This is a genomic window from Marinobacter sp. UBA3604 (genome assembly GCF_002375325.1).
Classification (GTDB): domain Bacteria; phylum Pseudomonadota; class Gammaproteobacteria; order Pseudomonadales; family Oleiphilaceae; genus Marinobacter; species Marinobacter salarius.
On record NZ_DFMB01000008.1, the window covers coordinates 59548 to 108622 of the forward strand.

The 49075-nt window shown below is 56.4% G+C and carries 46 protein-coding genes and 2 tRNA genes; 20 read left to right on the forward strand and 28 right to left on the reverse strand.

What is annotated here, in order from left to right; genetic code table 11:
* On the forward strand, positions 1 to 431 hold a 431-nt coding region (locus B2590_RS01665; RefSeq protein WP_286847815.1), incomplete at its 5' end, for a YecA family protein.
* On the opposite strand, the gene B2590_RS01670 is transcribed toward B2590_RS01665, so the two are convergent.
* The gene (locus B2590_RS01670) at positions 428 to 1306 is read right to left on the reverse strand and encodes a PHP domain-containing protein (protein ID WP_286810925.1); all 879 of its coding nucleotides are present in this window, start codon (positions 1304 to 1306) and stop codon (positions 428 to 430) included. The two genes, B2590_RS01665 and B2590_RS01670, sit on opposite strands and share 4 nt — an antisense overlap.
* Positions 1307 to 1392: 86 nt before the next feature.
* Between B2590_RS01670 and B2590_RS01675 the strand changes: the two genes are divergently transcribed.
* The 3 genes from B2590_RS01675 to B2590_RS01685 all read left to right on the forward strand — a co-directional run bounded on the left by B2590_RS01675 (position 1393) and on the right by B2590_RS01685 (position 2964).
* Positions 1393 to 1692 carry a YciI family protein gene (locus tag B2590_RS01675; protein ID WP_286810924.1) on the forward strand — a complete coding sequence of 100 codons (300 nt, stop codon included), beginning with the start codon at positions 1393 to 1395 and terminating at the stop codon, positions 1690 to 1692.
* A 117-nt stretch (positions 1693 to 1809) separates the two neighbouring features.
* Positions 1810 to 2481: a TIGR04211 family SH3 domain-containing protein gene (locus tag B2590_RS01680; RefSeq protein ID WP_286810923.1), complete on the forward strand. Its 672-nt coding sequence runs from the start codon at positions 1810 to 1812 to the stop codon at positions 2479 to 2481.
* A 180-nt stretch (positions 2482 to 2661) separates the two neighbouring features.
* Positions 2662 to 2964: a PilZ domain-containing protein gene (locus tag B2590_RS01685; protein ID WP_286847817.1), complete on the forward strand. Its 303-nt coding sequence runs from the start codon at positions 2662 to 2664 to the stop codon at positions 2962 to 2964.
* Between the two features lie 64 nt (positions 2965 to 3028).
* On the opposite strand, the gene rraA is transcribed toward B2590_RS01685, so the two are convergent.
* Positions 3029 to 3511, reverse strand: coding sequence for a ribonuclease E activity regulator RraA (rraA, locus tag B2590_RS01690; RefSeq protein WP_286810921.1), 483 nt, complete (start codon positions 3509 to 3511; stop codon positions 3029 to 3031).
* 25 nt (positions 3512 to 3536) lie between these two features.
* Positions 3537 to 5909 carry a phosphoenolpyruvate synthase gene (gene ppsA / locus B2590_RS01695; RefSeq protein WP_286810920.1) on the reverse strand — a complete coding sequence of 791 codons (2373 nt, stop codon included), beginning with the start codon at positions 5907 to 5909 and terminating at the stop codon, positions 3537 to 3539.
* Positions 5910 to 6083: 174 nt separating this feature from the next.
* On the opposite strand from ppsA, the gene ppsR reads away from it, so the two are divergent.
* Positions 6084 to 6899: a posphoenolpyruvate synthetase regulatory kinase/phosphorylase PpsR gene (ppsR, locus tag B2590_RS01700; protein ID WP_286810919.1), complete on the forward strand. Its 816-nt coding sequence runs from the start codon at positions 6084 to 6086 to the stop codon at positions 6897 to 6899.
* A gap of 75 nt (positions 6900 to 6974) precedes the next feature.
* Here the strand turns inward: ppsR and B2590_RS01705 are convergent, their stop codons facing one another.
* Entirely contained in the window at positions 6975 to 9899 is a 2925-nt protein-coding gene (locus B2590_RS01705) for an insulinase family protein (protein WP_286847819.1), read from the reverse strand.
* Between the two features lie 98 nt (positions 9900 to 9997).
* Between B2590_RS01705 and B2590_RS01710 the strand changes: the two genes are divergently transcribed.
* From B2590_RS01710 to B2590_RS01720, 3 genes are all read left to right on the forward strand, one after another.
* Positions 9998 to 10519, forward strand: a complete 522-nt coding sequence (locus B2590_RS01710) for a hypothetical protein (protein WP_286809917.1) — start codon at positions 9998 to 10000, stop codon at positions 10517 to 10519.
* 160 nt (positions 10520 to 10679) lie between these two features.
* Positions 10680 to 12050, forward strand: a complete 1371-nt coding sequence (locus tag B2590_RS01715; protein WP_269400142.1) for an MORN repeat-containing protein — start codon at positions 10680 to 10682, stop codon at positions 12048 to 12050.
* 49 nt (positions 12051 to 12099) lie between these two features.
* Positions 12100 to 13197: a response regulator gene (locus tag B2590_RS01720; protein ID WP_036204996.1), complete on the forward strand. Its 1098-nt coding sequence runs from the start codon at positions 12100 to 12102 to the stop codon at positions 13195 to 13197.
* A gap of 61 nt (positions 13198 to 13258) precedes the next feature.
* Here B2590_RS01720 and B2590_RS01725 read toward each other — a convergent pair whose 3' ends face one another.
* Positions 13259 to 14005, reverse strand: a complete 747-nt coding sequence (locus B2590_RS01725; RefSeq protein WP_036204995.1) for a hypothetical protein — start codon at positions 14003 to 14005, stop codon at positions 13259 to 13261.
* Between the two features lie 237 nt (positions 14006 to 14242).
* Complete coding sequence (locus B2590_RS01730) at positions 14243 to 14878, reverse strand: nucleotidyltransferase family protein (RefSeq protein WP_349677099.1); 636 nt, start codon at positions 14876 to 14878, stop codon at positions 14243 to 14245.
* Between the two features lie 74 nt (positions 14879 to 14952).
* Here B2590_RS01730 and B2590_RS01735 point away from each other — a divergent pair, with 74 nt between their 5' ends.
* Positions 14953 to 15804 carry a 6-pyruvoyl trahydropterin synthase family protein gene (locus B2590_RS01735; protein WP_085680068.1) on the forward strand — a complete coding sequence of 284 codons (852 nt, stop codon included), beginning with the start codon at positions 14953 to 14955 and terminating at the stop codon, positions 15802 to 15804.
* An 81-nt stretch (positions 15805 to 15885) separates the two neighbouring features.
* On the opposite strand, the gene B2590_RS01740 is transcribed toward B2590_RS01735, so the two are convergent.
* The 3 genes from B2590_RS01740 to gltX form a co-directional block, all read right to left on the reverse strand.
* Positions 15886 to 15961 (reverse strand) — tRNA-Glu (locus tag B2590_RS01740).
* A gap of 7 nt (positions 15962 to 15968) precedes the next feature.
* Positions 15969 to 16044: transfer RNA gene (locus tag B2590_RS01745), tRNA-Ala, on the reverse strand.
* Positions 16045 to 16156: 112 nt separating this feature from the next.
* Positions 16157 to 17641 (reverse strand): glutamate--tRNA ligase, encoded by a 1485-nt coding sequence (gene gltX / locus B2590_RS01750; protein ID WP_269400139.1) that lies wholly within the window; start codon positions 17639 to 17641, stop codon positions 16157 to 16159.
* A gap of 162 nt (positions 17642 to 17803) precedes the next feature.
* On the opposite strand from gltX, the gene B2590_RS01755 reads away from it, so the two are divergent.
* Positions 17804 to 18781, forward strand: a complete 978-nt coding sequence (locus B2590_RS01755; RefSeq protein WP_269400138.1) for a zinc ABC transporter substrate-binding protein — start codon at positions 17804 to 17806, stop codon at positions 18779 to 18781.
* Here the strand turns inward: B2590_RS01755 and B2590_RS01760 are convergent.
* The 3 genes from B2590_RS01760 to B2590_RS01770 all read right to left on the reverse strand — a co-directional run bounded on the left by B2590_RS01760 (position 18761) and on the right by B2590_RS01770 (position 21349).
* The gene (locus B2590_RS01760; protein WP_036204984.1) at positions 18761 to 19675 is read right to left on the reverse strand and encodes an AEC family transporter; all 915 of its coding nucleotides are present in this window, start codon (positions 19673 to 19675) and stop codon (positions 18761 to 18763) included. The two genes, B2590_RS01755 and B2590_RS01760, sit on opposite strands and share 21 nt — an antisense overlap.
* A gap of 82 nt (positions 19676 to 19757) precedes the next feature.
* Positions 19758 to 20528, reverse strand: coding sequence for an SDR family oxidoreductase (locus B2590_RS01765; protein WP_126812219.1), 771 nt, complete (start codon positions 20526 to 20528; stop codon positions 19758 to 19760).
* A 41-nt stretch (positions 20529 to 20569) separates the two neighbouring features.
* Positions 20570 to 21349, reverse strand: coding sequence for a CLCA_X family protein (locus tag B2590_RS01770; RefSeq protein WP_041333739.1), 780 nt, complete (start codon positions 21347 to 21349; stop codon positions 20570 to 20572).
* A gap of 542 nt (positions 21350 to 21891) precedes the next feature.
* On the opposite strand from B2590_RS01770, the gene B2590_RS01775 reads away from it, so the two are divergent.
* The 7 genes from B2590_RS01775 to B2590_RS01805 all read left to right on the forward strand — a co-directional run bounded on the left by B2590_RS01775 (position 21892) and on the right by B2590_RS01805 (position 27448).
* Complete coding sequence (locus tag B2590_RS01775; RefSeq protein WP_269400137.1) at positions 21892 to 22272, forward strand: helix-turn-helix domain-containing protein; 381 nt, start codon at positions 21892 to 21894, stop codon at positions 22270 to 22272.
* Between the two features lie 17 nt (positions 22273 to 22289).
* Positions 22290 to 22661: a hypothetical protein gene (locus B2590_RS01780; protein WP_269400136.1), complete on the forward strand. Its 372-nt coding sequence runs from the start codon at positions 22290 to 22292 to the stop codon at positions 22659 to 22661.
* Positions 22662 to 22941: 280 nt separating this feature from the next.
* Positions 22942 to 23940 carry a tRNA dihydrouridine(20/20a) synthase DusA gene (gene dusA / locus B2590_RS01785; RefSeq protein ID WP_269400135.1) on the forward strand — a complete coding sequence of 333 codons (999 nt, stop codon included), beginning with the start codon at positions 22942 to 22944 and terminating at the stop codon, positions 23938 to 23940.
* Positions 23941 to 24060: 120 nt separating this feature from the next.
* The gene (gene tal / locus B2590_RS01790; RefSeq protein WP_286809919.1) at positions 24061 to 25026 is read left to right on the forward strand and encodes a transaldolase; all 966 of its coding nucleotides are present in this window, start codon (positions 24061 to 24063) and stop codon (positions 25024 to 25026) included.
* A gap of 34 nt (positions 25027 to 25060) precedes the next feature.
* Positions 25061 to 25507: a TerB family tellurite resistance protein gene (locus B2590_RS01795; protein ID WP_041333737.1), complete on the forward strand. Its 447-nt coding sequence runs from the start codon at positions 25061 to 25063 to the stop codon at positions 25505 to 25507.
* A 16-nt stretch (positions 25508 to 25523) separates the two neighbouring features.
* Positions 25524 to 26651, forward strand: coding sequence for a 3-deoxy-7-phosphoheptulonate synthase (locus B2590_RS01800; protein WP_007153903.1), 1128 nt, complete (start codon positions 25524 to 25526; stop codon positions 26649 to 26651).
* Positions 26648 to 27448: a glycerophosphodiester phosphodiesterase gene (locus B2590_RS01805; protein ID WP_075194764.1), complete on the forward strand. Its 801-nt coding sequence runs from the start codon at positions 26648 to 26650 to the stop codon at positions 27446 to 27448. The genes B2590_RS01800 and B2590_RS01805 overlap by 4 nt, the downstream gene beginning before the upstream one ends.
* Here the strand turns inward: B2590_RS01805 and sthA are convergent.
* From sthA to B2590_RS01855, 10 genes are all read right to left on the reverse strand, one after another.
* Positions 27445 to 28836 (reverse strand): Si-specific NAD(P)(+) transhydrogenase, encoded by a 1392-nt coding sequence (gene sthA, locus B2590_RS01810; RefSeq protein ID WP_036204970.1) that lies wholly within the window; start codon positions 28834 to 28836, stop codon positions 27445 to 27447. The genes B2590_RS01805 and sthA overlap by 4 nt on opposite strands.
* A 123-nt stretch (positions 28837 to 28959) precedes the next feature.
* A complete protein-coding gene (nqrM, locus tag B2590_RS01815) occupies positions 28960 to 29208 on the reverse strand; it encodes a (Na+)-NQR maturation NqrM (protein ID WP_036204968.1) in 249 nt (82 codons plus the stop codon).
* 12 nt (positions 29209 to 29220) lie between these two features.
* The gene (locus B2590_RS01820; protein WP_036204966.1) at positions 29221 to 30270 is read right to left on the reverse strand and encodes an FAD:protein FMN transferase; all 1050 of its coding nucleotides are present in this window, start codon (positions 30268 to 30270) and stop codon (positions 29221 to 29223) included.
* 9 nt (positions 30271 to 30279) lie between these two features.
* Positions 30280 to 31506: an NADH:ubiquinone reductase (Na(+)-transporting) subunit F gene (nqrF, locus tag B2590_RS01825; RefSeq protein ID WP_036204964.1), complete on the reverse strand. Its 1227-nt coding sequence runs from the start codon at positions 31504 to 31506 to the stop codon at positions 30280 to 30282.
* 37 nt (positions 31507 to 31543) lie between these two features.
* Positions 31544 to 32152, reverse strand: coding sequence for an NADH:ubiquinone reductase (Na(+)-transporting) subunit E (gene nqrE / locus B2590_RS01830; RefSeq protein ID WP_007153909.1), 609 nt, complete (start codon positions 32150 to 32152; stop codon positions 31544 to 31546).
* Positions 32152 to 32817 (reverse strand): NADH:ubiquinone reductase (Na(+)-transporting) subunit D, encoded by a 666-nt coding sequence (locus B2590_RS01835; protein ID WP_007153910.1) that lies wholly within the window; start codon positions 32815 to 32817, stop codon positions 32152 to 32154. The genes nqrE and B2590_RS01835 overlap by 1 nt, the downstream gene beginning before the upstream one ends.
* A 2-nt stretch (positions 32818 to 32819) precedes the next feature.
* Positions 32820 to 33623, reverse strand: coding sequence for a Na(+)-translocating NADH-quinone reductase subunit C (locus tag B2590_RS01840; RefSeq protein ID WP_036204962.1), 804 nt, complete (start codon positions 33621 to 33623; stop codon positions 32820 to 32822).
* Entirely contained in the window at positions 33616 to 34821 is a 1206-nt protein-coding gene (locus B2590_RS01845) for an NADH:ubiquinone reductase (Na(+)-transporting) subunit B (RefSeq protein ID WP_036204961.1), read from the reverse strand. The genes B2590_RS01840 and B2590_RS01845 overlap by 8 nt, the downstream gene beginning before the upstream one ends.
* Before the next feature lie 4 nt (positions 34822 to 34825).
* Entirely contained in the window at positions 34826 to 36172 is a 1347-nt protein-coding gene (locus B2590_RS01850) for a Na(+)-translocating NADH-quinone reductase subunit A (protein ID WP_036204959.1), read from the reverse strand.
* 345 nt (positions 36173 to 36517) lie between these two features.
* Positions 36518 to 37921: a glyceraldehyde-3-phosphate dehydrogenase gene (locus B2590_RS01855; protein ID WP_369810894.1), complete on the reverse strand. Its 1404-nt coding sequence runs from the start codon at positions 37919 to 37921 to the stop codon at positions 36518 to 36520.
* Positions 37922 to 38180: 259 nt separating this feature from the next.
* Between B2590_RS01855 and mfd the strand changes: the two genes are divergently transcribed.
* Both mfd and B2590_RS01865 read left to right on the forward strand, forming a co-directional pair.
* Positions 38181 to 41690 (forward strand): transcription-repair coupling factor, encoded by a 3510-nt coding sequence (gene mfd / locus B2590_RS01860; protein WP_075194762.1) that lies wholly within the window; start codon positions 38181 to 38183, stop codon positions 41688 to 41690.
* A 46-nt stretch (positions 41691 to 41736) separates the two neighbouring features.
* Complete coding sequence (locus tag B2590_RS01865; RefSeq protein ID WP_082040528.1) at positions 41737 to 42654, forward strand: CsiV family protein; 918 nt, start codon at positions 41737 to 41739, stop codon at positions 42652 to 42654.
* Here B2590_RS01865 and B2590_RS01870 read toward each other — a convergent pair.
* The 5 genes from B2590_RS01870 to B2590_RS01890 all read right to left on the reverse strand — a co-directional run bounded on the left by B2590_RS01870 (position 42635) and on the right by B2590_RS01890 (position 46941).
* The gene (locus B2590_RS01870) at positions 42635 to 43417 is read right to left on the reverse strand and encodes an S-methyl-5'-thioinosine phosphorylase (protein WP_036204951.1); all 783 of its coding nucleotides are present in this window, start codon (positions 43415 to 43417) and stop codon (positions 42635 to 42637) included. The two genes, B2590_RS01865 and B2590_RS01870, sit on opposite strands and share 20 nt — an antisense overlap.
* 2 nt (positions 43418 to 43419) lie before the next feature.
* The gene (locus B2590_RS01875) at positions 43420 to 44673 is read right to left on the reverse strand and encodes a mechanosensitive ion channel family protein (protein ID WP_286809921.1); all 1254 of its coding nucleotides are present in this window, start codon (positions 44671 to 44673) and stop codon (positions 43420 to 43422) included.
* Between the two features lie 47 nt (positions 44674 to 44720).
* The gene (locus tag B2590_RS01880; protein WP_081899227.1) at positions 44721 to 45227 is read right to left on the reverse strand and encodes a L,D-transpeptidase; all 507 of its coding nucleotides are present in this window, start codon (positions 45225 to 45227) and stop codon (positions 44721 to 44723) included.
* A gap of 57 nt (positions 45228 to 45284) precedes the next feature.
* The gene (locus B2590_RS01885; protein WP_007153921.1) at positions 45285 to 45959 is read right to left on the reverse strand and encodes a TetR/AcrR family transcriptional regulator; all 675 of its coding nucleotides are present in this window, start codon (positions 45957 to 45959) and stop codon (positions 45285 to 45287) included.
* 61 nt (positions 45960 to 46020) lie between these two features.
* The gene (locus tag B2590_RS01890) at positions 46021 to 46941 is read right to left on the reverse strand and encodes a hypothetical protein (protein ID WP_286809922.1); all 921 of its coding nucleotides are present in this window, start codon (positions 46939 to 46941) and stop codon (positions 46021 to 46023) included.
* A 239-nt stretch (positions 46942 to 47180) separates the two neighbouring features.
* Between B2590_RS01890 and B2590_RS01895 the strand changes: the two genes are divergently transcribed.
* Entirely contained in the window at positions 47181 to 47795 is a 615-nt protein-coding gene (locus B2590_RS01895; protein WP_041333724.1) for a riboflavin synthase, read from the forward strand.
* Here the strand turns inward: B2590_RS01895 and B2590_RS01900 are convergent.
* Positions 47774 to 48916 carry a class I SAM-dependent methyltransferase gene (locus B2590_RS01900; protein ID WP_041333722.1) on the reverse strand — a complete coding sequence of 381 codons (1143 nt, stop codon included), beginning with the start codon at positions 48914 to 48916 and terminating at the stop codon, positions 47774 to 47776. The genes B2590_RS01895 and B2590_RS01900 overlap by 22 nt on opposite strands.
* Positions 48917 to 49075 lie beyond the last annotated feature (159 nt).

Sequence of the window (49075 nt, forward strand, 5' to 3'; positions counted from 1 at the left end):
TGGTAGGCCCGACATCCTTGAGCACTGAAGACATCTTCAGGCTGGCCACGGGCGCCGAACAGGCGCCCAGCGGCCAGGTTCCGGATGTGTTCCGCCAAGCCGTTGAGCAACTCGGCAGAGATATGGCACACGCACTGGACATGGGCCAGCCCCTTGAGTTGCCGGAACCTGAAGATGGTGATCCGATGAATGCATTGGAGAACTGGTGTGCCGGGTTCGTGGACACCTTCCTTGAGAATGAGGAAGCCTGGCTGGAGGCCGGAGAGGAAGAAACCGCAGACCTGCTGGTGCCGATGCTTACGCTGTCCGGGCTGTTCGAGGATGAAGACTTCCAGAATGTCCGCAACAGCGAGAAGCTGTCCCGGCAAATGGCGGACGCCATCCCCGACTCGCTGACCGACCTATACCTGCTGTTCCACGCACCGGATTAAACCGCTGCGAAAACCCCTGCCGGTTCTTTGAAATGATGCCAGACAGGCTCAAGCCCGTCTGGCATCTTCATGATGACCCCAAGCTCACACCAAGGCGCACCGGGAAAATGGAAATCGCTGCCCTGGGAGGCAAGCAGGTTTTCCCGGCGACACAATTCCGCCAAAAAGCCCAGATCGCCACTGGACTGCCCCGACGTTGATACCTCGATACTCCGACCACCCGCCTGACGGAAGTCAGCAACGAGCGCTCGCAATTTTGTCGCCGTAAGTTTGTACTTCCTGGGATGGGCCAGCACGGCCACACCTCCAGCCTCGGTAATCCAGCGGACAACCTCCGGCAATTCAGGCCAGAAGCCCTTTACGTCGCCCGCCTTGCCGGCACCAAGGTAGCGCTTGAACGCCTGCGCGATATCCTTTACCACCCCCTCTTCGACCAGCACCCTGGCAAAATGAGGGCGGCCAGGCACATCGCCGCCCGCCCTGTCCGTCGCCTTCTCGAGCAGGTTTTCAATTTTCAGCTTCGAAAGCTTGTCGGTAATGGTACGAGCTCGGGACCAACGATTCGTATTCTGCCGCTCCAAGGCCTGCTTCAGACGGTCGTCGTCAATGTCAAAATCAAGCCCGACTATGTGTATGGTGTTGCTTTTCCACAGGCAGGACAACTCGGTGCCAGCAATCAGAGTAACGCCCGTTTCCCTCGCGGCCTCCGATGCTTCTTCAAGCCCGGCAATGGTGTCGTGATCTGTCACGGCGAGGTGGGTAACGCCTCTCGCGTGCGCGCGTGCGACCAATTCCCTTGGCGGCAACGCGCCGTCTGACGCCGTCGTGTGGCAATGCAGATCAATGCAGAAGTCAGCTTCTTGAGTTATAGTCACATCATTTCCGAATTCAGAGTAAATACCATTCATGGCAGTGTACCAGCCAGCTATTACACTGTGTCAGTAAATATCCGGAGATTATCATGTACTACGCCATCATCAGCGAGGATGTCGAAGGTAGCTTGCCACTCAGAGCCGCTGCCCGTCCTGCCCACATTGAACGACTGAAACAGCTCAGAGACCAGGGTCGCCTTCTTGTCGCGGGCCCCCACCCGGCCCTGGACACACCGGAACCCGGTGATGCGGGATTCACCGGCAGTCTGGTTGTAGCCGAGTTCGATTCACTGGCATCGGCCCAGGAGTGGGCTGATGCTGACCCCTATGTGGATGCTGGCGTGTACCAGAAATTCACCGTCAAACCCTTCAAGGTAGTGCTGCCGTGAAGCCGCGCGGTGGTCTGCACCTGGCACCATGAGTTTTTTGTAATGAACTCCACCTTGTATGGCCCGGCATCTATGACAAAATTGCGCCTTAAATCGCTGTTCCAGGGAATAAAACCAGTGACGCCATTACGTCTGATTACCTGCATTATCGTTTTGATGGTGGCTGCAACGTCAGCATACGCCAAAACCGTTTATGTCGATGATACGCTCTACGCACCGATCCGAAGTGGCGAAGGAACACAATACCGCATCCTTCACTCGGGAGTCCGAAGCGGGACCTCACTTGAACTGCTGGAAACCTCGGAATCAGGGTACAGCCGGGTACGCACACCGGACGGAATCGAAGGCTGGATGGTGTCACGCTATCTCACAGACAGCCCTATTGCACGCCAACGCCTGGAAGCCACCAACCGGCAACTGGAGCAGGCCCGCAATGAACTGAGCAATCTCAGGACGCAGCTTGAGGAAGTCACCACTGAGCGGAACGAACTCAGGAGCTCAGAAGAGTCCCTGGAGGCTCGCTCAGGAAGACTCAGTGAAGAGCTTCGCAATATCAAGGAAGTCGCGTCGGACTCCATTAACCTGAACCGGCGGAATAGTGAGCTTCGCGAAGAAAACCAGAAGCTGCGCAACGACCTGGAAGTTCTCACCGCTGAGAAGGAACGCCTGGAAGCCAAGAAGGAATCCGATTTCATGCTATTGGGTGCAGCACTTGTGCTGCTCGGCGTGATTCTGGCCCTTGTTATCCCGCTGCTCAAGCCTTCAAGGAAAACGGACAACTGGGCGTAAAACACCTCCCCACATGGGGAGGTGTTGGACAGGGTTCTCCGCCAAAAACTATATATAGTGTTATTTTTTATACCTAACTACTAAATATAAGAGTTTCTCAAATTTTTATTCCCATGAATTCTTTGACGCTCCTACCCTCAGCATTTATAACTAACAAAACAACGACCGCGAGGTGCCGGGATGTCTGAAACCATGAAGGACTATTCAGAAAAACGCGATTTCCACCGCATGACGATGAACTCGGAAATCGAACTCACAGACAGCAACGGCGTCGCGATTCCTGGCATTTGTCGGGATCTCAGCGGCACTGGCATGCAACTCTATACGGAAATGGCGTTCGCCGAAGGGGATGAAATCCACACCCTTCTACCCTCCACCAGCGAGCAGTTTCCGCCATTCGAAACGGTTTGCCGAGTGTTGCGCTGTGTTCCGGACGGGGATGGATTTCTGCTGGGCATGGAGATTGTAAAGGTAAAACGCTGACCGGAACGGTCAGGCGGAATGTAGCCCGGCAGTGCTTGGAGAGACTACCGGGCAAGCGGCTGCATCAGTCGATCTTCAGTGGCTTTTCGGAAACCACAATGCCGTTGTTATCTGCATAGATGTAATGGCCGGGATAGAAAGTCACACCTCCGAACGTGATCGGTACGTCCAAGTCACCCACTCCACGCTTCTCGGTTTTGCGTGGATGCGTTCCCAGCGCCTGCACCCCCAGAGCCGTCGTTCCGATGACATCCACATCGCGAATGCAGCCATAGATCACCAGGCCTGCCCAGCCATTATCCGCCGCTTTCTCGGCCAGCATGTCACCCAGCAAAGCAGCCCGCTTTGATCCGCCACCATCGACAACCATCACACGACCGTTACCCGGCAGGGCAACCTGTTCCTTAACGATGGAATTGTCCTCAAAGCATTTCACCGTCACGATCTCGCCCCCGAAGGCGTCCACGCCACCAAAGTTGCGGAAACCCGGCTCTACCACCAGGATTTCGGGGTAATCGTCACACAGATCAGGGGTTACGATAGGCACGCGTACGCTCCTTTTGTCGAAATGGTCAGTCGATTTTCTCGTCAGCAAGGAAGAACCAGGTATCCAGTACCGAGTCGGGGTTCAGCGACACCGAATCAATGCCCTGATCCATCAGCCATTTGGCCAGATCCGGATGATCTGACGGCCCCTGGCCGCAGATACCAATGTATTTATTGGCCTTCTTGCAGGCCTGGATGGCACTGGCCAATAACGCCTTGACGGCGTCATTCCGCTCGTCGAACAGGTGGGCGATGATGCCGGAGTCTCTATCCAGGCCCAGGGTTAGCTGAGTCAGGTCATTAGAGCCAATCGAGAAGCCATCAAAGTGCTCCAGGAACTGTTCGGCCAACAGGGCGTTGGCGGGTAGCTCGCACATCATGATCACACGCAATCCGTTATCACCACGCTTGAGACCATTCTCCGCCAACAGATTCACTACCTGCTCAGCTTCCCCCACAGTGCGGACAAACGGCACCATGATCTCAACGTTGGTCAGCCCCATTTCATTTCGGACTTTCTTCAGCGCCCGGCATTCAAGCTCAAAACAGTCGCGGAAGGTTTCAGAGATATACCGGGAAGCGCCACGGAAGCCCAGCATCGGGTTTTCTTCGTCGGGCTCGTAAAGGGTACCGCCGATCAGGTTGGCGTATTCATTGGATTTGAAGTCGGACAACCGCACAATCACCTTTTTGGGCGCAAAGGCAGCGGCAAGGGTGGATATTCCTTCGACCAGCTTGTCGACGTAGAAGTCCACCGGCGAGCTGTACCCGGAGATCCGTTTCTCCACCGTCTGGCGAATATCCCGCGGCAGGCCATCAAAATTCAGCAACGCCTTCGGGTGAACGCCAATCATGCGGTTGATGATGAATTCGAGTCTCGCCAGGCCGACACCTTCATTGGGCAGTGCCTGGAAGTCGAAGGCCCGGTCCGGATTACCCACGTTCATCATGATTTTGAACGGAATAGCAGGCATGGAGTCGACTGTGTTCTCCTTCAGCTCGAAATCCAGGCTGCCCTCGTAGATCATCCCGGTGTCGCCTTCGGCGCAGGACACCGTCACTTCCTGGCCGTCTTTCAGAATTTCCGTGGCATCGCCGCAACCAACCACGGCCGGAATACCAAGCTCCCGCGCGATAATGGCAGCATGGCAGGTACGCCCACCTCGATCAGTGACAATGGCGGACGCCCGCTTCATCACCGGTTCCCAGTCCGGGTCGGTCATATCGGTAACAAGAACATCGCCCGCCTGAACGCGGTCCATCTCCTTGATACTGGTGATGATCTTGACCGGGCCACTGCCAATCTTGTGGCCGATACTGCGACCTTCCACCAGGATAGTACCGGTCTCATTGAGCAGGTAGCGCTCCATCACGTTGGCCGAAGCGCGGCTCTTAACGGTTTCCGGACGGGCCTGCACAATGTAGATACGGCCGTCGTCACCATCTTTCGCCCACTCGATGTCCATCGGGCGCTGGTAATGCTTTTCGATGATCATGGCCTGCTTGGCCAATTCTTCCACTTCCGCGTCAGTGATGCAGAAGCGATTACGTTCGTCCTGCTCGACCTTGACCGTTTCCACAAACTGCTCTGCGGCGGGGTCAGTGTGGTAAACCATCTTGATGGCCTTGCTACCCAGGTTGCGGCGCAGAACGGCAGGCTTACCCGCTGTGAGGGTGGGCTTGTGAACGTAAAATTCATCGGGGTTCACAGCACCCTGCACCACCGTTTCGCCCAGGCCGTAGGAGCCGGTGATAAACACGACATCCCGGAAACCGGATTCCGTATCCAGGGTGAACATAACGCCACTGGCAGCGGTCTCACTGCGCACCATCTTCTGGATGCCAGCAGACAAGGCTACCTGTTTGTGGTCAAAACCGTGATGGACGCGATAGGAAATGGCGCGGTCATTGAACAGAGAGGCGAAGACCTCCTTTACTGACGTCCGTACCTGCTCCAGACCCACAACGTTAAGGAACGTCTCCTGCTGACCAGCGAATGACGCATCCGGAAGATCTTCCGCAGTGGCTGACGAGCGTACCGCCACTGCGAGGTTGTCGTTGCCGTCGCGTAGCTTTGCGTAGGCGTCTGCAAGTGGCTTTTCCAGCGCGTCCGGAAATGGGGTGTCGAGAATCCACTGGCGAATTTCGGAGCCGACTCGCGCCAGCTCGTTCACATCATTGATGTCCAGGGCGTCCAGAGCGTTGTCGATCTTCTCACGAAGACCGTCTTTCGCCAGGAATTCACGGTAGGCATGGGCGGTTGTAGCGAAGCCACCCGGAACGGTAACACCTGCGTTGGCAAGATTACTGATCATTTCACCGAGGGAGGCATTCTTTCCCCCGACCCGGTCAACGTCTGACATTCCCAGGTGATCAAACCAGATAATGTAATCTTCCAAAGCGTGTCTCCCTTGATTCATTGTAGCAAAGAGCCAAACCGGACAGGTGGAGCTGATTTCAACCCTGTAATTACTGCATTCTCCACTGCGGGCTCTCGAACTTGGCGTGTATGATACTGTAACCTGTGGAATTTACCTAGGGTAGCCGCCAAATACGGAGCCGGACCGCACACCATGAAACGAACCGCTTTCTTTATATCCGATGGCACCGGCCTGACCGCCGAAGCCTTGGGGCACAGCCTTCTGGCACAATTCGAAAAAATCGAGTTTGAACGCATTACGGTGCCATATATTGATGACGCTGACAAAGCCCGGGAGATGGTCAAGCGTATCAATAAAGCGGAGGACACCGATGGCATGCGGCCGTTGGTTTTCGACACCATCGTCAATAGCGATATTCGTGATGTCATCGCCGGCGCAAATGGTTTCATGGTGGATATCTTCGGTACTTTCCTGAATCCATTGGAACAGGAGTTGCGGTCGTCATCATCCTATACCGTAGGCAAGTCGCACGCCATCAACAATGAAGGCAGCTACGAACGGCGCATCCATGCCGTCAATTTCGCGCTGGATAACGATGACGGCGCCCGTACGCGTCATTACGACGAGGCAGACCTGATTCTCGTCGGTGCCTCTCGTAGCGGCAAGACACCCACCTGCCTGTATCTGGCCCTGCAATACGGTGTAAAGGCGGCCAACTATCCCATCACCGAAGAAGATCTGGACGACCAGCAGATGCCGGCCGCGCTGCGCCCCCACAAGGAAAAAATTTTTGGGCTGACCATCGAACCGGAGCGGCTGGCCACCATCCGTAACGAACGCAGACCGAACTCCCGCTATTCATCTATGAAGCAGTGCATGCATGAAATTGAGGAAATTGAGCTGATGTACCGCCGGGAACGAATTCCTTACCTCAACACGACAGCGTACTCCGTGGAGGAAATCTCTACGCGCATCATGGTCAGCACCGGGCTTAAACGGAACCGATAGAGCAGATAACAAAAAGGCCGGCGCCCTCTCCCATAAAGAGCGTCGGCCTTCCGTTTTCAGGTGCTTTCAGTCGCTTTATAGCTCCTGGATTTCCAGCCCCAGTTTTTCAGCGGTATCACGATTTTCGAAGCTGGTGACAACCGCCACACTGGCGCTGTCCGGCTTCAGCCACTCACGGGCGACCCGCTTCATATCATCCAGAGTCACCGCCAGCACGCGCTCCCGGAAACGCGCACGTTGCTCCGGCGTGCGGCCGAACAGGCGGTTGTGGAAGGCATGGCGGGCTGCACCGGCCGGCGACCGTGGGCGATCCAGTTGCCCGATCACGCCGAGAATGGACTCTTCCAGTTCTTGCGGGTCGTGCTGCTCCGTCTGAAGCCAGTCCAGGGCGTTGTCGAAATCCTCCAGCGTGTCGCCTAACCGGGGATCGCGGTAGGAAAAGAAACGGAACGTGCCATTCACGCTGTCCTGACCAGCACCACCACCGTAGGCACCGCCCTTTTCACGAATGGCCCGGTGCAGGTAGCCGTTGCGCAGGAAACCGCCCAACACTGTCAGTGCCGCTGCGTCAGGGTGGTCGATAGCAACCGTGCTGTAGGCTTTGGCACAGAAGTTCACCTGGGTTGACGTTAGCCACGCCTGGCGCGTTTGGTAACTCACGGGCTCAATCTTCCAGGCGGCCCTCTCTCCCGCACCGGAGTCTCCCCAAACGGTCTTCAGTTCCGTTAGCATTGGGTCCAGTTGCTCTTCCTCACCGATCAGCAGGAATTGACGGGACTGGTTCCGAATACGTTCGTGCAGTGCTGCAAGCCGTTCACATATCCTGTCGAGCTCAGCAGGATCGCTGAGGGACTTATCGAGCGCTTTAACGCCACGGATAGCCTCCAGGCCACCGAGCCGGAACGACAGCCACGCACCAGGACTGATTCCCTGAGATGCCGCCCCCATGGCCAGTGCATGGCCACTGCCTGTAACCGCCTGCTCGCGGCGGGAACGAATCTGGGCAATCAGCTCGCGCACCCGCTCCTTCTCATCAAACCGGGCGCCATTAAAGACATCGTTCAGCAGGCGAGTCAACGCCTCGCGGTTTCGAGCCAGCGCCTTGCCATTGAAAATGATGTAACCCGCAAGATCCTGAACATCGTCGATTTTTCCCTTGGCGGAGAAAGACGCACTGACGCCACCGGATTCCGCCGAGATACGGTCCTGCATCTGCAGGTAATCCAAGTCACCGCACCCCACTTCCGGAATCAGCGTGGTGTAGTACGGCAGCAACAACAGTTCTTCCTCAGTCAGGTTCGGTACCGGAAGGATCACCTGCTCGTACACCAGGCCATTGGTACCGCGGGCATAAATGGTCGCAAGCATGTCGCCGGCGAACCGCGACTCCGGTTCCGGCAACTGCAGGGGAACGTCGGTCAGATCAACCTTCGGCAAGATGGAATCGTCGTCTTTCCGAGTCTGCCGCTCTTCCAGGGCCTGGGCGCGCTCGACAATCTGGCGTACTTCTTCGTCCGTCAACGAGGCCTTGCGGCAGGCAAGGGCATCGCGAATTGCCGCCTGACGACGACTCTCCAGCTTGTCATCCGGGCGCAGTGTCAGGGTCACGCGGTGCGGATTTTCCAGTAGCTTGCGGCGGATCAGACCGGGCACATATTGAGGATCCCGGATTTTTTCCCGCATATCCGCCAGCACCGGCTCCAGATCCAGGAGCTCAACTGGATCACCGCCATGAACCATTGGCGAAATCGCGGTCATGATCAGCTGCAGACCGTACGGGAAGCTATCACCGGCAATCTCGCGCTGGTGCAACTCCAACTGGTGGAGAATGGCTTCCAGGCGATCCTCGCTGACGCCCTCTGCCACTACCTTGGCCAACGTCTGTTCGATCAACGCTTCAAGGTCGTCCTGCTTGTCCGGGTCACTGCCCTCAATGCCACACACAAAGGTCATTTCACGGTTGGAGTCCTCGAGGCCGCACATGGGGGATGGCGATTGCCCGATGTCGGTCGTCTCCAGCGCCCGCATCAGGGGCGACGCACTGTTTTCCAGTAACACGCTGGCCAACAACTGGCCTTCAAGATTCTCCTGCAGGTCAAAACTGTGGCCCAACAGCCAGCCCATCACGATGTGAGTCTTCTGGCCGGTATCCTCACCTTCACTGACGGCGTAACTCTGATCCACCCGAACCGGTGAGAACATCCGCTTCTCATCCCGCACCGGCAACTCTACGTCCAGCTGATCAAATCGCTTCAGGGCCAGTTCTTCAAAGCGTTCATGATGTTCGTGGGCCGGAATATCCCCATAGGTTGCAAAGATCGCATTGCTGGGATGGTAGTGATGGCGGTAGAAGCGCAGCAAATCGTCGTAGCTCAGGTCCACAATATGGTCCGGCTCACCGCCGCTGTTGTAGTGATAGGTGGTGGTCGGGAACAGGTGGCTGGAAAGGTTCTGCCACAACTGTGAAGTGGGCGCGCTCATGGCGCCCTTCATTTCGTTGTAGACCACACCACGGTAGACCAGGTCGGTGGACGGATCGTCTGGCGTATCGAATTCGAGGCGGTGACCTTCCTGCGCGAAATCCAGCGGATCCAGGGATGAGAAGAACACCGAGTCCAGATAAACCGTCAACAGATTGTCGAAATCCTTGCGGTTCATACTGGCGAAGGGGTATGCCGTCCAGTCACTGCTGGTAAAGGCATTCATAAAGGTATTCAGGGACCGGCGAATCATCATGAAAAACGGATCGCGCACCGGAAAACGCTCGCTGCCACACAGCGCCGTATGCTCCAGGATATGAGCAACACCGGTGGAGTCCATGGGGAAGGTTCGCAGGGCCACAAAGAACACGTTTTCGTCGTTATCCGCCGCCAAGTGCAAGTGTCGGGCACCCGTTTTGCGGTGACGGTATTCCTCGACCGTCACGTTCAGCGTGCTGATCCGGTGACTGCGAAGCTTTTCAAAGGCCGGATGGACGGTGTTTTCGATCACTGCAGCCATTCAAACTGTCCTGTCTTTAACTAAATGGGGATTGTAGGGTAACACGTACTTTCTATTATCATGCACTAACCCGAAGCCACAAGGCAGCACCCGACTCCATGACCAATGACCCCCATGGCATCCAGACACCCGACACCGCGCCCAAGGCGGCCAGATCCGCCCCTCAGCCCGCCAGCAATCGCCGCGCCATCCACGCTCCAGAAGTGGCCGCCTATTGGGCCGAACGTCGACGCTACCTGGAACGCATACACCGCGTTCCGGAAATAAGGCAGCGTTACTGGCGCGCCATCGGCATGTATCTGATTCGCCGGGTGCTCTGGTCCTTCGGTTTCTTTCCGGTTTTTATCGCGTTCTGGGTGCCGTTTGTGCTTTCCAGCTTCAATCCGGTGGTCATGGCATCCGACCTGATCCCCTTACTTGAAGGGTTCGTTGACGCCAACCCGGAAATTCAAGCCAATACCCTGAGCACGCTGGTCATCGCCTGGGCATCAATCGGATTCTTTTTTCTAGTGTTCGATTTCGTGTTGACGCCGTTCAAATCCCCTTACGAATACGAGGCAGACGTCTACATGCGCTCCTGGGAACAGCTCAACCATGACCAGCTTCCGGACAAAGTGTGATTTGTCCTGCATTCTCGTGAACTTCCGTGACTTTGTGTTACATGACATTGCCCCGACTGGGTAAGATAAGGCGGTGTCAGTCCTGAACCCCGTTGAACAACGACAATGAAACGGGCGGGACACTGGCAGTCACACGAATGCAGAATTGAGAGGTTGTCCCATGGTCGATTTCAGGCCCCTCCTGTTTGTCAACGCTCTGGCACTGATGCTTCTGGTGACCGCAGGCTTTGCGTCTGTCCGCGATGACTTGTCCAGGGATATGAAACCGGTAGCCACCGCCCCGGACACCGAAGAGACCATTGCCCGTGCGTCCATGGATACCCCAGTGGACGCGCAGCGTTCGGACGAACTTTACCAGCCGAATAGCAGGGAAGACGTAGCCGAAAACGACCTCGAACTGCCCTTGGAAAACGATGCCCTGGCGGCATCCGGAGAGACGCCAGTCAACGGTTCCGAGACCGCGTCCGACGCCAACCGCATAAACGCAGAGCCTTTTTCCGTTCCCGACCTGCCGGAAGACCCCAAGATGCTGGCGATGGCAGAGCCAGTGTCTGCCATGCCGGAAACGGAGGCTCGGAGCGATGCGCCAGAGCCTCCCACAACCGGGCTGCTGATCCTGCGCTCCAATGTCGTCGGCGACAACGTCACCATCAATGGTAAGAACCACGGGGCCACACGGCTGGATCTGGAATTGGAGCCGGGCAAATACGACATCATCATCCGCAAGGAAGGTTACAAGCCCTGGCAACAGACCGTGGCTATCGCCGCCGGCAATGAGAAAACCCTGGTGGGCAAACTGGAGGCCTATACGAGGGTGGAGTACCGGGACGGTACCTGGGTTGGCGGCATCAAAACCGGCGATGGCACCTACGAAGACGCCGACGGACTCAGGTATGAGGGGCACTTCGTGGACGGCGAATTTGACGGCAAGGGCACCGCCTGGCTCCCGGACGGCAGCCGCTATGAAGGCGACTGGGAAAAAGGCCAGCGTCATGGCGAAGGCACCTGGCGTGACGCGGATGACACCCGCTACACCGGCCAGTTCCGCAATGACCAGTTTGACGGCCAGGGCACGCTCACCATGGCCAATGGCGACATTCTCACCGGACAATGGTCAGGCGGCAGGCTCAACGGGCATGGCTCGCTCACCACCTCGGACGGCATGCTCTATGTCGGCGGCTTCAAGGATGACGAATTCCATGGTGAAGGCACTCTTACCTACCCCGACGGGCGCCACTACGAAGGGGAATTCTCCAACGGCGAGTTCCACGGGAACGGCAAGGAAGTCTTCGCTGATGGAAAAAAATACGAAGGCCAGTATATTGAAGGCTCGTTCCACGGCAAAGGGCTGCTACTGAACCCCAATGGCAGTTCGATTGAAGCGACCTTCCGGTACGGCGAACCCTATGGACAGGTACGCCTGACAACGGCAGCCGGGGAGGTATTTACTGCCCGGACCAAGGAACCCGGTGTTTGTTATCGGGAGAAAAGCTACCGGGCCACCCAGTGCCCGACACTTGAAGGCTGGTAAACGCCGGCCCGATAATGAACACACACGCTGTAAAGGTTGAGGTTGTGACATGGCGATCAAGAATGCACTCCTGGTAGACGACTCGAAAGTGGCTCGATTTGCCCTGAGCAAACTGCTGGAAGGCCGGGACATGGAGGTGAACATGGCTGGCTCGGCAGAGGAGGCATTGGATTTTTTGAGCTCCCATCAACGTCCAGACGTGATTTTCATGGATCACCTTATGCCGGGCATGAACGGTGTGGAGGCCACCAAGGCCATCAAGGGCAACCCCGACACTGCCGCCATCCCCATCATTATGTGTACCTCCAAGAAATCGTCGTCGTTCATGGAGGAAGCCCGCAACTTCGGCGTTTACAACATTCTGACCAAGCCCCCACACACCGAGGGGCTTAGCCTCGTTCTCGACCAGCTCGACAGTGATGTGACCGAAGGCAATCTGCCCGAACCGCCGGAACTGGATGCTGAGCCAAATGAATTGGACGATGACATCCTCGACATTCCCTCCGATGCCTCCCTGGAAATGTCACCAAAAGCCGACGATGGGCTACACGCGAGCGACAACAGCGGCCCCCAGGTTGTCCCACTGACCAGCGATCTGATCGAACAGATCGCCCGCTCAGCGGTAAAAACCCACATTAACAACCGCCTGCACGAGTTACTCAGCTCGCTGTTCGACGAGCAGTTTGACCATCTTAAGCGGGTACTGGACGAATCCAGCAAAAAGCAGGAAACCGCGGTTGAGGAACGCCTGAACGCGGTGACCGAAATGATCGAAGAGCGCACCCGCAACCTGCGTGACGACGTGGCGGAGGAAGTTAACCTGAACCTGGGCCGGGAACTCGCTGACCTGCGCAAAGACCTCTCTCGCAATACCGGCTTCACCAGTGACCACATGGCGGAACTCAAGGATCACATCACCAGCGTACAAACCATTGATACCGAGTTCTGGCAGACCCTGCAATCCGAGGCCATCCAGCAGGCCCATGAAATTTCCCGGGAAACCGCGGAGGACATCGCCCAGCGCACCATTGACCTGTTCGTGGCACAACAGCGCTCCGCCACCTCTCGCATCTACACCGTCGGCCTGGCCGCCAGCCTTGGTATTTTTGCGGTGGGCATCGCCTGGCTTTCAGGGTTGTTCGCCTGAAGGCAGGACAACAAAACGACGGAAATACCGAGCCGGGTTACCCGGCTCGGTATTTCTGCTCTTAGCACTGACGACGTCTTCTCAATCCCGCTATCAGAACCCCGGTCAACCCCAACGCAAACAACGGAAGACTTGCTGGAGTCGGCACAGATGCCGTTGGAGGGACATCTGGAGTGTCCGGATTGTCCGGGTTGGTACCCGGATCACCCAGGAAAAAGCTGTCTATGCCCAGGTCGGCCCTTGGCCCAAAGGTACTATGCGCTATAACTTCAAGTGTCTGGATCTCAGCAGTCGCGGTAAAAATCATGGTTTCCCACATCCAATCCGCGATTGTGCCCAGGTCGGGCATCTCCATAGCAGAGGAATTCTGACTCTCTGTCCCAAAGATGATCTCCCAATAACCTCCTGCCTCGGAGAACGCGCTATTGCTTATACTCTGCTCAAAGGAAATCTCATACTGCTGCCCAATAACCAGCCCTTCGAGACCAACCTGCAAGGCACTCTCCACATAGGGCGATCCTGCTCGACCATCCCAGCCAATACCATGAAGAAAATCACCGCCGGTGCTGCTTGATTGCCAGGCGAAATTATTCATGGTTGTACCAGCATTGAACACATCCGGCGTACCCTCTGTTGTAGTCCAGCCGGGAGGCACATCACTGTTGAATGAGTTCGTATTGCCGGTATAACCTTCGAATCCACCGTTTTCAAAAGCGTCAAGTAACGCTGCAGACGAGTTGCCACTGGAAAAGAGTAACGCCGATGCCAGCAGGCAAGGCGTCAGTGAGTTTCTAGTCAGGTTATGCATGATTAACCCTCCATGCTTGATTTTGGCCTGGGAGCTCGATCAATGCCCAAACCACCACGGAGACAACGCCGAATCCCCAGCCTCCTCACATGACCAAAGCATAGCTCGCGCCAAAATCACAATTCATCGGAGTTTCATAGAGTAAGGGGTGTTTTCGATTTCTATCCGAGCGCTATATGCATAAAAACCTGACACCGTTGGGCCGCCCAGAGACAGATCCTCTGCACCTGCAATGCCTTAATCGTAGCGGATTCGCTTCCAATCCTCTGGCGTATCCACATCGGATTCAACACCCTTGATGGCAAGTGTCCTGGCCTGATGACGAGTCAGTATACGAGCCGCACCGCGATCACCCTCCAGCATCATTATCTCTTTCCATAGGCGCCTGGGTATGTAGGCGGGAGCGCCGGGATTACCGTAGATATCTGCCGCAAACGGCTCACTCACCTCTTGCCTCGCACAAAATGCCAGAGAGCGAAGATCAGACTCCGAAACTAACGGTTGATCAAGAAGAGTGACAAATACGCCCTTGGCTCGTGGGCCTATAGTCTGGAGCCCGGATTTCAATGAAGCAGCCATCCCAAATACCCAATCAGGCGTGTAACACCAGGCAGAGGGCTGATTACGACATCGATACCGTACCAAGGGGTATCCAGAACCAGAGACAACCGTAACGTTCGCTCCCAATTGCTTGGCCTGGGACACAGCGTGATCCATTAACGTGCCATCATTGAATTTAAGTAGCGCCTTCGGCCTTCCCATACGCCTGGAGGCTCCTGCCGCCAGGAGTAGAACAGGAAAAGCGTGGTAATCGGAACCGGCAATAGTGTGCATTTGTACTTGGGTCTCCTCGCTACCCCTGACGCAAGTCATACAAGGCTGCTAGCGTTGGCGGATTTTTGCTAGAATCTGCGCATCAATCAACCTTTTCTTGCCAGGCCCCTCCGATGAATCACCTTTTCGTAGACAATCTAACGGTTATCGACTTCGCCTACCTGGATGCTTCCAGAGGGCTCGTCGGTGAAAGCTGGATTGTGGATGTGGTGCTCGGTGGCGAACTGGATGACCAAGGCATGGTGTTTGATTTCAGCAACGTCAAACGCACCATCAAACGGGTCATCGACGAGCGCGTGGACCACCGGCTGGTGATCCCAAGAGCCTATAAGGGGCTTGAGTGGAATGAGGATGAGCCAGACAGCTTCACCTGGCATCTGACCGACGGCACCCGGATTCTTCATCGGTCCCCGGACCAAGCGGTGGTGTGGCTGTCGTCTGACCGTGTAGTGCCATCTGCCGTTGCCCGGCTGTTGGAGCAGGAGTTACGGGCAGTCTTGCCGGCAAACGTGACGGATGTGGATATTGAGTTACGTGAAGATGTGATTGAAGGGGCCTACTACCACTATGTTCACGGCCTGAAGAAACACATGGGTAATTGCCAGCGAATCGCCCATGGGCATCGCTCGCCTATTCGGATCGACCGCAATGAGCACAGAGACCGGGATCTTGAGAACCAATGGGCCAAGCGGTGGCAGGATATCTATGTGGGCTCCGAGGAGGACGTAACCCAACGCTGGGTGGCCGAGGATGGCACAGCGTACGTCACCTTTGAATACGAGGCGAATCAGGGGGAATTTGCGCTGACATTGCCGGAGAGCCGGGTTTATATGCTGGATTCGGACACCACAGTGGAGCTTATTGCGGCGCACATTGCCGGACAGTTGAAATCCGAGTTTCCGGAGGACGCCATTCGTGTCAAGGCCTATGAAGGCGTCGGCAAAGGGGCTATAGCGTCCCGCTGACATTTCCTTCAGACACAAAAAAACCGCCCGAAGGCGGTTTTTTTGATGGCTTACCGGCGGACTAAACCGGTTGAGCCGTATTGGCGTCCCCTAGGGGGTTCGAACCCCTGTTGCCGCCGTGAAAGGGCGGAGTCCTAGGCCACTAGACGAAGGGGACTAGAAATTGGTGGAGCCAAGCGGGATCGAACCGCTGACCTCAACACTGCCAGTGTTGCGCTCTCCCAGCTGAGCTATGGCCCCTCAACGGCTGCGTATATTAAGGATCGACCCTTGGGGCGTCAACCTTTTTTCCAACGTTTTTTCAGTTTCGTGAACATCCCTGTTCTGGTCGCTTACTAATTCAACAGATTGGTTATTCCGTCAGCAATGCCGCGTATTCTTTTTCCACCCGCTTGGTTTCCTTCTTGGAGAATCCACCCATTACCTCAAGAGCATGGCGCAGGCGAGACCGGGTCATGTCCGGACCAAGGATAGCCATGGAGTCCATAACGGACCAGGAGTTAGGGGTACCGGCGACAGCGACGAAGATGGCGAACATGAAATCACCCATCTTCAGCTCCATGGCTTTGGCCAGAGCTTTAACGTCGGCAAAGATATTCTCTTTGCTCCAATGGCGCTGGGCTTCAAGCTTCCACAGGGTAAACTGGAGCACCCGCTTGACCTGGCTTTCATCCAGCTTGTTGTGACCGAAGTCTTCCGGCTTGAGGTTGAGCATGCCGGAGAACATGAACGAGGCCATCGGCGATACATCACTGAATACTTCCGCCCGGCCCTTGATGTGAGGCACCAGATCCCGCAGCGCCTGCTCGTTGAACCACCAGTGGCGCATGCGCTCGACGAACTGGTCGTCGCTGAGTTCGTCACGGATCCACTGACCGTTGAGCCAGCGCAGCTTTTCCACGTCGAAAACCGGGCCGCCCAGGGAAACCCGCTGGATGTCGAAGTTTTCGATCATTTCATCCAGGGTGAATTTCTCGCGCTCATCCGGCATGGACCAGCCCATACGGCCCAGGTAGTTGGTAACCGCTTCCGGCAGGAATCCCATGCGCTCGTAGAAGTTGATGCTGGTGGGGTTCTTGCGCTTGGACAGCTTGCTCTTATCCGGATTGCGCAGTAGCGGCAGGTGGCACAGTACCGGCATGTCCCAGCCAAAGTATTCGTACAGCAATTTGTGCTTGGGCGCAGAGTTGATCCACTCTTCTCCACGCAACACGTGGGTGATTTCCATCAGGTGATCGTCAACCACATTGGCCAGGTGGTAGGTGGGCATGCCGTCGGATTTCAGCAGGATCTGACTATCTACCTGGGACCAGTCGATTTCGATGGTCCCGCGTAGCATATCGTCGATTTCACAAACGCCGTCTTCCGGTACTTTCATCCGGATAACATAGGGGTCACCAGCATCCAGGCGACGCTTGACCTCTTCCTCAGTCAGCTCCAGATTGCCCTTGATACCTGGATTCAGGCCCTGAGCCTTACGCTCTTCGCGAATGGCATCCAGCTCTTCAGGTGTGCGGAAGCAATAAAACGCATGCCCCTGGGTGACAAGGTCCAACGCGTATTGACGATACGAATCCTTCCGCTCTGATTGCCTGTAGGGACCATGGGGGCCACCTACGTCAGGGCCTTCGTCCCACTCCAGCCCAAGCCAGCGCAAGGCTTTCAGGATGTCCTGTTCAGACTCCTGCGTACTGCGAACCTGATCCGTGTCTTCAATCCGCAGGATGAACTGGCCACCGTGCTGACGGGCGAAGCACAGGTTAAACAACGCCACGAAGGCGGTGCCAACGTGGGGATCACCGGTGGGAGACGGTGCGATTCGGGTACGTACGGTCATGAAAACATCCTGATGGTGTCAGCCTGAAAAAGGCTATGCATTAAAAGCCACGCATTATACCGGCCACAGCCGGATTTCGCATGGTCAGGCGATTGCCCTCTTCATTCGCCGCTCGTATTGTTATATTATAACGTACCATTAATTTTCCAGAGTCTCAGTCACATGACCACTAGCCGCTTTACAGGCCTCATCGCATTGGGTGCCGCCACACTCCTGGCATCCACTAGCACCCTGGCAAGCACCCAGGTTGTCACCTCCCTCAAGCCCATCGAACTGCTGGTGAAAGCCATAGCCGCTGACGATGTGGAAATCACCACACTGGTTCAGCCTGGCGCCAGCCCGCACAACTACTCAATGAAACCCTCACAACGCAGGGCACTGGAAGCTGCTGACGCCATTTTCTGGGTGGGCCCTGAGATGGAAACCTTCCTGACACGGCTGCTCGGCGGAAGCGAGTTCCGGGATCGCACCTATTCACTCATGCACGGCGAAAACGTGCCGGAAGTGCAGTCAGACAACAATCACGGTGACCATGACGAACATGAACATCACAACCACCATGACGACCATGAAGAATCAGGCGGTCATGACGACCATCACCACGACAACGGCTCCGGAGAGGATCCGCACATTTGGCTGGATCCGGCCCTGGCGGTTGAGATGGCGCGGGATATTCACCGGGTACTCGCAACCCTGAAAAGTGCAGACACCCACGTGCTTGACGCCAATCTGGCGCGTTTCGAGCGGGCTATGGCCGAGACCGAGACAGCGATCAATCAACGCCTGGATCCTGCTCGCGACATTGATCTCTTCACATACCACGACGCATTCACCCGCTTCGTGGGACACTACAACATGAACCTGGAAGGCATTCTGACGCTGAACCCGGAACTGTCTCCAGGTGCCGGCCACATCGCAGAAGTCCAGGAAAAACTGCGCAACGCCAATCAACCCTGCCTGCTGACTGAGCCTCAGTTCAACCGTCAATGGTGGCGCTCAATCACCGAAGGTCTGGACATAACATTCAGTACCTGGGACCCGCTCGCCACCGATATTGAAACCGATCAAGACGGCTACATTACTTTTCAACAGAGCCTTGCAGACGCTGTGCTCAAGTGCTTACCAGAGGATGCCAAGTAGAAGGGGAATAGTCACCATGGCCAGCAAGGTCTGGCCACTGATGATGCCCGCCATCAAGGGCGCGTCACCACCAAGCTGGCGCGCCAGGATGTATGAAGAAGTGGCTGTTGGCAGCGCTGCCAGCAGTATGGCCACCTGAACCATCATCCCTTCCAGGCCCAGCAGCAGTGCCAACCCTGCCGTAAGCAGCGGGAAACCTACCAGCTTTGCCATCGAGGACACCAGGAATGGCATGGAGGCGCCGCGTAGCGCCTTTAGCTGCAGGCCAGCACCCACCGTCATCAAACCCAGCGGCAACGCAAGGTCACTTAATGGCTCGAGAATACCTGCCACCAGTGGATGGAAGCCAATCTGAAAATAGCTCCAGAACATCCCAACCACCGAACCAATGATCAGAGGGTTGGAGACGACAGCCTTGAATACGGGCTTCAGCTTCACCGCACCCTGCCCCGCCACCACGGAGAACATCAGGATGCAAAGCAGGTTCAGCAACGGTACTTTCACTGCCACGGCAATGGCAATCAGCGACAGGCCGTCATCCCCAAGCAACATACCGGCTGTTGCCAGGGCCACGTAGGAATTGAAACGGATACCGCCCTGAAATACCGAGGAAAATACCGGCCCCGGCCAACGCCAGAGCCATTGTAGCGCAATGAGCAACAGGGTCATTGCGGCCAGCATGGCAACGATCAAAATGAGGATATCGCCGTAGGCTGACGCTGGCACCTGAGCCTGGCCCAACTTGAAGATCAACATCGCCGGGAAAAGGACGTAGTAGGTGAAGCGCTCCGCCTGGGGCCAAAAGTCGCCCCCTGGAAAATGCCAGCGCCGGAACAGATAACCCAACAGGATCAACACAAACACCGGCAAAAGCGCCTGAATCATGACCGGCATTACACAGTTCTCCCGAATACCTCATGGACGAGGTCTGAAAGAGTATCAAAGATAGCCGTCTGTCACCCTGCCCGGATGGCAACTACTGACGCCAGAGTTTTCTTAACACACGCCGGGTCAGGGACGTGGGCGCGGATTTGGCGATGGGCCACAATGCCCGGAACTGCATGGAAACTGGTCGGTGCAGACGTGGCTGCTCGACCTGAGCCCACACCTGTGCTGCAACGACGTCCGGAGTCAGGTTAACACCCAGGCGCTCAAATAAACGGGATCCCTGCTCGTTCTGCTGCACCATGCCGGTATTCACGAACGGAGGCATCAGATCACACACGCGGATATCGTGTGGCTCCCATTCAATATCCAGAGCCTCGGTCATCGCACGTACGGCGTGCTTGCTGGCGGAGTAAGACGCGAAGTCCGGAATCCCATAGGCGGCAGATGCCGAGCTCATGTTCACCACCTGGGCACCCGGCGTTGCCTTCAGATACGGGAAGGCGCCGTGCAGAACCGTCATCAGCCCAATCACATTGACCTCTACCACGGCCCGATGCGCGGCCAAATTGATCTTCTCGAACGGGCCGACTTTCAGAATGCCGGCATTATTGTGAAGCAACCTCAACCGGCCACCCGTACGACTGGCAAAGTCTGCCAGGCCCTGCCTGACCGATGTCTCGTCCACCACGTCCATAATGTGGGTACTGCACCGCTCATCCCCAAGTTCACTCTCAAGCGATGCCAGGGCCGCCTCATCCCGGTCAGCAGCACCGACAAACCATCCCTTGGAGGCGAAAAGACGGGCGGTCTCCCGGCCAATACCGGCGGCAGCGCCAGTGATAAAAATGCAGTTGTTCATGAGGCAACCCTGTCTTTGTTATCGATCGAATGTGGATGATCTCAGGAAGTTGACGACAAAGATTGGCCAACAGGGCCATCTTCAGCATGCTCACGATAAAGTGCTCCACCCAGTGCCATAAAGTAGCCTTCAAACGCGTCGTTGATTCGCTGGCGCTGCTTTCCTTCCGGATAAAGACCTGCCCTGGCCTCGTCAGAGTAGACGGTCCCCCTGACCAGAAAATTGCTCTGCGGCTGACTGTCTTCAACAAACGCTTCAAATGCCCGGGCACAGAGTTCTTCAGGCCTCGCGTAATAAAGCACCTTCATCTGCGTATCCGCCCGCTTCGAACACTGAAACAACGAACTGGGGCTGGTGCCATCCTCATTCAGCAAGATGGCCTGAAAACAGGCGCCCAATCGTTTGTTGAGAGGATGCTCCTTCTGGTCAGCGCTATCCAGCCAACCACTGGACGCGAATCCGCCACTCCCCAGGCGGCGGAACGCCTTATGCCCCATGTAATGATCGAAAGCGTGAAACCATTCGTGGGCCAGGCTTCCTGCCCCCGCATTCTTCGCAAGCGCCAATTGTCGGGTTGCAGGGATGTAGTGCGCGGCAACGCCCGGCCGGCCGCCGATCCCGTACTGCAACCCCAGTGATCCACGCAACGAGATCAGATGTTCCGGGCCCTGGAGGATACTCATAAGATCGCACAAAGCCTCATAGAACCTGCCTGCCGCCCGGTCCCGTTCAGGCGGTGTAACCCAACGACCCACTTCAATGCTCCGGAATTCGAACCGGCGCCTAACGTCAACAAAAGATACCGGGCCTTGTCCAGTCATGACGGATCCACCTGCCTGGTTGAAATTTTGAAAGGCCGAATCGAGCATGCCTTCGACCAATACTGATTATTTATACAGTATTTTGTCGCGCATTGATCGCCACGTCAACGACTCGTGAATCCAGTCGCGACATCCGTGTTTACACTACCTTTCGCACACCCCCTCACGCCAAAAGGTGCGTTTTCCTGATAAACTGTGCCCCCTCGAATCACTTGTGAACGGTATAACTGAGCAGTCAATGAACATGAACGCGCCCCAGGAAACTCCCACTCTGAAGCCCTCCCGCCGCTTCTGCGTGGCCCCGATGATGGATGGCAACTAATCGCATTTTATTCTTTAATTATCAATATTTTACGAAACAAATAGGGGTTGTGGTACACCTTTGGTACACTCTAACGTTGTAGTTTTGTGTAGGCTAGAAGAGTTAGTGTCGGTATGAACACCATATCCACCGGTACCCATTAGTACCGGCAACTACAAAATCGATCATTTCAACTCCATCTCAGATGTCTACTTTCCCATTGCCTCAAGGAAAGAGTCTTATGCCCTCGAAATCTCCTCAAAAACGCCTATTTATAGAACGCCTCAACCAAGCATGTAACACGGCTGGCATAAAACCTCTTCACAGTGGCAGGCAAGTTAGCCTTGCCGATCAGATGGGAGTAAGCCAGGAATCTGTTAGAAAATGGCTGTCAGGTGAAAGTTATCCCTCTATTGAAAGGTTGGCTGAACTGTCATCAGTTCTGGGCACTTCAATAGCATTTTTGCTTGGAGAGGAGTCATTGGATCAATTCAAAGCGAATATAGATCGGCTAGCGTCAAAGGCGTTCGATGTCTTAGTGGAATCCTTCCCTGAAAAAGATCACGACGAGCTTTTAAAAGTCTCCAGTAGACTTGCTCTACAAATGCGAAAGCCAAGCTAAACCTTAAAGGCATTGCAATGTCCGAAGATATTGAGTTCCTCAATAAGGAGCTTTCCAGACTTAGAGTTGAGCAGGCAATTGAGAGTGATCCTCTCAAGAGACTGGAATTTGAGAAACTCATCAGAAGATTAAGGCAGCTAATTGCAGCAGCGGAAGTGAATAAAGAAGGAGACAACCACGCCATCCAAAAATCACACACTCATGACGGCCCAATTTTGTCAACGAGGGGAGAAGAAGAGTGTCCTCCTGAAGCTGCCCAGCCCGCAACAAACGGACAATTCGAGCAAAAAAGCATATCACTGTTCAAAATTGCAGAAGGCGTAATCGCTGGTGTGTTGGTCGTAATTGTTATTTGGGCCATCGCTCACTATTTAGGAGTAGAGCTGTAAGCCTTTTAACGCGTCATCTCGGAATTTTCTTGACCACCACAGAAGCACTGCCGGAGTAGTTTCATGAGGACTGATCAAATCACAGATCGCTTAGGGCTGACTAAAAGACTGCTCTCACCCGATTGATGAAATAGAATCCGTTAATTGAGCAAAAAATCAACAAAACATAACTGCACCAATGGTACGATTTTGGTACAGTTTGGCCTTATAATTAAACTTATTATTTAAAAATCAATAACTTGGGCACCAATTGAACAGCAACCACAGAGAAGGTAAGTAATTGTTTTACAAGGAAAAAAAGTTCTGCGTCGCACCAATGATGGACTGGACCACCAGCCATTATCGCTATCTGGCGCGCCAACTCAGCCGGCACACCCTGCTCTACACCGAAATGGTCACGACCGGCGCACTGATCCACGGTGATACCGCTCGATTTCTGCGGCACGACCCGACGGAATACCCGCTGGCGCTGCAACTGGGTGGCAGCAATCCGCAGGAACTGGCCCATTGCGCCAAACTGGCTGAACAGTACGGGTTTGATGAAGTAAACCTGAACGTGGGCTGCCCCAGCGACCGGGTACAGAACAACATGATCGGTGCCTGCCTGATGGCACACCCCGATAAAGTGGCTGAGGGCGTGCAGGCAATGATCGCCGCCACCAGCCTGCCGGTAACCGTCAAACACCGTATCGGGATTGATGGCCGTGAATCCTGGGATGACCTTTGTGAGTTTATCGAGAAGGTATCCCAGGCCGGTTGTCGTACCTTTATCGTGCATGCCCGGATTGCCGTTCTCGAAGGTCTAAGCCCAAAAGAGAACCGGGACATACCCCCGCTGAAATACGACTGGGTCTATCGCCTTAAAGCCCGCTACCCGCATCTTGAGATCATCATTAACGGTGGTATCAAGACCTTTGCCGAATGCCGGGAGCACCTCGAACATACCGACGGCGTCATGCTGGGGCGCGAGGCCTACCATAACCCCTGGCTGCTGGCTGGCGTGGATACCGAGTTTTTCGGGCAGCCCATGCCGATTTCTTCACGGCACGAAGCATTACGAGCTGTATTACCATTCATTCAGAGTGAACTGGACCGTGGCGTTTACCTCAGTCACATCTCTCGTCACCTGATGGGCCTGTTCCACGGGCAGCCCGGGGGTCGCCAGTTCCGGCGCTACATCAGTGAGAACGCCCACAAGCCCGGGTCCGGCATTGAAGTCATCGAACGGGCCATGGCGAAAGTTCCCGAGCCTGCCGAGGCCACGGTAGTGCCAGCCTGAGCACCTTGTTACCTTAATACTGCCTTGTTCCTGTCAGAGCGGCCCGTTATTGTAGGAGTATGACCCAAAGCGCCCGCCAAACGGGCGATCAATAACAAATCGATCAGGATGACAGGACGAATGACCAGCAAGCTCGAACAACTGAAAGCCATGACCACGGTGGTTGCAGACACCGGGGACCTGGAGGCCATTGCCCAGTGGAAGCCGGAAGACGCCACCACCAATCCGTCGCTTCTTCTCAAGGCCGCGGCATCCGAGGCCTACCGCCCGATGCTGGACGAAGCCGTGGCAGCCGCTCGCAAACACGGCGGTTCCGATGCGGAGCAGCTGACCTACGCGACTGACATGCTGGCCGTACTCGCAGGCAAGCAGATTCTCGGGCGCATACCTGGCGTGGTTTCAACCGAAGTGGATGCCCGGTTGTCCTTCGATACCGATGCCACCCTCACCCGCGCACGTCGCCTGGTCGAGCTGTATGACCACCTCGGCATGGATACCAGCCGGGTGCTGATCAAGATTGCGTCCACCTGGGAAGGCATTCGCGCCGCTGAACAGCTGGAGAAAGAGGGTATACACTGCAACCTCACCCTGCTGTTCTCTTATATCCAGGCCGCTGCCTGCGCCAATGCCGGCGCCTTCCTGATCTCGCCGTTCGTGGGCCGTATCCTGGACTGGCATCTGGCTGCCACGGGGCGTGATGCCTTCCCGGCGGCAGAAGACCCCGGGGTCCAGTCGGTAACCCGCATCTACAACTACTACAAGGCCAATGGCTACAAGACGGTGGTGATGGGGGCCAGTTTCCGCAACACCGGCGAAATCGAAATGCTGGCTGGTTGTGACCGCCTGACCATCAGTCCGGCCCTGCTTCAGGAGCTGGAGAACGACTCCGGCGCGCTGACACGCCAGTTGTCCGCAGAGGGCGCAAAGAGCTCAGACAGGCCAGGCAACATTGATGAGCGCCTGTTCCGCTGGGAGTCCAATGAAGATGCCATGGCCACGGAAAAACTGGCCGATGGCATACGTCGTTTTACCAATGACCAGATAGAGCTTGAAAACCGCGTCCGCCGGCTGTCCCAGGCCGCCTGACGCCAGCCACCACCGGGAGGAGATTCCTGACACCATGATTGAGCGCCTGAAAAGCCTGTTTGGCTCGCCCGAAGATGAACCGACACAACCTGACAGCCACCAGCTTGCGGTGGCCGCCACGGCGCTGATGGTGCAGCTGTCCAGGGTCGACAACGATCAGGATGACGAAGAACTGAAGACGATTGTCAACTTTGCGGTTGAAGCGCACCAGGTCACCCGTGACGAAGCCGAAGAGATCCTTCAGGATGCGCTCAACCAGGCAGACGACGCCACTTCCCTTTATGAGTTTACCGGCCTTATCAACGAGCAGTTGAGTCAGGAAGAAAAACAGGCACTTCTTGAAAGCATCTGGCGGGTTGCATTTGCTGACGGCCGAATTGACAAGTACGAGGAACACCTTATTCGCCGCATGTCGGATCTGCTGCATCTTAACCACAGGGAGTTCATGCAGGCCCGCCATCGTGCTGAAGGCGCTGACTGAACCTCAAGGAGCAAGTATGTTAGCCATTCTCCACCCGGATACCGCGCTGGACAGTGAAGCCTATCGCCAAACCATGCATTTTCTGGAGAACCTGCCAGGGGTATCGGTCAGGGTGCATGAAGTCCAGGGTGCCAAGCAGCGCCTGACAGAGGTGTACCTGTTGGGCGACACCAAATCCCTGGACAAGGACGAGATCGAGGCCCTGCCTGCCGTGGAGCGCGCGATACGCATCTCCGACGACTACCGGATTCTGGGGCGGCACAAGGACGACAAGCGCCAGAGTGGCTTTACCTATAACGGCGTGACCTTCGACCAGTCCAACCTGAACATTTTCGCCGGCCTGTGCGCCGTCGACGTGCCTGAGCACGTGGAGCAGATGATGCAGGCCCTTGAGGACAATGGCCAGGTTTGCACCCGCATGGGCGCCTACAAGCCCCGGACCAACCCGTATTCCTTTCAGGGCCACGGCAAGGGTTGCCTGCCCTGGGTGTTTGAGAAAGCCGGCAAACATGGCATCAAGGTGATTGCCATGGAGATCACCCACGAGAGCCACATTGAAGAGATCGACCATTGCCTTGAGCAACTGGGGCGCCCTACCGGTGTCATGCTGCAGGTAGGCACGCGCAACACGCAAAACTTTGAGTTGCTCAAAGCCATTGGCCGCCAGAGCACTTACCCGGTGTTGCTTAAACGCGGCTTCGGCATCACCCTGAATGAATCTCTGAACGCGGCCGAATACCTGGCCAGCGAAGGCAACGCCAATGTGATTTTCTGCCTGCGTGGTATGAAGACCGAGGCTGGGCAACCCCACCGCAACATGGTGGACTTCGCCCATGTCCCGGCGGTAAAGCGCCTTACCCGCATGCCGGTATGCGTTGACCCATCCCACTCAGTCGGCAGCCGCGAACGCGCACCCGACGGCGTCCTGGATGTCATGCACGCAACCGCACAGGGCGTGATAGCGGGCGCCAACATGGTACTGGTGGACTTCCACCCGAAGCCGGAGAAAGCCTTGGTGGATGGCCCTCAGGCCCTGCTGATGCGGGAATTACCGGCGTATCTGGAAGACATTCAGCTGTGCCACGACACCTGGAAGCAACGCCAGCAAATCTATAACCGTCTGAAGGAATCTTCTCCAGAATGATCGTGTATGGACACAGGGGCGCTAAGGGGGAAGCCCCCGAAAATACCCTGGCCGGTTTTACCCACGCCTACCGCCACGGGGTTCGGCACTTTGAGCTTGACCTGGTTCTATCAAAAGATGGTATGCCAATGGTCATTCACGACCTGACCGTTGATCGCACAACCGGACAGGAAGGCAACGTTGCCAACTACACGGCATCCGAACTGGCAGACATGGACGCCCGGCGCAACACCACAGCCTGGCCGCGGAAAGCAGGCATTCCCACTCTGGAGGCGTTGCTCAACGAATTCCCGGATTTCGAGCACCTGCAACTGGAGGTAAAGAAAGACAACCGTCACCGACTGAATATTCTGTGCAATCGCCTGACAGAAATCATTCAACGTCGCGATCTTTACAAGCGGGTGGTCATTACCTCCTCCGACAGCTGGTTCCTGCAGGAAGCCCGCCGCCGGGACCGCAAGGTGCGGATCGGACTCGTAACGGACCGGAAGTTTCCGAGACCGGTCAATACCGCAGCCCGTTTGCACTGCGATTTTCTCTGTATCGGCTGGCGTATCTGCACCAGTGCCATCGTTGACGATGCCCACAGGCGCGGCATGCACGTATCCACCTGGACGGTAAACCGCATCCACGACATGGTTCAACTTGAAGCCAAGGGCGTCGATAGCATCATCACCGACTATCCGACAAGCACGCGGATGTTCTTCGACAACCGCGCGAAAGCAGCTCTCCACCTTCCAACGCCCCAGGAGAGCGCGGAAAGCACGGACAGCACTCGGCCCGCAATCAGCAGCTAGAAAATCCGATTGAGACCGTTGAGCGCCGCTACCCGATAAGCCTCAGCCATGGTCGGGTAGTTAAAGGTCGTATTGATGAAATAGTTCAGGGAGTTGGCCTCGCCTTCCTGATTCATGATGGCCTGGCCGATGTGAACGATTTCTGCGGCCTGGTCGCCAAAACAGTGAATCCCCAGCAGTTGACGGGATTCGCGGTGAAACAGGATCTTGAGCATGCCCACCGGGTCCCCGGTGATCTGGGCCCGCGCCAGGTCCTTGAAGAACGCCTGCCCCACTTCGTAGGGAACCTTGGCTTCGGTTAGTTCCCGCTCGGTTTTACCCACCGAGCTGATCTCCGGCAGGGTATAGATACCCGTCGGCACATCCGATACCAGCCGGAAATAGTCGTCCTTCACGATGTCGGAGGATGCAGAGCGCCCCTGATCGTAGGCGGCGCTGGCGAGGCTTGGCCAGCCAATCACATCACCGGCCGCGTAGACATTCTCCACTTCAGTCCGATAATGGTCGTCAACCGCCAACTGTCCACGGCCGTTGGGCGTCAGACCGATGTTGTCCAGGCCCAGCTTTTCGGTGTTGCCGCTACGGCCATTGCACCAGAGAAACGCATCCGCACGGATTTTCTTGCCGGACTTCAGCGACAGCACGACCCCGTGATCATCACCATCGACCGATTCATACTCCTCGTTGTGTCGAACCAGCACACCGTTATTGCGCAGGTGATAACTCAGAGCATCCGAAATCTCATCGTCCAGGAACGTGAGCAGGCGGCTTCCCGGGTTGATCAGGTCCACCTTCACACCCAGGCCGGCGAAAATCGAGGCGTATTCCGAACCAATGACGCCCGCTCCATAAATAATCAGCGTGCGGGGCGTGTGGGACAGATTCAGAATGGTATCTGAGTTGTAGATGCGATGGTGACGGAAGTCTACATCCGGCGGAAGGTACGGACGAGAGCCCGTTGCAATAATCGCCTGCTTGAAATGCAGGACTTCATGGGATTTATTACCCCGTATCTCGAGCCGGTTGCTATCGATAAAACTGGCACGGCCGTTAATCAGATCCACGCGGTTCCGTGCATAGAACTGGGTTCTCAACTTGACCTGCTTGCCGATCACCTTCTGTGCATTCTGCAAAACACGGGGAAAAGAAAACCAGCGTGGCTCGCCGATATCACGGAACATCTGGTTGGTATTAAAGGTGATGATCTGCTTGACCGAGTGACGCAACGCTTTGGAAGGAATAGTGCCCCAGTGGGTGCAGTTGCCGCCAACCGTGGGTTTATCTTCGATGATTGCGACACGCTTGCCGTGTTTCGTCGCATTCATCGCTGCACCTTCTCCCGAAGGGCCTGCGCCGATAACGACGACGTCGTAATGATGTTCTGCCATTCTGCAGTGACTCCTTATCTACGTCGTGAGGGAGCCTCTGAAAAGACCCTGCAGGCACGCACTGGCAGGGCGCAGGCGCTTTTCAGAAGCTCCCGGAATTTTTATAGGTTGGTGGACGCCGGATCAGCGGTCGTCTGAGCGGGAGGCGTCATACGTCAGTGCCTCCGCGGACTTGCCGTCGTTGGCAAGACGTTCGTTTTCTTCTTCACACTTCTGGGTGTTGCCGCCACAGATATCACAGGACTTGCTGATACCCATGGCACCAATGCCACCGCAAGTGCCACTGATCGGCTTGCGGCCGAAAATTACCCCGACGGACATCGCTGCAACCAGCAGCACGACAATCATCAGGACCAGCAGAAAAGTACCCATAAGGTCTCTCCGTCAATGTGTCAGGAACGAGGAAAACGCAGGCGTGTAATCCGTTTCAAACCCGTTGTCACCCCGCACAATAAAATACGCAGCTATGTTCTCACGCGTGGCAAGCGCCTTTGCCCGATCATGCCCCATCACATTAAAGGCCGTGGCGAGGGCATCTGCCGTCATGCAGTCATCCGAAATGACCGTTACCGATGCCAATGTATGGCTAATCGGTCGACCGTCTTTCGGGTCTATTGTATGCGAAAACCGGCGGCCATCCGATTCGTAGTAGTTACGATAGTCACCCGAGGTTGCCATTGCATGTCGGTCAAGGGCAACCACACGGTTGATTTCACGCATTTCCGACACCGGCTGCTCAATGGCCAGGCGCCATGCTTCACCATCCGGCTTATGCCCATGAGCCTGAACTTCGCCACCTATTTCGACAAGATACGCGGCGATACCTTCATCTTTCAGGTAACGGGCCACCGCGTCCACGCCGTAGCCCTTGGCAATGGCTGACAGATCGATGTATTGATTGGGACTCGCTCTCAGTGCCGGAGGATCCGCCTGAAGGTCCAGTTTACCGTAACCGGTGGCTGCCATCCTGGCCGCGAGCTCATCGTCGCTGGGGATCGTCTCCGGACGGGCATCCGGCCCAAAACCCCACAGATTGACCACCGGGCCAATGGTGACATCGAAAGCGCCACCGGTCAGTTCGGAAACCTGATCAGCTGTTGCAAGCACTTCGTAGAGCGGCGTTGAGATCTCCACCCACTCAGACTGATCGTCCAGACGGTTAAAGCGCGAAAGCTCGGAATCTTCACGCCATGTGGACATCGACGCGTCCACGCCTTCCAGAACCTTTTCAATGCCTTGCGCCAGATTCTCCAGCCGCTCCGGATTGTCCGTCAATACGACGTTGATATGATAACGCGTACCAAACACCGGCCCGGCGATTTCCCAGACTTTTTCCTCTTCCTCAAACGAACAACCCGCCAGCGCGGCCAGGGCCAGCACCAGTAAGGCGCCGGCCGCAACCACCCTGACGGGTCGGAACATGCTGAATGTCATGTGAGCTAATTAACCCCCGAAGTCATCCAGCATGATGTTTTCGTCCTCAACACCCAGATCCTTGAGCATCTTGATGCACGAGGCGTTCATGATTGGGGGCCCACACATATAGTACTCGCAGTCCTCCGGAGCCGGGTGCTCCTTCAGGTATTTTTCATAGAGCACGTTATGGATGAAGCCGGTCTCGCCTTCCCAGTTATCGGTTGGCTGCGGGTCTGATAGAGCCACATGCCACTCGAAGTTGTCGTTTTCTTCCGACAGCTGGTCGAAATCCTCGACGTAGAACATCTCCCGGACGCTTCGTGCGCCGTACCAGAAACTGATCTTACGCTTGGACTCCAGGCGCTTGAGCTGATCAAAGATATGGGACCGCATGGGCGCCATACCGGCACCGCCGCCGATGAACACCATTTCAGCTTCGGTCTTCTTGGCGAAGAACTCACCGAATGGCCCCATAACCGTCACCTTGTCACCGGCCTTCAGGTTGAAGACGTAGGATGACATGATGCCCGGCGGATGATCCGTGCCCGGAGGCGGCGTGGCAATACGGATGTTGAACTTGAGAACACCCTTCTCTTCCGGGTAGTTGGCCATGGAGTAGGCGCGAATGGTCTCCTCCTTGTTGATGGCCTTGTAACGCCAGATATCGTGCTTGTCCCAATCTTCATGGAACTCCTCCTCAATCTTGAAATCCTTGAACGGGATTTCGTAGGGGGGGCACTCAAGCTGCACGTAACCACCGGCACGGAAGTCGACTTCTTCACCTTCGGGAAGCTTCAGTACCAGTTCCTTGATGAACGTGGCCACGTTATGGTTGGAGATAACCTCACATTCCCACTTCTTGACGCCAAAGAACTCCTCTGGCACTTCCACTTTCATGTCCTGCTTCACCGGAACCTGACAGGACAGGCGCCAGCCTTCCTTTTCCTCGCGATTGGTGAAGTGGGTCTTTTCGGTGGGCAACATGGCACCGCCACCCTCCAGGACCTTGCACTTACACTGGGCGCAAGTACCGCCGCCGCCACAGGCGGAGGACAGGAAGATGCCACTTCCGGCCAGGGTTCCGAGCAACTTGCCGCCGGCTTCCGTTGTCAGCGTATGCTCTGGGTCGTCGTTGACTTCAATGGTCACATCACCGGTGCTTACGAGTCTGGACCGTGCCGCGAGAATGACCGCGACAAGGGCCAGCACGATAACGGTGAACATGACCACGCCGAGAATAATTTCTGTATTCATGGTCTCGCCTTTTCGTTAAACCGAATCACCGGGTTGATTACAGTGAAATACCTGAGAACGACATAAAACCGAGGGACATCAAACCAACCGTAATGAAGGTGATACCCAGGCCCCGTAGCCCTTCGGGAACATCGCTGTATTTGAGCTTTTCGCGGATACCGGCCAATGCGAGTATGGCCAACGCCCAGCCGACACCGGCACCAAATCCGTAAACCACGCTTTCACTGAAGGTGTAGTCCCGCTCGACCATGAACAGTGATGCACCCAGGATGGCGCAGTTCACGGTAATCAGCGGCAAAAACACCCCAAGAGCGGCATACAAAGCCGGCATATACTTGTCCAGAACCATCTCCATGATCTGGATAAGTGCCGCAATGACACCAATGTACGTAATAAGGCCCAAAAAGCTCAGGTCAACATTCGGTAGACCCGCCCAGTCCAACGCACCTTCCCTGAGGATAGTGTTGTAGAGCAGGTTGTTCACCGGCACCGTGATCGTCAGTACCACGACAACGGCAATACCGAGGCCAGCGGCCGCTTCAATCTTCTTGGAGATCGCCAGGAAGGTACACATCCCCAGGAAGAAGGCCAACGCCATGTTTTCAACAAAGATGGCCTTCAGGATCAGGCTGATATAATGCTCCATCAGAAGGCCTCCTTAACGGTGTGGCGGGACATTTTGAAGTCCGCTTCTTCTACCTGCTCAGGCTTCCAGGTACGCAGACCCCAGATCGCCAGGCCGATGATAAAGAACGCACTCGGCGGCAGCAGCAACAGACCGTTGGGAATGTACCAACCACCCTCGTTGACGACCGGCATCAGAGACACGCCGAACAGCGATCCCGCGCCCAGCAGCTCCCGGAAGAACGCCACGAAAATAAGCAGAACGGAATAGCCCATGCCGTTACCAACGCCATCCAGGAAGCTCAGCCAGGGGCCGTTCTTCATGGCGAAACCCTCAGCACGGCCCATGACGATACAGTTGGTGATGATCAAACCAACGAATACCGACAGCTGCTTACTGATTTCGTAGGCATACGCCTTGAGGACCTGATCAACAACGATAACCAGGGAGGCGATAATGGTCATTTGCACGATAATCCGGATACTACCGGGAATCTGCGTGCGAACCAGCGACACGGCCAGGTTAGAGAAGGCCGTTACCGCGATAACCGCCATGCACATAACCAGAGTTACGTTCATGCTGGTGGTCACCGCCAGTGCCGAGCAGATACCGAGAATCTGCAAGGCAATAGGGTTGTTACTGAATATCGGCTCGAAGAGAACCTGTTTGGCTGAAGCGTCTGCCATGATCAGACCTCCCCTTCACGAAGTTTTTTCAGGTACGGTGCGAAGCCCCGGTCACCCATCCAGTAGTTGACCAACTGCTCAACACCTCGGCTCGTCAGGGTCGCACCGGACAGGGCATCCACCTTGTGCTCCTTGTCGGATGCACCGGCGCCCACGCCACCCTTGACCAGGCGAATCTGCGGCTCTTCCAACTCATCGCCGTACACTTCCTTGCCGACCCATTGGCTTTTCCAGCGGGGGTTATCCACCTCGCCACCAAGCCCCGGAGTTTCAGCGTGGTCATAGAAGCCCAGGCCCTCAATGGTGTTGGCATCGCCCTCAAGCGATACGAACCCGTAAAGGGTGGACCACAGACCGTAGCCATGGATCGGAAGGACTACCCTGACCAGTTCACCGTTTTCACTCAGGGTGTAGATCTTGGCAACGTTCGGACGGCGCTTGATGCCGGCCTTGTCTTCCGATGCAGGAATATTGACCGACATGGACGGATCAGAAGCCGCCTTGTACATGTCGTACTTCATCGGCTCCTTCACACCAACGGCCCCGGGATCAACGTAATCACCAGACTCGAGGTCAACCAACCGAACGTCGAAGCGAGAGAAGGTCTCCTCAATCTCTTCAGCCGTTGCGCCCTCTTTCAGCATTCCGGCAGCCGCCAGGATGTTGGAACGAATGTCCAGGTTCTGGTTCTGGATCTGCGCCGGTCGAAGCATTACCGCCGCTGTCGATACCACGACAGAAAACGCAACGCTCAGCACCAGAGCAACCATCAGTGTTCTGGAGACAGTTTCTTTAGCTTTAGCCACGGGCAAGCCTCCGTTTGATGTTGGCCTGAACCACATAATGGTCCATCAGCGGTGCAAAGAGGTTGGCAAACAGAATTGCCAGCATGATGCCTTCCGGGAATGCCGGGTTGATCACGCGAATCAGTACGGTCATCACGCCGACCAGGATACCGAAGCACCAGCGACCCGTGTTGGTCATCGCCGCCGACACCGGATCGGTCGCCATGAACATCATGCCAAAGGCAAAGCCACCCATCACCAGATGCCAGTGTGCCGGCACGTCAAACATTGGGTTGGTATCCGAGCCAATCACGTTCAGCAGCAGCGACATGGCAATCATACCGATCAACACGCCACCGACGATGCGATAGGACGCGATTTTCATCACCAGCAGGATAATGCCGCCGATCAACACCGCCAGCGTTGAGGTCTCACCCATAGAGCCCTGAATCGAACCCATAAAGGCTGACATCCAGCCAATCTGGGTTTCCAGTGCTTCCAGGCCACCACTGGCAGCCCAGCTCAGCGCGGTCGCGCCACTGAAACCGTCGACGGCCGTCCATACCGTGTCACCGGAAATCTGGGCCGGATAGGCAAAATACAGGAACGCACGACCGGTGAGGGCCGGGTTCAGGAAGTTCTTACCGGTGCCGCCAAACACTTCCTTGCCAATGACCACACCGAAGGTGATACCAAGGGCAACCTGCCACAGCGGAATGGTTGGCGGGCATATCAACGCGAACAGCACGGATGTCACGAAGAAGCCTTCGTTCACTTCGTGACGACGTACCGTGGCAAATAGCACTTCCCAGAAACCGCCCACCACGAAGGTGACGAAGTAAATGGGTACGAAGTACGCCATGCCGTAGACAAAGTTGTCCCAGATGCTGGCGGCATTATTGCCGGCCAGGGCACTGATAAAGGCAGTACGCAGACCACCGTCACCCATCAGCGCGTCAGGATTCTCAGCCAGGAAGCTGTTGGCCTGGAAGCCAATGTTCCACATACCGAAGAACATTGCGGGGAAGGTACACAGCCATACCGTAATCATGATGCGTTTAAGATCAATACCATCACGCACATGAGAGGTAGTGGATGTCACGCTAGCCGGTGAATAGAAAATCGTATCCACCGCTTCGTAAAGCGCATACCAGCGCTCGTACTTGCCACCTTTTTCGAAATGATGCTCGATACCATCGAGAAACTGTCGGATTGCCATCGTTTTAGCCCTCGATCTCGATTCTGGTCAGGTTCTCACGGAGAATCGGACCGTACTCGTATTTACCCGGGCACACGAAGGTACACAGCGCTAGATCTTCTTCATCCAGCTCCAACGCACCCAGTTTTTGTGCCATTTCAGTGTCGCCCACGATCAAAGACCGCAACAACTGGGTAGGCAGAATGTCCAGAGGCATGACCTTTTCGTACATCCCTACAGGCACCATCGCCCGCTCACTGCCGTTGGTCGTGGTCGTCATATCAAACCGCTTTCCGCCAACTAGTTTGGACAGGTAGATGTTCATAACCGAGAACTTGTTGGCTCCCGGCGACAGCCAGCCCATAAACTCTCGTTTGTTGCCCTCTTCCAGAACCGAGATCTGGTTGGCGAAACGACCAAGGTAGTTACAGGGCCCGTCACCACGACGACCACCGAACACAGAGCCGGAAATTTTGCGAACCTCGCAGTCCGTGGCGATTTCACCATCAAGAAGTTCATCAAGGTTGGCGCCGACACGGGTACGAATCAGGCGCGGCTTGAGGGCCTTCGGACCACCGACCGCAACAATACGGTTCACCGACAGCTCGCCGGTCTCGAACAGTTTTGCGATATCAATGACGTCCTGGTAGCCGATACTCCATACCACTTTGTCCCCGGCAATGGGATCGAGGTAATGAATATGAGTACCTACGTTACCCGCCGGATGAACACCCTCAAACTGCTGAACTTCCACGCTGTCGTCAGACGGAACCGGCACATCAGAGCCCGGCTTGCCGGTCACAAACACCTTACCGGTGGTCAGCTTGGAGAGAATCTTCAGCCCCTGTTCGAAGGCCGCACCGTTTTCACGGATGATCACTGTGGGATCTGCTGCCAGCGGGTTAGTGTCCATGACGGACACGAAGATGGAATGCGGCGCCGTATCAATGGCAGGCACCTTACTGTAGGGACGGGTCTTGAAGGTTGTCCACAACCCGGACTCGACCAGGTTATCGACGACTTGCTGACGCTCCAGACCGGCAACATCAGACGCATCGTAACGCGCAAAGGTCTCAGCTTCGTCGCCGTCGATTTCAACGACAACCGACTGAAACACACGGCGCTCGCCGCGGTTGATTTCCTTGACCACACCGGCTGCCGGTGAAGTATAACGAACGCCTTCGGTCTTCTTGTCCGTAAACAGCAGCGTGCCGCGCTTTACACGGTCACCTTCTTTCACAGCCATCGTTGGCTTCATGCCTACGTAGTCAAAACCGATCAACGCCACATGGCGAACGGGTTTGCCGTCTGTAATGGTCTGTTCAGGAGCGCCGCTGATGGGAAGATCCAGGCCTTTTTTGATCTTGATCATTAGCCTCATCCAATCATCAGAAACTATTCGATGGATTTGTAACGCCCGACGCGTGCCGCCCAGTTGTGCCAATCCGGCCTGAACCGAATGATGGCGCCAGGGCAACGGATCCACCGGCGTTAATCACAGCCAGGCATCCGGTTAAGGAAAAGCGATGGGAAGCGGGTGTCAGACGTACCCAAAATCGCGCTAATTATAGAGATTAAGGAATACTATTTCCACCAGAAACCCTACGGAGTTTGTGCCTTAACGTAATCAGAGAGTGGTTTACATGGGCCCAAAAAGAAACCCCGGTCGCGAAAACGACCGGGGTTTCTTAATTGCCTCAGAGCACTTTTTGGCTCGTCAGCCTCTAACCCGCTTCGGGAAGATCGGATAGGTAACACCCGCCATCTGATTAACCACGCGAATCACCTGGGCGCTGTAACCAGCCTCATTGTCATACCAAACGTAGAGGATCAGGCGCTTGCCATTGGCGATGGTGGCCTGCGCATCCACAATGCCGGCATGGCGGGAACCGACAAAATCGGTGGAAACCACTTCCGGCGAGTTGACGAAGTCAATCTGCTTCTGCAGCTCGGAGTGCAGCGCCATATCGCGAAGGTATTCGTTAACACCCTCCACCGTTACGTCTTTTTCCAGGTTGAGATTGAGGATTGCCATGGACACGTTCGGAGTGGGAACGCGAATGGCGTTACCGGAAAGCTTGCCCTTCAACTCCGGAAGCGCCTTGGCGACGGCCTTCGCAGCACCGGTTTCGGTAATAACCATGTTTAGTGGGGCACTGCGACCACGACGGCTACCCTTGTGGTAGTTATCGATCAGGTTCTGGTCGTTAGTGTAGGAGTGAACCGTCTCGACATGACCGTCCTCAACACCATACTCATCATAAATGGCCTTGAGCACCGGCGTAATGGCGTTGGTGGTACAGGACGCCGCTGACAGGATCCTGTCTTCGCGGGTGATCCAGTCGTTGTTAATGCCGTGAACAATATTCTTGATATCGCCCTTGCCCGGCGCAGTCAGCAAAACCCGGCTGACGCCCTTGGATTTCAGGTGCAGCCCAAGACCAGCCTCGTCACGCCAGATACCCGTGTTATCAATGACGATCGCATTGTTGATACCGTACTGGGTGTAATCCACCTGATCAGGGCCCGGCGAGTAGATCACCTTGATAAAGTTGCCATTGGCGATCAGCGCAGAGTTCTCTTCATCCACGGTAATCGTACCGTTGAAAGGACCGTGAACCGAATCACGGCGCAGCAGGCTGGCACGCTTTTCGAGGTCATTGCTTGCCCCACCCTGACGGACCACGATGGCGCGCAGGCGCAGGTTGTTGCCGCCACCGGCCTTTTCGATCATGATCCGCGCCAGCAGCCGCCCGATCCGTCCGAAACCGTACAGCACCACATCCTTGGTGTCGTTTTCGGCATCTTCCTGAGACTGGGTCTGGTACTCGCCGATAATCGGGCCAATCTCACGTTTGAGGAAGTCGTCAAGAGACCCACCTTCTTCCTTGAACTTCACCGCAAGCTTGCCAATATCGACATGGCCACGCCCGAGATCCATCTTGTCCATCGCCTGCAGAATAGGCAGGGTGTTGTGAACGGACAGTTCGCTGTCTTCAACCTGACGCACGAAGCGGTGTGCGCGGATGATGTCGATGACCGACTGGTTGATAATGGACCGGCCATACACGGACGTGACCACATTGTTTTTACGGTAGAGGCGACCGATCAGCGGAATCATGGCTTCCGCAGTGGATTCTCTTTCCGTCCAGTTAGACAGGTGCTGGTTGATCTGTTCGTGACTCACGCTTGAACCTCTGCAGTTGGAACCTGGAAAATTGGGGCAGTATTATCCAACGTTATTTCTCAGACAGCAAATACACCCCGTTAATCCTTTCGTAACTGTTGGACCGCTGTCATGACAGCGACACTTCTGGCCGGTAGAATACGCGCCTCGCCACTCCCCGGCTTCCAATGCATCCAGGAGAAAGAACCAGCCCATGACGCAAGCCGCCGCCCACTCCGACAGACACACCGCACTGGTTGCGCCGGTCGCACCTGTCAAGGCTGCGGATCACCGCATCTGGGGGCAACTGCATGGCAGCAGCGATGCCCTGGCCATCTGCGAGAGCGCCAGGGCCCATCAGGGCCTGACACTGGTAATAACCCGCAGCACCGAGGAGTCCATCCGCCTCGAGCAGTCCATGCGATTCTATCTGGGCCTGCCCACCGATGAAGACCAACCGGCCATCACACCGGATGGACTCGAGCTGCTGTCGCTGCCGGATTGGGAAACCCTGCCCTACGACCTGTTTTCACCACACCAGGACATTACCTCCCGTCGCATCCGGGCCCTGCACCGGTTGCCAACGACAAACCACGGCGTCCTGGTGGTGCCGGCCCGCACCCTGATGCACCGGTTGCCGCCGGTCAGTTACCTGCAGGGCAACACCCTGCTTCTTGAGGTTGGCCAGTCACTGGATATCGACAACTGGCGCATGCAGCTGGAATCGGCCGGATACCGGCACGCCGATAATGTCTATGAACACGGCGAGTACGCGGTGCGCGGGGCTATCCTGGACATCTTCCCCATGGGCGCCACCCGCCCCTACCGCATCGACCTGTTCGATGACGAAATTGAAACACTGCGAACCTTTGATCCGGAAACCCAGCGCTCGATCGACCGAATCGAACGCATTGAGCTGTTGCCCGCCAACGAGTTTCCCTGGCATAAAGAAGCCCGCTCAGGGTTCCGCAATCGATGGTTCGAGCAGTTCCCCCACGCCGACAAGGACGCCCCGATCTACCAGGACGTCACCCACGGCATTACACCGCCGGGGATCGAGTACTATCTACCCCTGTTCTTCGACCAGACGGCAACGCTCTTTGACTACCTGCCCGGCGAAACCCTGGTATTCACAGCATCCGGACTTAACGAGGCCGCCAGCGCCTTCGACGCCGACACCCGTGCACGCTACGAGGACCGTCGCCACGATCGGATGCGCCCTATCCTGCCGCCAGCAGAACTTTTCCTCCAGAAGGACGAGCTGTTCGGCCTGCTCAAGGGATTTCCCCGGGTAACAATGACCACGGAAGCCACTGAGTCCAGCGGCGGCCGCAATTGCCAGACCGACGTCATGCCCGATGTTGCGATGGATGGCCGTGCCGCAGACCCGGCTGGGCGCCTCAAGCGCTTTATCAGTGAGTTCAACGGTCGGGTCCTGATCTGTGCGGAGTCCTCTGGCCGACGTGAGGCGCTGATTGAGAACCTGGCTGACCATGGCCTCAAACTGTCGACTCTGGAAAACTGGCAGGCCTTTGTCAGCGACCCGTCCGCCACCCTCGGCATTACCGTCGCACCCATGGAATATGGGTTGCTATTGCCTGACCATCACCTCGCTCTGATCACGGAAACAGCCCTCTTCGGTGAACGGGTGCTGCAGCGGCGGCGCCGGGAGAAACCAACCGAGGCCGACGATGCCGGCTACCGGGACCTGTCCGAGCTACGCATTGGCGCGCCGGTGGTTCATATAGACCATGGCGTTGGCCGCTATCAGGGCCTGGAAACCATTACCGTTGAAGGCGAAGCCAGCGAATTCCTGATGCTGGAATACGCCGGCGGCTCGAAACTCTATGTACCGGTTTCCAGCCTGCATCTGATTTCCCGCTATACCGGTTCGGATACTGATCACGCGCCTTTGCACAAGCTGGGCACGGATCGCTGGAGCAACGCCAAACAAAAGGCTCTGGAGAAAATCCGCGATACTGCAGCGGAACTACTGGATGTCTACGCGCGCCGGGAGGCCCGCAAGGGCTTTGCCTTTGAAGACCCCAAGGAAGCCTACCGTGCCTTCGCCGCCGGTTTCCCCTTTGAGGAAACCCCGGACCAGCAGGCGGCCATTGAGGCTGTGTTCGAGGACATGGTCAGTGAAAAACCCATGGACCGCCTGGTCTGTGGCGATGTTGGCTTCGGCAAGACCGAAGTGGCCATGCGCGCTGCCTTCATGGCGACATACTCCGGCAAGCAGGTCGCTGTGCTGGTGCCTACCACCCTGCTGGCGCAGCAGCATTACGAATCCTTCCGCGACCGCTTCTCGGATACCGCCGTCCATGTCGAGCTACTCAGCCGTTTCCGGAGCGGCGGGCAAACCACCAAAGCGATGGCCGCCATCGAAGCCGGCAAAGCCGATATTGTTATCGGCACACACAAGCTGCTCCAGGGTGACATCAAGTTCAAGAATCTGGGCCTGGTGATCATCGATGAAGAACACCGGTTCGGCGTCCAGCAGAAAGAACGTCTGAAGGCCCTGCGTGCCGAGGTGGACATGCTGAACCTGACCGCCACGCCGATCCCCCGCACCCTCAACATGGCCATGGGGCACCTGCGGGATCTGTCGATCATCGCCACGCCCCCCGCGCGACGCCTGTCGGTAAAAACCTTTGTGCGACAGCGGGACGAGGCCATGGTCAAAGAAGCCATCCTGCGGGAGGTACTGCGAGGCGGCCAGGTGTACTTCCTGCACAACGATGTGGCTACCATCGAGAAAACCGCCGAGGATCTGCGCCAACTGATCCCGGAAGCACGCGTGGGCGTTGCCCATGGCCAGATGCGCGAGCGCGAGCTGGAACAGATCATGTCGGACTTCTATCACAAGCGCTTCAACGTGCTGGTGTGCACCACCATTATCGAAACCGGCATCGACATTCCCAGCGCCAACACCATTATCATCGAGCGCGCGGACAAGTTCGGGCTGGCACAGCTGCACCAGCTCCGCGGCCGTGTCGGGCGCTCTCACCATCAGGCCTACGCCTATCTGCTGACACCACCACCCCGGTCCATCACCGCCGACGCGAAAAAGCGCCTTGAAGCCATCTCGGAAGCGCAGGACCTGGGTGCCGGCTTCATGCTGGCCACCCACGACCTCGAAATTCGCGGCGCCGGGGAGTTGCTGGGAGAAGAGCAAAGCGGCCAGATCGAAAGCATTGGTTTTACGCTTTACATGCAGCTACTGGACGAAGCCGTGGAAGCAATACGCGACGGCAGAACGCCTAATGCCGAGTTGCCGCTGAGCCACGGCACGGAAATGAACCTTCGCATACCAGCGCTGATCCCCGAGGATTACCTGCCCGATGTCCACAACCGGCTCATGCTTTACAAGCGAATCGCCAGCGTGAACGACAAAGATGGATTAAAAGAACTTCAGGTTGAAATGATCGACCGCTTCGGACTATTACCGGAACCGGCAAAAAACCTGATTCGACAGTCCGAGCTCCGAATCCACGCGGAAGCCCTGGGAATCGTGAAGGTGGACGCCGGAAAAGAATGGGCCAGGCTGGAATTCGGCAGTTCTACGCCAGTGGATCCGCTGGTTCTGGTTAAAAAAGTGCAATCCTCGCCAGACCAGTATCGGCTGGAAGGCGCCAACAGTTTCCGTTTCCGGCTGAAGGATGCCTCAACCAGTGGTAAACTCGACGGCATTTCCGACATGCTGGGGCAGCTGGCCTCCTGAAACAACCGGTTCAGCGCCCCCTGATGATCACAGGAACATTGGAGCAATGCCCTTGCGAACGCCCGGTAAACCGTTGTACGGAACACGCGCCCTATTTCTGGCGGCCCTGCTGACCCTGTCACCCTGGGTGTCAGCCCAGGAATCATCCGGGCCCGCCGCAGGCGCAACATCCGAAGAACAGGGAAGCGACAACGCTGCATCACAGGCCCAGCCTCCCCGTGAAGACTACTACCGGGCTGAGATCGTAATCCTCGAAAGGATCGTCGATCCGGCCGATGTCAACGAGAAAATGGCCAGCCGAATTCCAGAGCCGACCAACCTGGACATCACCGAAATACTTCGAGCCGTGGATCGCAACGGAACCGCGGAAACCACCCGACAGTTGGTCCCGCGAAGCCAGCTTCACCTGCGGACAGCCGCCAACCGACTGGAAAACAGTGGCCGCTTCCGCATACTCCTGGCCACAGGGTGGTACCAGTCTTTCCCCCCTGACTTTGACGGAGCCCCCCTGAAGGTCGCTATTGGCGATTGGCTGGCCGATGCCGGGCTCCGCGAAGTGGAAGGCCATATCACCATCGATCGACAACGCTATCTCCACGTGGATGTCCACCTCAACCACTGGCAGCCCCTGTCATTGCAACAGACCACGCTCAGCCAGAGTTCAGACGAAGCAGCGACGGCAAGCGGTAACAATCAGCCAATGGACGACGGTGCTGGGCAGGAAGCTACGGGCAATGACCAGCCTGCCCTCGAAAACAATGAAGCCCGGGACTCGCTGGCCTCAATGGCAACGGGTGGCGACATTGCAAGAGCAGATCAGACGCAGGTTTCCAGCGCCAGTCAGCCAAAGGCGGAGTTAATCACCTGGATACGGGAAACACGCCGCATGCGCAGCGAGGAAGTCCATTTCCTCGACTCCCCCACCATTGGCGTGCTGGTGTTTTTCAAGAAGGTTGAGGAGTAAGGGCTCCAAGCCCGCCAATGGCGATTTCGAGGATCCGCTTGACGCCGGACATGCCCTGGTCGATAGCGACCTCGATCTCAGTCATCGTTATGATGTGATCCGACTTCCCTGCCGCGCGGTTAACCACCAGCGCCAGGCACACGTAATTCATCTTCAGTTCAGCCGCCAGAGCCGCTTCCGGCATTCCCGTCATACCGACAAGGTCACAGCCGTCCCGCTCAAGGCGACGTACTTCCGCTGCGGTCTCCAGTCTGGGCCCCTGTGTTGCACCGTAAACACCGAAATCCGAGAACGAACAACCCACTGTACGAGCTGCATCAATCAACAGCGCCCGGGCCAACTCTGAATATGGGAAGGTGAAGTCAATGTGCGTGGTTTCCTCCAACTCGCCCTCAAAGAACGTACTCGCCCTGCCCCAGGTGTAGTCAATGATCTGATCGGGAATCACGATATGGGCAGGCCCCATATCGGCATGGATCCCGCCAACAGCATTAACACCGACCACCGTACGTACTCCCGCCTGCTGGAGCGCATGGAGATTGGCGCGATAGTTCACTTGATGCGGAGGAATACGGTGAGGGTTTCCGTGGCGAGACAGGAACACCACCGGCTGATCCCCGAGCAGGCCGTCCACCAAAACCGACGACGGCTCACCCCAGGGCGTGTCGACAACCCGCTCACCCGTGATTTCCAGCCCCGACAACGTCGTGAGCCCGGTTCCCCCGATGATTCCCACGGGGGCAACTTGGTTATTCACACCCATGATCAGTCCCCGTCCGCCTGGTTACTATCGCCACGTGTTTCCGAAGAGTGTTCGCTTCCAGAAACAGGCGCACGTCCCTGTTCAACATCTTCGTCAACGGCCTCATCTGACGATTCCGAATCGCTACGACCTTTTGCCGGCTTGCCGTTCGACGCGACACGCACCCCGTCAGGCAGGTGAAGCGTGCGGGTCGGAAAGGCAACTTCGGCACCATGGCTTTCAATGATCTCGCTGATCCTCAGCAGTACGTCCTGCTTGACCTCATGAAACCTCACCCATTCGATGGTCTTGGTAAAGGTATAAACCATGATATCCAGCGACGAGTCGTTAAAGGCCAGGAAATTCACGATCAGGGTCTGGTCCTGGTCGATGTCCTCGTGGTTCTCCAGCATGGACCGGATGTCCGCCACAACCTCAGCCATGCCACTGACATCCACGTAGCGTATACCAATGGTTTCAGAGATACGGCGGTTGTGCATGCGCGAGGGGTTTTCTACGGCAATGGTCGTAAAGGCAGCATTCGGCACGTAGAGCGGGCGCTTGTCAAAGGTGCGAATCGTAGTCAGCCGCCAGCCGATGTGCTCCACCACGCCCTCGATATTACGATCGGGGGAGCGAACCCAGTCGCCGACCTTGAATGGCCGGTCCAGATGGATAATGAACCCACCAAAGAAGTTGGCCAGCAGATCCTTGGCGGCAAAGCCCACAGCGATACCACCAACACCACCAAAGGCCAGCACCCCGGATATGCTGTAACCAAGGGATTGCATGGCAATCAATACCGCGGTGATGATAACAACGGTCCGGGACAGCTTGCTCACCGCATTGACCGTGGTGTAATCCATCGGCTTTTTCATCTTCAGCGGAGAAGCGAGAATCTGTTCCCCCTGTTTGATCAGCCGAAGCAGCGTCCAGACCAGCAGGAAAACAAAGCCAATCTGCAAAATGGTTTGATTGACTGAAAAGATTTCGGCTTCCGAGTAGTGGTGAGCAACCTCTGCCGCCCAATACACACCCTGCAGCCAGACGAACGCGACCACTGGCTTCCGCGCAGCGTGAAGCAGTGCGTCGTCCCAGAGGTTGTCGGTTTTCTGGAAACGTCGTTCGACGGCGCCCACGATGAAACTCGCAATGTAGGCCACCACCGCGGTGCCAGCCACCAGAGCGAAAACCACGAGCCCCACTCGCCAGCTCTCTGACAGCAGATTCCAGTCCTGAATCCAGGTATTGAGTATGGAAGGTGCTTCTTCGATCATCGTTTCCCTCGGTTTGATGACAACCGGTTTAGTGACAACCGCCGGCGCTATCGTATCGTGACGGGCAGGCCCGGCGAGACACGGTCGTATAGGTCAGCAACGTCGGCATTCCTCATGCGTATGCAACCATGTGAGCGCGGAACGCCCATGGGTTCGGTATCCGGTGTGCCGTGAATGTATATGAACCGACGAAAACTATCGACCCCGGAGCCCCGATTTCTCCCCGACTCAAGCCCACATAACCAGATAATTCTGGACAGTATCCAGTCACGTTCGGGAAACTGACACGCCAATCGTTCGGAATAAACCTCCCCGGTGGGCCGGCGGGCGATGAATACGGTATTCAGGGGAAGGCCATCACCCACCATCGCGCGCACGTAATGCCGGCCCGTGGGCGTGCACCCACTGCTCTGGCGCTCACCGGGGCCATTAAGTGCCGTCGAAACGGGATAGGAGAGAGGCTTTGATGTGTCACCAGGAAACAGTGTCAGCGTTTGCGCATTGAGACTGATCTCGATTCCGGGAACAGGTATGGAAACAGGATTACGTGGCATGCGGCGTCAGGCTCCCGGTGAACAAACCAACCGGAAGCCTAACCGAGAGCGAGCGACTCAGGCAACCGAGGTTTTATGGGCAGGTGGCACCAGCATGGCGTCATCAGCCTGCATACCTGCCGCCAGGAAGGGCACAAGTCGTGCTGCAATTTCCTGGACCGTGGTTTCCACACCCAGCTTGTTCTGCAGAATATCCCGCAGGGCATCACTGCTGGACATGGTAAACGCTGTCGCACCAAGCATGAACTGAATGCGCCAGTAGCGGTCGACCGCGGACAATTGCGGCGTCGCTTCCTTGAGCAGGCGCATAAAGCGGCTGAACGGCTGGCTATATTCCTGCTCAAGAAATTTCCGAAGATGGCCTTGGGACTGCGTATAGGCCAGGCCGAGCAAACGCATGAATATGGAAATACCTTTTTCATTGCGCTGCGGCATGCGTACTGCGCTTTCAGTTAGCGCCCATAGAGTCTGGTTCAACGTTGGCGGTTCGCCGTCGCATTTCGCCTCCAGATCATCGAACGCATCCTCCAGCGTGGCGGAGAATGGCGTCAGGAAGCGGGCAAACACCGCATGGATCAGGGCGTTTTTAGAACCAAAGTGGTAATTGACAGCAGCGAGATTTACCTTAGCCTTACTGGTAATCATGCGAAGGGAAGTTTCGGAGAAACCCCGCTCGGCGAAGAGCTCTTCCGCTGCATCAAGAATTCGGTCAACCGTATCAGACTGAGCCATTTTATTATCAGTGCCTCTAAGCAAACGTCTGTTTGAAACATACGTTTGACCGGCAGCTATGTCAAGCTCTGTCCCCCGGCTCTGCAGCTACCGATGACCAGCCCCGGTCAATGGCCTGCTGGTGCCCCTCGAAAAAAGCCTGCTGAGCCCGGCCGTAAGCTTTCTCAGCCTCCAGAAGATAGATCAGATAAAGACGGATATGTTCCCGCCGGGTCAGGTTCCGAGCCAATACCCGCCGTTCGGATAATGCCAGCAGTTCACTGAACCGGGTCGCTTTCAGAGCCGAGTTAAACTCAGCCATACGAGCACACTGCCACACCAGCCCCTCTTTCCCTTCCAGGTGTTCGATGTGCTTGCGTGCGTCGCGAATCATCCTCTGACGGCGGATGACCAGATCCAGATACGAGGGCCGCGACGTATAAAGGCGGCGAACACCTGGCACCCCCAGTAGCAGGATGATGACAAAGGCACCAAAACCACCGCCGGCAATCCACGCTGGCACAAAGCCGGTCATACCGCTGAGAAAAACCACCGCCGCCAACAACGCACCAAACAGCCAGATGTCACGATTGCGCCGGGCCGCAGCAAGCGTGTAATTATCCGGCCAGTCAGGCAGAGCCAACAAGTCGAAATCCAGCAGCAACACACGGTCGCACTGGCGCAGCATCAAACGAAGCTTACGTTGACGCGACTCCGCCAGGGTTTTTTCGATGTTCTGAGGGCTCTCACCCGTCGACGATTCCTTAACAGACTCATCGCTCGCTGGAATGTCGTCAGTCTCAAGCCGGCCAGCAGAGGCCGTTGCACCCCGCTCGGGGCGGTTGGCAGGAACTTCAGCACCAGTAGCAGTAGCAGCACCGGCCACCCGCCCCGCATCACCCGTTTCCGGATGAGGGTCCGCGGGCCTCCCCCTACGCAGCAAGGGCTCTCCTCCACGCGCGGTATCGATGGTTCTCTGACGTACGTTTTCGTTCTCTGCCATGGTTGATTGTCCGTCATGGATCACCGGGCCAATAGCTGTCATCGACACCCTGCCCTTACCGTTTATCGGCCAACGGCCCGGATCCTTGAGTCACAGAGACATGCCTGAGCGTGCCTGAGCGTGCCTGAGCGTGCCTGAGATGGTCACGATGGCTTGGCACCGACCCACAGGATCGCTATCCTTGCGACCATCAAGTGTGGCCCTATACGGCTACAGACACCAGTCGTCGAGGTTGAGACATGTTTACAGGCATTGTTCAGGGTATTGCCATCGTTGACGAGATTTCTGCCGTGCCCGGTCTGAGCACCTTCAGCATCCGCTTTCCGGAAAATCAGGCTCACAACGTGACCATTGGTGCGTCAGTGTCCATCGACGGCACCTGCCTGACGGTAACGCGACAGGAAGGCCAAAATCTTTATTTCGATGCCATGCAGGAAACGCTGCGCCTGACCACCCTGGGAAAGCTGAAGCCAGGGGATCGCATCAATTTCGAACGTGCGGCCCGGATAGGCGACGAAATCGGCGGGCACCTCCTCTCCGGCCACGTGCACACCACGGCCGATATCGTCGCGATCGACCGCCCCGAGAACAATTGCACCATCGAATTCGAGGTGCCGCAGGCATGGGCTCGCTATATCTTTCCCAAAGGCTACATCGCCATCAACGGCGCCAGCCTGACCATTGGCGACGTCAATGATAATCGCTTCAACGTTCACCTGATCCCCGAGACCCTGCGGGCAACCACCTTTGCCGATATGACGGTCGGCGACCGGGTTAACATCGAGATCGACAGTCAGACCCAGACCATCGTTGATACGCTGGCACGCATGGGTTACGACCGGCCACCCTCCTGAACAGAGGCTTCGAACACCACAAACTTTGGGTCTGCATCGAGTTGTCGCACCTGGCCAAAGTAGTGACGGAGACTGCGGTGATAACCCAGGTGCCGATTCCCCACCAGCAACATACATCCGCCAGGGGACAGGTGCCGAGCCACCTGACTGAAGAGACGAAGGGCAATATGGTCACCGACCACACCGCCTTCATGAAATGGCGGGTTTAACAGCACCAGATCATAACGGTCAGCCGCCTCCGGAATACCATCACTGTGGTAAAAGCTCGCGACAGCGTCCGGGAAAGCCGTCAGGATATTTTGACGTGCGCTGGCAACCGCCTGACTGGAAACGTCCGCGAACGCAATCTCAAGCGCCGGATTGCGGGCCAGGGCCGTCAGCCCAAGCACACCGTTTCCGCATGCCAGATCCAGTACCCGTGCTCCAGGGGCGAGATCCGCAATCTTCCGCTCAATGACCGGCAGCAGCAACCGCGAACCGATATCCAGCTTTGCTCTGGCGAACACCGCTGGCATACCCGATAGCTCGTACCGGGACGACAACCTGTATCCTCGCCAGAAATCCGGCCACTCCCGCAACGTATCCTCACCCCGGGCGGCAACCACCACCCTCGCTTTTTTGCGCGCGGGACAGACTTCCCGGGTGTTGACCAGCTCCCCAAACACATCAGCACTGTGTGACGGCAGGTGCTTGATCATGCCACCGGCAATCAGCTTGCCTTCGGGTGCCAGAACGCTGTTCACCCACCGCAACAGGCACGCCAGGTAGTCCAGTTGCCGGGGAATCCTCATAACAACAAGATCGAAGGGCCCTTCCGGCGGCTCCAGCCAGCTCTTTGGTGCCGGAATAGACAGATCGGCCGGAGCATTAATAACCAGGGATTCAGAGAGGAGACAGCTATCGGCAAAGGAAACAGGGGAGAAAGGCGCCAGACCCAGGGTCAAAGCCCCAAACTGGTCGTCAATGATCAACACCCGTGGGTGGCTCTGCGGCGTGCAACGCTCCAGAACCTGCTCCAGCAACTGCTCATCAGCGGCGTCCCAGGCCCGAAGGGTGTGGCCTCCACCGGGGCGTTTCAGGGGCAAGCGCCCGCCACTGAATGTTAGAACCTCACTTGTCATTTTAGGCATCCGCATCGTCATTCAGAAAACTGCGGACATTCTAGGCTGATTACTCTAGAAATTAACCCTACTCTGAAAGAACGATTTCAGGTTGCTCCGTTTGTTGTGGTAGCAAACCTTCTTGCCCCTCACCCCAGGGGCTTTTTTATGGTTCATCGC

Coding starts and splice junctions, on each gene's coding strand:
- B2590_RS01675 (WP_286810924.1), top strand. CDS start 1,393: ATGTACTACGCCATCATCAGCGAGGATGTCGAAGGTAGCTTGCCACTC.
- B2590_RS01685 (WP_286847817.1), top strand. CDS start 2,662: ATGTCTGAAACCATGAAGGACTATTCAGAAAAACGCGATTTCCACCGC.
- ppsR (WP_286810919.1), top strand. CDS start 6,084: ATGAAACGAACCGCTTTCTTTATATCCGATGGCACCGGCCTGACCGCC.
- B2590_RS01705 (WP_286847819.1), bottom strand. CDS start 9,899: ATGGCTGCAGTGATCGAAAACACCGTCCATCCGGCCTTTGAAAAGCTT.
- B2590_RS01710 (WP_286809917.1), top strand. CDS start 9,998: ATGACCAATGACCCCCATGGCATCCAGACACCCGACACCGCGCCCAAG.
- B2590_RS01715 (WP_269400142.1), top strand. CDS start 10,680: ATGGTCGATTTCAGGCCCCTCCTGTTTGTCAACGCTCTGGCACTGATG.
- B2590_RS01720 (WP_036204996.1), top strand. CDS start 12,100: ATGGCGATCAAGAATGCACTCCTGGTAGACGACTCGAAAGTGGCTCGA.
- B2590_RS01725 (WP_036204995.1), bottom strand. CDS start 14,005: ATGCATAACCTGACTAGAAACTCACTGACGCCTTGCCTGCTGGCATCG.
- B2590_RS01730 (WP_349677099.1), bottom strand. CDS start 14,878: ATGACTTGCGTCAGGGGTAGCGAGGAGACCCAAGTACAAATGCACACT.
- B2590_RS01735 (WP_085680068.1), top strand. CDS start 14,953: ATGAATCACCTTTTCGTAGACAATCTAACGGTTATCGACTTCGCCTAC.
- gltX (WP_269400139.1), bottom strand. CDS start 17,641: ATGACCGTACGTACCCGAATCGCACCGTCTCCCACCGGTGATCCCCAC.
- B2590_RS01755 (WP_269400138.1), top strand. CDS start 17,804: ATGACCACTAGCCGCTTTACAGGCCTCATCGCATTGGGTGCCGCCACA.
- B2590_RS01760 (WP_036204984.1), bottom strand. CDS start 19,675: ATGCCGGTCATGATTCAGGCGCTTTTGCCGGTGTTTGTGTTGATCCTG.
- B2590_RS01765 (WP_126812219.1), bottom strand. CDS start 20,528: ATGAACAACTGCATTTTTATCACTGGCGCTGCCGCCGGTATTGGCCGG.
- B2590_RS01770 (WP_041333739.1), bottom strand. CDS start 21,349: ATGACTGGACAAGGCCCGGTATCTTTTGTTGACGTTAGGCGCCGGTTC.
- B2590_RS01775 (WP_269400137.1), top strand. CDS start 21,892: ATGCCCTCGAAATCTCCTCAAAAACGCCTATTTATAGAACGCCTCAAC.
- B2590_RS01780 (WP_269400136.1), top strand. CDS start 22,290: ATGTCCGAAGATATTGAGTTCCTCAATAAGGAGCTTTCCAGACTTAGA.
- tal (WP_286809919.1), top strand. CDS start 24,061: ATGACCAGCAAGCTCGAACAACTGAAAGCCATGACCACGGTGGTTGCA.
- B2590_RS01795 (WP_041333737.1), top strand. CDS start 25,061: ATGATTGAGCGCCTGAAAAGCCTGTTTGGCTCGCCCGAAGATGAACCG.
- B2590_RS01800 (WP_007153903.1), top strand. CDS start 25,524: ATGTTAGCCATTCTCCACCCGGATACCGCGCTGGACAGTGAAGCCTAT.
- B2590_RS01805 (WP_075194764.1), top strand. CDS start 26,648: ATGATCGTGTATGGACACAGGGGCGCTAAGGGGGAAGCCCCCGAAAAT.
- sthA (WP_036204970.1), bottom strand. CDS start 28,836: ATGGCAGAACATCATTACGACGTCGTCGTTATCGGCGCAGGCCCTTCG.
- nqrM (WP_036204968.1), bottom strand. CDS start 29,208: ATGGGTACTTTTCTGCTGGTCCTGATGATTGTCGTGCTGCTGGTTGCA.
- B2590_RS01820 (WP_036204966.1), bottom strand. CDS start 30,270: ATGACATTCAGCATGTTCCGACCCGTCAGGGTGGTTGCGGCCGGCGCC.
- nqrF (WP_036204964.1), bottom strand. CDS start 31,506: ATGAATACAGAAATTATTCTCGGCGTGGTCATGTTCACCGTTATCGTG.
- nqrE (WP_007153909.1), bottom strand. CDS start 32,152: ATGGAGCATTATATCAGCCTGATCCTGAAGGCCATCTTTGTTGAAAAC.
- B2590_RS01835 (WP_007153910.1), bottom strand. CDS start 32,817: ATGGCAGACGCTTCAGCCAAACAGGTTCTCTTCGAGCCGATATTCAGT.
- B2590_RS01845 (WP_036204961.1), bottom strand. CDS start 34,821: ATGGCAATCCGACAGTTTCTCGATGGTATCGAGCATCATTTCGAAAAA.
- B2590_RS01850 (WP_036204959.1), bottom strand. CDS start 36,172: ATGATCAAGATCAAAAAAGGCCTGGATCTTCCCATCAGCGGCGCTCCT.
- B2590_RS01855 (WP_369810894.1), bottom strand. CDS start 37,921: ATGATTCCGCTGATCGGTCGCCTCTACCGTAAAAACAATGTGGTCACG.
- mfd (WP_075194762.1), top strand. CDS start 38,181: ATGACGCAAGCCGCCGCCCACTCCGACAGACACACCGCACTGGTTGCG.
- B2590_RS01865 (WP_082040528.1), top strand. CDS start 41,737: ATGCCCTTGCGAACGCCCGGTAAACCGTTGTACGGAACACGCGCCCTA.
- B2590_RS01870 (WP_036204951.1), bottom strand. CDS start 43,417: ATGGGTGTGAATAACCAAGTTGCCCCCGTGGGAATCATCGGGGGAACC.
- B2590_RS01875 (WP_286809921.1), bottom strand. CDS start 44,673: ATGATCGAAGAAGCACCTTCCATACTCAATACCTGGATTCAGGACTGG.
- B2590_RS01880 (WP_081899227.1), bottom strand. CDS start 45,227: ATGCCACGTAATCCTGTTTCCATACCTGTTCCCGGAATCGAGATCAGT.
- B2590_RS01885 (WP_007153921.1), bottom strand. CDS start 45,959: ATGGCTCAGTCTGATACGGTTGACCGAATTCTTGATGCAGCGGAAGAG.
- B2590_RS01890 (WP_286809922.1), bottom strand. CDS start 46,941: ATGGCAGAGAACGAAAACGTACGTCAGAGAACCATCGATACCGCGCGT.
- B2590_RS01895 (WP_041333724.1), top strand. CDS start 47,181: ATGTTTACAGGCATTGTTCAGGGTATTGCCATCGTTGACGAGATTTCT.
- B2590_RS01900 (WP_041333722.1), bottom strand. CDS start 48,916: ATGACAAGTGAGGTTCTAACATTCAGTGGCGGGCGCTTGCCCCTGAAA.